Here is a 54047-nt window from a genome sequence, read left to right as displayed (position 1 = left end):
GACGAAATCGCAAGAACCATTGAACGGAAACAAGTCGAGAGGGAACGCACGAGCATGACACTCAGCAAGCCCTCGATTCCGCTCTTCTGCATGGCGTCGCTCCTCCTGGGTTGCCCGAGCAGCGCTCCCGAGGAGGGCGACACCACCTACGACGAGCTGCTCCAGCAAGGGGTGGACAAGATTCGAGCCGGCGGGATCGTCGCCGTGCATGCGGAGGTGCTCGACGGCGACCGACGGATCCTCGCCCGCAGCGGTGTGGCGCAGCTCGGCGGCGATCAGCCGATCGACTTCGACAGCTACTTCCGGATGGGGAGCAACACCAAGACGTTCGTCGCCGTCGTGGCGCTGCAGCTCGCCGGAGAAGGAGCGCTGTCGCTGGACGACACGGTCGAGCAGTGGCTCCCCGGCGTCGTGTCGGGCAACGGCAATGACGGCTCGCTGATCACGATCCGCCAGCTGCTCCAGCACACGACCGGCCTCTACAACTACACCGGTCAGGACGAGCCGAGCCTGGCCGCGCTGCGCTCCGCCGACGAGTACATGCAGCATCGGCTCGACCACATGGAACCGGAAGAACTCGTTGCGCTCGCCATGGAACACAAGCCGAATTTCGATCCGGAGACGCAGTGGGCCTACTCCAACACGAACTACGTGCTCGCCGGCATGATCATCGAGCGTGCCACCGGAAATCACTGGAGCGAGGAGGTCGAGGCGCGCATCCTCGATCCGCTCGGCCTGGACCGCACGTTCGAGCCCGGCGACGAGACGGATCTGCCTGCCCCGCACGCCGTGGCATACCAGCAGTACGAGGTCGACGGGCCGCTCATCGACGTCACGATCGCGAACCAGAGCTTCGCCGACGCCGCCGGCTCCCTCGTCACGACCACCGCGGACCTCGCGAAATTCTGGCGGGCGCTGAGCGAAGGCTCGCTGCTCGAGCCGGAGCAGATGGCGGAGCTCCGCGACACGGTCCCGGCGCCGGCCTTCGACTCGATCGCGCCTGGCTCCGGCTATGGTCTCGGGATCCTGTGGATCCCGACCAGCTGCGGTGGAGGATACTGGAGCCACGCGGGCGACACGCTCGGGTACTCGACCCGGAACGCCGCGAGCGACGACGGCTCGCGCGTCGTCGTGATGTCGCTGTCGACGTCGACCAACGACCTCGAGGCCAGTTACGCCACGATCGTCGACACCTTCGAGATCATCGATCGGCTCATGTGCGCCGATTGAACTCGAGTTTATTTTCTGACCGTTGAATGCACAAGGTGCAACTTTCTTGCCCCACCTGGAGCGGTGCCCCGCCCCTCGCGGCGGCGGCGCCGGTCGCGTCGATCGGCCGGTGCGGGCGCGGGCCGGGGCGCCCCTCGCTTGCGCCCCGTGACCGCCATGCAACCTATCACGCCATGCGTACTGAATAGATCGGCGGTAGGTTATTGGCCACGGTCGTCCAGCCCTCTCCGCCGTCATCGCTCACGTAGAGATTGCCCGTGGTGGTGCCGAAGGCCACGGTGCCGTCTTTGTTGGCGAGCGCGTGGCGGTAGATGACGTCGTAGGCTTGCTCCTGGGGCAAACCCCTGCGGAGCTGCTCCCAGGTCTCACCGCCGTCCTTCGTGCGAGCCACGAAGAGCGCGCCGTCGACGGTGATTCGCTGCATGTCCGACTTACCGGGGACGACCCACGCCGTGCGTCCGTCCCTCGCGTCCGCTGTGATGGGGAAGCCGAAATGCACGCCTTGCTCTGGGCGGCTCACCTTGCGCCAGCTCTTTGCGCCGTCGCTGCTGTAGTAGATCCCAACGTGATTCTGCTGCCAGATATGGTCGGGATCGCCCTCGCATTGCTCGATGTAATGCGTATCGTGGCCCCACTCGGCGTCTGGTTCGGGCGTGTGATCGAGCTGCATGCCGTTGTTCCGCGGTTGCCAGGTCTCTCCACCGTCCGCTGTTTCGATGACGCCCGCCGTCGACACGGCGACGAGCATTCGCTTCGGGTCACGCGGGTCCACCACGATGGAGTGAATGCCCGGGGCGAACTCGCCACCCTCGGAGGCCGGCGTGCCAAACCATTTCGTCTCGCCTTTGCCCTCGCCTGTGAACAGGTCACCCCCGCGTGACTCGTGGTTCCAGAGCGGCCGGTTGAGCTCGAAGGAGCCGCCGCCGTCGCGGCTGACGAACAAGCCACCGGGAATGGTGCCCACGTAGACCGCGCCGCCCGGGCCGAAGCCGATGATCCAGAGCTTTTGCACCGTGGCCGGGCGCGTGACGATCTTGATGCCGACGCCGAAGTCGCTGCCGGCGTCTTCGTACATGTCCTGGCCGATGTAGCGAGCGCCCTCGGGATATTTGATCTGGGCGGGGTTGTCGTTCCAGGTCTCGCCTTCATCCGTCGAGACGGACAGCTTGGCCCCCCAATGGCCGAAGCCGAGCAGCGCCCAGAGCTTGCCCGTGTAGGGATCGCGCGCGACATAGTTGACGCCGCCGCCGGCATGGCCCGCGAGGCGTGGCTTCCACGAGCCGTTCTTTTTCTCGACGATAAACGTGCCTTTTCGCGTGCCTACCAGGATACGGCTTGCCATTTCACCCTCCGCTCAACGCCTGCAGAATATGGACCTCGTCGTCGGCAGCGACTGCGTCTGTGAGTCCCTTGCGGTCGCGGATCATCTGCTTGCCGACGAAAATGTTGACGTGCGTCCGCAAGCGGCCGCGCTCGTCGCAGATGTAGAAGCCGATGCCGGGCGCGAGCCTCTCCAGGGCCGCTACGACCTCACCTGCTGTCGACGCCTCGACGATGAGGTGTTGACCTTCGAGGTGCGGGAAGAAGGTGTAGAGGTGGCGCGTCAGGTGGACAGACGGCATGGCGTGCTTGCCATACTCCCGAGCTCGCCGCGCGTCAATTGGTTTTGCAAGGTCGGCAGGCAAGACGCAGCCACACGCAGAGCCCCGATGTCTTCAGGGCCCAAGCATTCCCGCGCCCGTTCCCGCTTCCGTTACCGCTACCACCTCCGCAGCCGCGTTGCGTCGAGGTAGGTTGATTCGGTGGGAGCGTGCGCCTTCATTGGGGCAGATGAGTTGCCGCTGACAAGGGGTAGGCACGATATGCCGGCTTCTCGGGGATCTCGGGCGCGCCGGGGGCTCTCGTCAGCGAACGACGGGCTCCGAGGCGTGCTTCAGGCCGGTCAGCACCCTGTAGCGGGCGGCGATGGCCTCCAGCTCGCCGGGGGCGAAGACGTCCTCGATGCGGTCGAAGCCGTCGGGCGCGCGCTCATAGGCGATCTGCAAGCACTGCTCCGGACCGTTGCGGCGATTGGCCGCGACGATGGCGGCGGTGGCGGGCAGGCGCTCGGCCTCGTAGGCGGCCAGCGCTTCCACCGGATCGGCATGGGTGGCGAGCGCGCGGACCAGCGCGCGGGCGTCCAGGATGGCCTGGCTCGCCCCGTTGGAGCCGTTCGGATACATGGGATGGGCGGCGTCGCCCAGCAGCGTCATGCGCCCATGGCTCCAGCGCGGCAGCGGATCGCGGTCGACCAGCGGGAACTCGTAGATCGCCTCGGCGCTCCGGATCAGGTCGGGCACATCCAGCCAGCCGAAGCGCCAGTCCTCGAACCTGGGCAGGAAGTCGGCGGGGTCGCCCCGCCGGTTCCAGTCCTCCCGTCGCAGGCTCCTGGCGAACGCGAGATCGGCGGCCCAGTTGATCCTCTGGCGGCCGTCCGGCCCCGGTGGGGAAATCGGATAGACGACGAACTTCTGGTCCTGATGCCCGGCAATGATCATGCTGGCGCCGGTGAGGAAGGGCATCGCCAGGCTGGTCCCCCGCCAGAGGATGTGACCGCCATAGATCGGCGGCCCCTCGTCCGGATAGAGGCCGGCGCGCGCCGCCGAGTGGATGCCGTCGGCGCAGATCAGGAGGTCGGCGGAAACCTCCCACGCCGCGCCCGCGCGATCGAGGAAGAGCGCATCGACGCGGCCCCCGCCCTGCTCGTGGCCCGCGAGGCGCCGATCGCAGAGCACCCGGCCTGTGCCCAGCCGCTCGACGGCGGCGTCGAACAGCACGCCTTGGAGGGCGCCGCGGTGGAGGGAGAGCTGGGGCGTGGCATGACCCGCGAAGCGGCCGCGGGGCTCGCCCCAGATGCGCTGGCCGAAGCGGTTGAAATAGATGAGCTCGCGGGTCGCCACACTCTGGGCCAACAGGGCCTCGAAAAGACCCAGCTCGCCCAGCACCTCGGCGGCGTGGGGCAGGAGGTTGATGCCGACCCCGAGCGGCAGGATGGTGGGCGCCGCCTCGAACACCGTCACCTCATGACCCGAGGCGTGCAGCGCCAGAGCCGCGGCCAGGCCGCCGATCCCACCGCCCGCGACGATCACTTGCATAAGTCCTCCCGTAGACATGCGGCTCGACGCCGCCCCTCGTTGAAGCCGCCGCCCTCTCGATAGCCGGCACGGCGGCCGCCGAGCATTGAAACGAGCGCGCCGAGCGGTCCACAGTTCCTTACCACGATGACCTCGCCGCCGCGCGAGGACAGCACGTACCTGGCGTCCAGCGCCGTGCTCGATCCGAGCAGCTGGGAGTCTCCTCCCCATCAGGTCCTGAAGGTGGTCGAGCAGGAGGCCCTCGGGATCACCCGCAGGCTACATGTCCGAGAACTCGATCTTCTCGAGCTCGAGGAGCAGCGCGAGGTTCGCGGGATCGGCGCGCGACGGCGCGAAGCCGATCCACCGGAGGCCGCTGGCCCTCGCCCTTTCCCATGTCGCGCGGCATGCCGTGAACCAGTCACGAATGAACTCGTCCTGGCTATCTCGGAACGCTTCCGGCCGGTACATCATGGATCGATAGGCCATTAGCATCATGATCTTCTCGAACGTGGACAGCTCGACGTCCCGCGGCTTCTCATCCGACCAGACCAGCATCCCCTTGGTCAGCTCGTAGCCGACCCTCGCGTCCGGATCCTCCGTGAGCGCCTCGATCTTCGCCCGGTCGGCGGGCGGGAACAGATCGTTCGAGTCACTGTCGAACAAGTCGTTCATTCGACGAGCGTACACAGGTGTCCATACTGCGTCCAGGAGCCGCCCGCCTCCCCTTGATGGCCGCGCGCGTCGCGGTCAGGCCGCCTCCGGAGCGCGGTCTCTCGCGCAGTAGCGCTCGATCCACTCGACGATACGGCGGCTATAGAACACGCGGTGGCTCGGCTTGCCGTGCTCGGCGAGGCCCTCGGCGACCAGCTCGTCGATGGCGGCGAGGTGCTCCGGCAGGTCGCGCTCGCCCCAGCGCCCCCGCAGGCGATCGGCGAACTCCTTTCCTTGTCCGGCCGAGCCGACCGGGTTCAAGGACAGGACGGCCCACCCGCGGGACACCAGCACATACCAGTACGGCCGGTACGTGAAGCCGAACTCGACAGGGGCGTGCGGGCCCCCGTGCACATGGCAGCGTTGCTGCTCGGCCTGGCCGGCGCCTCGGCAGCACAGGCACACACCGCAAGGTCCATCTCCTCGTCGTGGCCATCCCACCGTACAGCCACGCTGCACGCGCTGGTTGGCATGGAGGACCTTCCGCGATCCGCATCCCTCCCGGAAAAGTGACGCTGGTTCAGCAACTTATCGATGCGTCGACGGGGTCGCGTTCACTTCACGGCCTGCTGGGTGAGCGCTGCGCTGCAACGGAGAGTCTTCGCCTGCGCCACCGATCTGTCACGAGCGCGGAGCACCCTGTTTCCCAGGAACATGCGGATCGACCCACCTGCCACGCTGGGACGACACACCGTGACCCTGTACCTGGGGCCCGCGGAGGACGAAGGCCCCGAGGCCAGCGAGTCGTTTGGCGAAGCCATCTGGTTCGACCGCCGGGATCCACAATCCATTCGCCGCGCCCAGGAGATCCTCCGGGACCGGCTTCGACTCTCGGTCGCACCGACGCTGTGCGACGAGCCTTCGCCTGGCCTCGGGGCAGCGTTGGGCCGAATCCTCGCGGCCCTCGTCGGCTGGCGCGCGCCGGGCTCGTGGTCGCCTGAGCGGTATTGACGGCGCTCATCCATCTGCGAGCGCGAGAGGCCGCTGGGCGATGACGTCCACGAGGTAGTCGCGCAGGGCCGTCACTTTGCGCGGCACGTGCTGAGCCGGCGGGTAGACGAAGAAGAGCGTTCCGACGGTTTGCTTCCAGCTCGGAACCAGCCGTACCAGCCGCCCTGCGAGCACGTCCTCGTGTGCCAGGTAGCCGGGCAGCACGGCGAGCCCCGCGGCCATCCGCACCATGCCGTGGGCAAGCAGCAGATCATCGGTGGAGACGCGCGGCGACGGCGGGCCTTGCAGCTCCTTCGGAAGGCGGCGCAGGTCGGAGAAGGACACCCAGCGGTGCTTCGCGCAGTCGGCCAGCGAGCGCGGCGCACCGAATTGCGCGACGTAGTTGGGCGCAGCGAAGATCCCGAGATCCACGGCGCCGAGTCGGCGCGCCGCCAGGCGGAGGGGGAGTGAGGCGCCTGGGTCGTCGCGCGAGGTGCCATCACTCTCTCTGTCCGTGCCATTTCGGTCAGAGAGCCGTGGCGCGCGGGGCCCGGGAGCCCTCGTCGCGACCCTGCCGCCGCAAGGCGCTCGGCGGCACGCCCGAGAATCGCTTGAACGCACGGCTGAAGGCCGCCTCGGAGTCATAGCCGAGCCGCGCGGCCGCCTCGGCGACGGTCACGCGGTCGTCGCGCAGCCAGCCGCTCGCGACGTGCATGCGCCAGCGCGCGAGATAGCGCGCCGGCGGCACGCCGACCACCGCCGCGAAGCGCTCCGAGAAGATGGAGCGCGACATCCCCGCCACGTCGGCGAGCGACTCCACCGACCACGGCTCGCCCGGGCGCCGGTGGATCGCGGCGAGCGCGCGGCCGATCTGCGGGTCTCGTATCGCGGCGAGCCAGCCCTCCGTCTCCTCTGTGCGCGACTCGACCCACGCGCGGACTACCCTCGTGATCACCACGTCCGCGAGGCGTGTCATCACCGTCGCGGCGCCGACGCGGCGCCTGAGCACCTCGTCTGCCATGGCGTCGAGGAGCGCCGGCAGCACCGCGTCCTCGGCGCCGCCGCCCCGCACGAGGAGCAGCGGAGGCATCAGCTCGAGGAGCGGATTCACGGCGGGCTGGGCGAACCCCACGCTGCAGCAAACGAGGATCGTCCGCGCGCCCGCGCCGCCGGCGCGCATGTCGAACACCCGGTCGCCGATCTCCTCGAGCGGCATCTCCTCGAGCGGCTTCACGCGCCCGCGCGCCCTGTCCGCGAGCGCGTGGCCCGTCCCGCGCGGCAGGAGCGCGACGTCGCCCGCGTGGAGCTCCAGCCACCCGCGCTTCGGCGCGCGCAGCCAGCAGCCGCCCGAGACGACGAAATGGAACCGCGCCTGCGGCACCGGGGGGAGGTCGATGCCCCAGGGGCGCGTCAGCTCGCAGCGACCATAGGAGCCCTCCGAGAGCCGGAGGTCCTGGAGCACCTCGCTCAGCGCGTCGGGCGAGAGCGCCTCCGGGTCGGACGAACGGGCAAGCATTGGAGACAAACTAGCATGGAACGTCCGCCGCGCCGGGCGCACGTTGCGGCGCAGGAGGCGTGAAGAACACCATGCGTGCGCTTGTTTATGATCCCAGCCAGCCACGAGGCCTTCGCTTTGCGGAGGTGCCGCCCCCGGCCCCGGCGCCGTCGCAGGCGCTCATCGAGGTCCACGCTGTCTCGCTGAACTTCGGCGAGGTCGCGTTCCTGTCCGACCTGCGCAAGCCCGGCGAGGTGCCGGGGTGGGACGCCGCCGGCGTCGTGGTCCGCGCGGCCGCCGACGGGTCCGGGCCGAAGGAGGGGGCGCGCGTCGCGTCGTTCGCCTGGAACGGCGGCGCGTGGGCCGAGCTGCGCGCGGTCGACACGTCCGACCTCGGCGTCGTGCCGGACTCGGTCGATCTCGGCGCGGCCAGCACGATCCCGGTGGCGGGCGTGACGGCGCTGCGTGCGCTGCGCGCCCTCGGGCCGGTGGTGGGGCGCCGTGTCCTCGTCACGGGCGCCTCGGGCGGCGTCGGCCGCTACGCCGTCCAGCTCGCGCGCCGCGCCGGCGCGCACGTCGTGGCCGCTGTCGGGAGCGCCGCGCGCGGCGAGGGGCTGCGCGAGCTCGGCGCCGACGAGGTGGTCGTCGGCCTGGACGCGGTGAAGGAGCCTGTCTTCGGCGTGCTCGACAACGTCGGCGGCGCGCAGCTCGCCCGGGCGCTGAGCCTCGTGGAGCGCGGCGGCTCGGTGCAGAGCATCGGTATGGCGTCGGGCGAGCCGAGCACCATCGACTTCGAGCAGGAGCGGCGGCGCGGGGGGAGCCGGCGCGTCGAGGTCTTCGTCGTGGGCGCCGGCTTCGGGCCGGACATCACCTACCTGGCCTCGCTGCTCGAGCGGCGAGAGCTCGACCCGCAGATCGGGTTTCGCGGCGGCTTCGAGCGCGCGGCGGAGGCGGCCCAGGCGCTGCTCGATCGGCGGGTGGCGGGCAAGGCGGTGCTGGATCTCCGGAGGGAAGGGCGATGAGCGAGCTATCGAGTCAGACCGTGGCCGTCGTCGGCGCGAGCTCGGGGATCGGGCTCGCCACGGCGCGTGCGGCGGCGGCGCGGGGCGCCCGCGTGATCCTGCTCAGCCGCTCGCAGGCGAGGCTCGACGAGGCCGCGGCGAGCGTCACCGGGGGGACGACACGCGCGGTCGCCATGGACATGCTGGACGCCGCCGCCGTGGATCGCGCGATGGCGGTGATCGCGTCGATCGGGGGCATCGATCATCTGGTGCTCACCGCGGTCGCGGACGAGCTGGCCAGTTGCGCGCCGATAAGGGCGCTGACCGCCGAGCAGGTCGAGCGCAGCTTCGACAAGCTGCGCGGGTTCGTGAACGTCCTGCGCGCGGCCGCGCCGCTCCTCCGCGAGCGCGGCTCGGTCACGCTCGTGGCCGGCGCCTCGGCGGAGAGGCCGCCGCGAGAGGGGTTCTCGGTCCTCGCCGCCGCGAGCGGGTCGATCCTGAGCTTCGGAAAGGCGCTGGCGCTGGAGCTCGCGCCGATCCGCGTCAACGTGCTGATGGCGGGCGTCGTCGACACGGCCATTCACGCCGGGCGGCGGGAGCAGATGAAGGCCTGGGCCGAGAAGGACCTGCTCGTCCGGCGCTTCGGCCAGCCCGAGGACATCGCCCACGCCATCGAGTTCCTGATGACCAACCCGTACATGACCGGCCACACGCTCACCGTCGACGGTGGCTTCGTCGCGATCTGAGGAGACCACGGCAGCGAGCGACCATCAGGGATCTCTCCAGAGCCGGCGCGCCGTCATCGCCGGCGGCACGAGCGGAACGGGGCTCGGCGCGGCGAGGGCTGCGGCGCGAGAGGACTGCTGAGTCCGATCGCCCTGGTCATTGGCCGGCAGGCGGTTGCCAGAGTTCTACCTTGTTTCCTTCTGGATCGATGACCCAGGCGAACTTCCCGTACTCGGAATCGTCAATCTTCTCGAGGACGTTGCAGCCTTCTTCGCGTAAGACCTTGACGAGGGCGTGGAGATCCTCGACCCGGTAGTTGACCATGAACGTTGCAGTGCTGGGCGCAAACTGGTCACCCTGCGCCGAAGCAATGGACCAGACGGTTGTTCCGGCGACCGGCTTACCTTCACCGTCGGTCCAGGTAAAAGCCGTGCCACCCCATTCCTGGACATCGATTCCGAGGTGCCGCTTGTACCAAGCCTGTAGCGCCGGAGCGTCTTTGGCTTTGAAGAAGATGCCGCCAATGCCAGTGACTCGCTTCATAGAATCTTCGAGGACGGGTGTGGTGAGGGAGAGCGTGTTTTCTGCGACCTGACGCCTGAGTTGAGCCGTGCCGCGAAGCGGCGTCGGCTTGAACGATCTGTTGACTATCGCGCCATAGGTTGGCGGATGATGGTCTTCCACTTGGCCGGATCGGCGCGACGTATGTCGCTCAGATACACCTCGTGGTGCTTTCCTGCAAGCGCCGAGCGCGCGCCGATAAAATCATGGACTCGCTGAATGGTCGGCCCTTCTTCGGTGAAGGGGCCAATGTGAAGTATCTGAGCGCATGACCCTTCGGTGAAGCTCTCCAGTCTGAGCGCGTCCAGCGCGGGGAGCGCCTTCTTTCGCCTCACGTCCGCCATGGCCGCCTGAATCACCGCCTCCTCGACAAAATGAGGCTGCATGATCATCATCGTCCATTTCCACCGTGACCTGTCGTTGGAGGTGAAGGCGGACATGTCATCCGACCACCAAAGGCCTTCGAGAGGCATGACGGCGTAGTCAATCCCTCGCGCCCCCTTCTTCACCATGAACTTCGTCGTGTAGGCAACGGAGAATAGCGCTTCCACTGCCTCGGCATACTCCCGTGATGTGTTGGGATCGCCCTTTCCGTCGATCATGAGGAACTGAAATGTCGGCACTTCAACCTGAACCACCTCCTTCGCAGATGCCTGGTAGAGATGTTTGAGTTCCCTCTTGAGATCAACTTTCGACACGAATGCACCTGATGATGGCTAGCGTGTTGTGCTTCAGCTGGGGCGCGTGAGCGCCGTGGGATGCGAGCGCCGGTCAGGCGCCTCTTGCTGACCGGTAAAGCTCCTCCAGAGCGGGGTACGTCGACGCAAGATGCTCCCGGCTCGTCGACGGGCCGGCGTCCGCGTCACGCGCCCGGAATCCAGCTGCCGACCGTCGGGCTCACGGTGTGCGCGTCCTAACGCAGCCCCTCCACGCGCCTGACGAAGGCGCTCATCAACGCGGCGCATTCGGCCGGATGGGTCTCCAGCAGGAAATGCGGGCCGTCGAGGATGTGCGCCTCCATGCGCGGGAGCGCCTTCATCCAGGAGAGGGTCTCCTCGAGATCGAAGAAGATATCGTGCCGCCCCCACAGCATCAGCGCCGGGGGTTGCCAGCGATCGAGATAATCGGCTATCTCCCCGAATCGCGCGACATGGCTGCGATAGTCGAGCAGCAGCGCACGCTGCGTCTCGAGCCGGCCGGGGAGCGACATGATCCGCCAGTCCTCCTCCCACAGCCTGGGATCGATGCGCTCGGCGATGTCCCGGGGCACGCCGCCCAGATATTGGTCGCGTGTCCCCTCGAAGGTCAGGTGCGCGGTCGCCTCGGCTTGCCGCTCCGGCGTAGGATCGTCCCAATAGGCCCTGGTCGCCGACCATTGCGGCCCCATCCCGCTCTCATGGGCATTGGCATTCTGGACGATGAGGCTGCGTATCCTGCGCGGCGCGCGCGTGGCGAGATGAAGTCCTACCGCCGTTCCATAATCGTGGAGGTAGAGGTGGAAGGACCCGGCTCCGAGCCGCGCGAGCAGTCCGTCGATCATGTCCGCGAAACGCGAGAATGAGGGGCGCTCCACCGGCTCGGAGCCGCCGAACCCCGGAAGGTCCGGGGTGATCACGAAGCAGTCCCGCGCGAGGGTGTCGATCACGTTCCGGAACGATTCCGAGGAGCTTGGAAAGCCGTGGATCAGGAGAATCGCCGGCTTCTCCCGATCGCCCGCCAGGCGGACCGCCATTTCGGCACCTTCGATCTCGAACCTCACCAGCTCCGGTTTTCTCATCGCACCTGGTTCCTTCGATGCCTTCAATCGTCTGACGGGCCTCCCGGCAGAAGGTGACACGCCATTCGCGCGCCGGCCACTGTCTCCCCCCTTCAAGCGGCCTATTTCGCCTGCCCTGCGCTGCCTGACGGCTTGCGGGTGAGCCGCGAAGCCCGCCGAGGCCGACGTCCCATCGTGCCACGCCCGTCCGGCCTGTCGCAAGGCTTCGGTCATCCACGCCGCAGGCTTCATCGGCTCCAGCCGCTTGTTCGCCGAAGCAGATGATCGCGAACTGCTGTGCCCGGCAGATCGGCCGCGACCACGGAGAGGAGATCCTGCGGAACAGCGCCACTGGAGGCGCAATGTCGTAGTGCGACGACGACGGCGAGCGCAGTGAAGGGCGGCATCCGCTGGGACGACCAGGGCAAGATGATCTCGGGCGAGGACGGCGTCCCCCTGGAGACGCTCCGGCTTCCTGAATAGCCGGATTGAGGCTCGCCCAGCGAGCCGCGTCGGTGGAAGCCGGCGCGTCCACAGGCCCGGGTGCAGCGGCGGCCATGGGGTGATCGGTCGAGCACCCGCCCCAGGTGGTATTCGGCACATTCAAAATGGATCGTCCCCAGAAGGGAAATGGTCGAGGTCAATCTCCCCCAGATCAGGAGGTCTTCGGTATTCGACGACATTCTTGACCCGGCGCAGCCACGGCTCGAGAAGCCCCTCTCTCACGAGCGCTGCGTAACCATCAGGGTCGAAGTAAATCCAGGTCGGATCACCATCGTGATCGAACGGGCCGCAAAACCGCCGCAGTCCGTCGGCCTTCTCCACGAGATCGTTCGCCGCGGCAACGAGGGCCCCACACAGTCGATCGCGGGCGTCGTCTGCGTCCGTGTCGCTCGAATTCCCCAGATCCAGCCGGGCTTGCCTGAGCATTCTGGCTCGTGGAAAGCGTCCTCGAATCTTGAGCTCCGAGATGAGCGAAACCATCTCCTGGACGCCCCGCTCCGGATCATCATCCCACCACGAGGTCGGGAAGATGGCCTGCGTCGCCACGAATCGGTCGAGAATCGTCGAAAGAGGATCCCAGAATGGAAAGTCGGGAGCCGCGAAGCAGACAGAGGCATCGGGAGCGTCGACGGCGACGCCGGCCCTCTTGAATCTTTCAAGAATCAAATGATAGCGCTCGTAGTCGTCGGGACTCGGCTTCAGCTCCCTGACCCGGATCGCCACGTAGCAAGGTGCGCCCCCTGCGGGCCCGGGCTCGAGGTCGGCCAGGATCGCATCGCACTGCCCCGCATCCAGGTACGTTCGAACGCGATCGTCGACGACCGTCTCCGGAGTCAGATAGGTCACCCGGCCGGCGCCGTTCAGCTCGAACCGCTGGTGCCCCAGCTTGCGGCCGATGATAACCCTATGTGTCTTGACGTTCATGGATCACTTCTCGCGCTCCTCGAAATGACGCCTGGGATTCGACGAGCGATTGTGGACGCGGGCGCCCTCCGGCACCGAGCCGACGATCCTGCCGGCCTCCACCATGCCGCGGAGGGCAGCGACGTCCAGCGCCTCGGGAGACGGAAGGCGCCCCAGCTCGACGAGACCATCGGCGAAGACGCGGAGGCTCGCGAGGTGGTACTCGCCGTCGTGAACGAGGACCGAGATCCGGTCCCCCGGGACGCGCTCGGAGAACGCGCACTCGGGATCGATGACGCGGACGGGCCGCGCTTGCGACGTGCCGAGGATGGAAACGCGCACATCGCCGACCATCTCGACCGTGCGCCCGTGGCAGTCGTGGAGGTTCTCCATCCGCGGGTTGAGCTGACGCACCAGCGCGAGAACCCGCTCGAATAGCCCATCGGCGTCGATCTCCCACCGGCCGCCTGTGGTGGTCCACGCCGCAAGGCCGTGCACCGACACCTCGGCGGGATCCGAGGTGTGCGGCGTGACCCAGCCGGAGCGGAGCCGGTCACGAAAGAGCGCGAGGTCAAGGAGCTCCCAGCAGTCGACGAGGCCGTCCGCGAAGACGGGAAGGTCGACGAAGAAGAACGTCGGCCCGTTATGGATGAACGCGGGCGTGACAATGCCGTCGATCGTCTTGGTACGCGAAACGCGGTCGGCCGCCATGGAGATGCATCCTACGCCTTCTGCTCGTCGTGGGCTCGGTGCATCCTTGCATCCCGCGGACTGCTCGGGGGGCGCGCTTCCCGCCTGGCCGCCTTGGCATGATGCCGGCCCGCCGAACGAGCGCGGTTCTGCCGTCGGGCACCTGGGCCGCGAAGCCCGGCGCAGGTGCACCGCCGGCAGCAGCCGCCGGGTCAGGCGGCACTGTGCCGCGAGAAATCCGCCGGGATGGGCACAGGCTCAACCTCCGCCGACCACGATTGGGACGAGGCCGGAAAGGTCGACCTGCGTGACGGTGGCAAATCGGATGCTTGGGAGGCAGACAAGGCGTGCAGCGCGACGAAGGATGGGGGGCGCCTCGGGCTCCAGCAGAGGACGTACGGGTGCGGCGTCGAGACAGTAGACCGTCGATCCCCCGTAGTCAGGGTCTGCATCAAAGGAGTAGAGGCCACAGGAAGCTTCGAGCGACGGGAGTGTTGGAGACGCCCCTGATGCGCGCCACCGAGCACTGACGACGGCCTCCGTGATGAGGGGAGCGGATGCGAGGAGCTCGTCGGCCGCTTCGACCGCTTGGTAGTCATCGAATACCGACGCAGGCCACGCCGCGTACGGTCCAGTGAAGACACCAATCTGGGAGTCTGCATCGACGGCGAACCAACGCGCCAGAGTGCCTTCGATGTCCCATCGGGTAGTCATGCATTCATCTCCGCCCGCCGCTCTCAGGCCCGGCCGAGGATGCTTCGGAAGAAACCGGTCTTCGAGGGCGGCGCCTCGACGGGTCGCCCGACCAGCCAGCAGTCGGCGACCACGAGCGTCGCGCGCTCCGGGACCTCCACGGCGTCGGCCGGCGCGACGATGTCGATGGGACCGCCGAGGGTACGGACGCGCGTATGTACGAACCTGCTCCCAGTGATCTCGTTGCGTGCAAGGGTGACCGACTCGACGTTCCCCGTGAGCAGGGCGCGGGCGCGCGCGCCGAGCTCGCCCTCGGCGCCGAACATGCCGTGCGGCAGGAATGCCTGGTCCGCGAGGCGCATGGGCTTGCCGGGCTCGCGCGGGACGCCGGGCTCTGCATCGCCGAAGAGCGCCGCCTGCGCGCGCTCGAGGTCGTCGGGCGTGGCGCAGAGTGAAAGGGACGAGGCGAAGCCGACGATCACGACCTCGAACGTCCGCTCCTTCGCGAGCCAGGCCTGATAGGGCTCGAAGAACAGGAATTGCAGCGCGGTCCGCGTGCACATCACGCCGGACGAAGGGTCGAGCACGTCGCAGTCCGCGCCGCTACAATGCAGGCACTCGCGATCGAGGTGCGGCGCGCTCGTGTGCACTCGCCAGCGCGTGCCACCGTCGGGCGCGGCGAAGAAGGGGGTGATGCAATCGATCGCCTTTCGGGCGTCAAGCCGGGCAGCGAGCGCGGCGCCGCTCGCGTCGCGGAACCAGAGGTAGTGCGCCGCGGACGCGCCGAGGTCCGGCGGCGGAGCGGCGCGCTCGAGCGCGGCGCCGACCGTACGCCGCAAGTCGTCCTCGGAGGAAGCAGCGAAGCCGATCGCGGACAGGTTGCTCATGGGGGAGGTATACCCGAGATCTGCACGCGTGCGTTCATGAGCGCGATTGGGTCGAGGGCGTCACCTTCACGCTGGGGCCGCCGGGCAAGGGCGGCATCCGCTGGGACGACCAGGGCAAGATGATCTCGGGCGAGGACGGCGTCGCCGTGGCGATGCGCCGATTTTCCGGCTGCCGTCCACTCTATTACTCCAGCAGCCGTCTTCAGGCCGGCGACCGTTGAAACCATCGTTGCTTGAAAGAGCGCTTCGAGCCCACGCGGCCAAGGTGCGTGTCGCCGAACGCCGTCCCGTACTTGAGCCCATAGCCCAGCATCCGATCGAAGCCGATGTGCCCGACCCAGATCGCCGCGCCGAGCAGCAGCGCCGGCGAGCCAAGCGCGACCGACGCGACCGCGAGCAGCGCCGGAGCCAGATGGCTGTGCCCCGCGTTGTAGGCCACGGCGCCCACCCGCGGGCCCGCGAGGTAGCCGAGCAGCGACAGGTCGGGCAGGAGGAACAGCGCCGCGAACCATCCCCAGCTCCCGCCCAGGTGCGCGTAGGCGAGCAGCGCTGCTCCGAGCACGAGCGCGCCCTCGAGGCGCAGGAACGCGCGCGGCATGCCCGTGGCCCCGCCCGCCGAGACCTCGCAGGTGGGCTGCGGCGCGGGGCGGCGGGTAGAGGGAGCAAGGTCGAGCGCAGGGAGCGTCGCGGCGGTGGTTATGGTCGTTCTCCTCGTCGTGCGTACCGGCGCGGGTGCCGGCGACGTGGAGAGCATGGTCGCCGCGGGTGCTCATGAACATTGTACAAATGCGTCCATCCGCTCATCATCTTTTGATGAGCCCAGCCGAGCCCTCGTGGGACCTCTACGGTGCCTTCCTTGCCGTCATGCGCACCGGCAGCCTCTCCGCCGCCGCGCGTGCCCTCGACGTCGCGCAGCCCACCGTGCGCCGCCAGATCGAGCAGCTCGAGTCGCAGCTCGGCGTCGTGCTCTTCACCCGCGCGCCGAACGGCCTGGTGCCGACCGAGCTCGCGCTTGCCACGCTGCCCTACGCCGAGTCCATCGCCGCGAGCGCGCGCGCCCTCGTGCGCGCCGTGTCGAGCCCCACCGATGCCGACCGCGGCACCGTGCGCGTCACGTGCAGCGAGGTCGTTGGCGCCGAGGTGCTTCCCCCGATGCTCGCCGCGCTCCTCGTTGCTCACCCGCGCCTTCATATCGAGCTCGTCGCCACGAATCGCACCGAGGATCTCCTGCGCCGCGACGCCGATGTCGCCGTGCGCATGGCGGAGCCGACGCAGGCCGGCCTGGTGAGGCGCTGCGCCGGGCGCGTCGAGCTCGGCCTCTTCGCCACCAAGGCGTACCTCGCCGTGCACGCTGCCCCGACGTCGCTCGCAGGGCTCGTGCAGGACCACGCCCTCATCGGCGCCGACGGCTCCCGCGCCATGATCGACGCGCTCGCCGCCGCCGGGCTCGTCACCACGCCGCGCGATTATGCGTTCCGCAGCGACAGCGACATCGCGCAGCTCGCCGCGGTGCGCGCCGGCCTCGGCATCGGGGTGTGCCAGCTCCCGCTCAGCCGGCGGCCGGTGCCGCTCGTGCGCGTGCTGCCCGCGCTCGCCTTCCACCTGGACGCCTGGGTCGTCATGCACGAGGATCTGCGCGCCGTGCGCCGCGTCCGCCTCGTCTTCGAGCACCTCGTCGCGCAGCTTGGTGCCTACGCGACCCAGGCACGCGAAACACGGCCGGTGGCGAGGAAGGCCCGGCCCCCGGGCACGCGGGGAAGGCCCAGCTCGGGCTGAGCGGCGAGGAACCCTTCATGACGACCGAGGTGGGGTCTCCCACCTGGCAGGACGGCGTCGCCGTGGAGATCGCCGGTTTCCTGAATCGCTGGAGTGGAGCTCGCCCGCGCCCGCGCAACGTCCCGCCGATCGTCAGCCGGCAAAGACCGTCTGATTCATCGCCTTATCGGGCCGCACCATCAACCGTCAGGAGAGCACTTCGGTGGCCGTCTTCGCCCCGAGGACGTTCTCGATCCAGCGGTCGAGGGTCGCGACGTCCGTGCATGCCTGGATGCGCGCGCTCTCGACCTCGGTGAGCACGATCCCTGCACGCGCAAGCAGCCGCAGCAGCGTGTCCCTCTTGCCCTCACGCATGCCCTTGAGCTCGCCCTCGAGCTTGCCGCGCTCGATGAGCTTCTGCACGAACGGGGGAAACGTCGCCTCGCCTTCAATCTGCCGTTCCATGACCAATGCCTCCAGAGCCTGCCTCATGGGCTCACGCAACCCGTTCCAGATGAGCTGAAAATAGACCATCGCGTGCGCCTGGTCGAGCCGGCCGAGGACCGCGAGCGCCGCCTGGACCACGGTGAGCCCGCTCGGCCCGTTGCCGTGCGCCACCGCCGAGAGCACGGCGAGCTCCGTCTCCTTCTCCGCGTCGGCAGGGTCGATGATCTCGGGGACGACCGCCGGACCGAGCACCAGCGGCTCGACGTTGCCGCGGCCCAGGCCGAGGTCGATGTTCTCCGCCGCCCAGGCGGCCACGCCGGCGTCCGGTGCGATCACGAGGACGACCGTGCCGCAGCGCTTCCTGGCGCGCACGACCGCGACGTACGTCGGCCACGAGAAAATCTTGTCCGGGTCCACGTCGCGCTGCACCTCGATGACGATCGCCAGCACGAGCGCGCCGCTGTCGTCTCGAAGCTCGAGCACCAGATCGGCGCGGAACTCCACCGGGATGAGCTGGTCGAGCGACGACTCGACCACCGCGACCGCCGCGTGCGGCGGCACCTCGACGTGGAAGAGCGTCGCGAGCAAGCGGGGCGCGAGCTCCGGGTGCTCGCGGAACATCTCGACGAGGGCGTTGTGCTCGAGCGTCGGCATGACGCGCGGCCTCGAGCACACCCCATGCCGGCACGAAACACCGGGAAAATGCGAGCAGAGCTCCATCTCAGGGGTGGCGGCGCCATGGCGGACGGGGGCGGCCAGCGACGCCGGCTGGGAAGCGGACCGGGCCGACGACGGCGTCCAAAGGGGGCGCCGGGGGAGGATCGGGCGGGGCCGGCGGCTGCGGCGGACGAGGCGGCGACTCGATCGGCATCGCAACCTTCGACGAGGACCGGCTCACGGTCGAGGGCGTCACCTTCATGCTGGGGCCGCCGGGCAAGGGCGGCATCAGATGGGACGACCAGGGCAAGATGATCTCGGGCGAGGACGGCGTCGCCGTGGAGATGCTCCGGTTTCCTCGATAGGCCGGGCTCGCCAGAGGATTCTTGTCCACCGGGTCAGGAGTGCCCGCTCTCGCGGTCTCCAGGGCCTTGCCTCTTGGATTTCAGCAGCGCAGGTACGCCTTCCGGCCAGTAGAGGAACTCCTCCGGTGGCATCTCCGGCTCAGGCGAGTTGTCCCACCCGCCCGGCGGGGCCAACATTCCCTCGGCGTGAAGGAGGGCGCGCGCGACCTCCGTGATCTCCGCCGGCAGTCCAGGAGGCGACCACGCTTCGATGAGCGCACGGAGCCGCATGGCCAGAGGCTCGCGCTCTTCGTAGGGCACGGGGCTGAATTCCGGGGACACGTGGCGCTTACCGCGACGAACGTACGCGAGGTACCAGTCCACTATCCGAAGGAGGTGCTCGCGCGGAGGCATGCGGCTCATCCCGAGGAAAAGCCGCGGAACAGAGAGGGCGTGCACCCACAGGATGGCCGCAGCGGCTTGCTCGAAGTCGGAGAGCGCAGAGCTTCCATCGGGCCTGCGCTTCGCGGCATGCTCGAATGCCATCTGGAGGATCATGTCGGTATCAACGATGTCGTCATCGTGTGCCATGGAACCCTCATTCGAAGGGGACCGGATGCTCGAGCAGCATACATTCTTCGATTTTCTTGTCTATGAAAACGTACCAGATCATCTTGATGCCCACGATTTGCTTGTCGCGAACACAGGTGTAAGTGCACCACCCCTTGTTGATGAATGCTGATATATCAATAAAGCTCGGGCACAGCGAGCACCTTCCCTTGCTACATCCCATGACCGCGCAGCTCCCATAACCATTGCCGTCCTCGAAGTCACAGTACTGCTTACGCCTGAGTCCCACTTGTCGATGCATTCTTCCTTGATGTTGATCTTCGCCGTGGGCTGCACGGACGGCGGCTACGGGAGCTACGGCGCGCGAGGCACCGTCGGCGCGCCCGGCCAGGGCATCGGGCGCATCAGCGAGGCTGGCTGGGAAGCGGACTGGGCCGGCGACGGCGGCTGGGGCACGCCGGGCCAGGGCGGCGGCGGAGGCGGCGGCCGCAGGGGCGGGCTCGGCGTGTGCGGCGCGGCGTCCAAGGGCCTGGTGGGACCGCATGCGGCGCTCCCATCACCTCTTTCTCCAGTAGCCCGGCTGCTGCTTTGCGTGTGCGATGGCCACGACAAGAATGCGCGTCGGCTCGTCTCGGTACACGACGAGTTAGGGAAACCGTGTCAAACGCACCCGACGCGTCCCGTAACGGGTAAAGGGCCAGCGCTCCGGCGCCTCCGCAATTCGGTTCAATGCCGCCTCGATCTCTTCGGCGAACCGTGCCGCTACGCGTGGATCCCGTTCCGCGTACCACGCCGCAGCCTACTCGGCTTCCGCGAGTGCGGCTGGCAAGACCTCAAGGAGCTTCACGACGGCCGTTTGCAGCCGCCAGGATGCGGCGCCGGGCTTCCGGCCAAGGGACCGGCGTGACGACCCCGGCGTCGACGTCGGCGAGACGTTGCTGGATCTCCTCGGCCCACGCAGCCTCGACCTCCTCGGTCGTCTGCTCGGTCTCGTCGAGGCTCTGGATCAGCGCGGCCGCCACGGCCGCTCGGTCCTCCGCCGACAGACGCAGCGCTGCTACCAGGACATTCTCGACGTCGCTCATGATGAAGGGACCTTACCGCGAGTCCGGTCGGGTCACGAGCCGGGCCCGCCTCGGCGCGGGTCCTGGGCGAGGGGCCGTGGCTCGCGGCGGCCCTGGTCCTTGGTCCGCTGCCCGGCGAGGGCCGGCCTGCAGGTCACAAAGAACGGAGCCTGGCTCCTTCCCGACCAGACGCCGCTCGTACCCGAGCTGGAAGCGTCCCTCGCCGCCGGCGAGCCGACCGTCTACGTCGGCTTCGGCAGCATGCCTCTGGACCTGCAGACCGGCCGCATGGTCATCAAGGCCGTGCGGGCTGCGAGGCACCGTATCGCGCTGTCTCAGGGGGGCCGAGTTCGGTCGGGTCGACGACGCCGCCGACGGCATCGCGAGCGGTGACGTCAACCAGCAGGCGCTGTTCCCGAGGGGCGCCGCGATGGTGCACCACGGCGGGGCGGGGACGACCACGACCGCGGCGCGCGCGGGCGAACTTCCCGGCCGTCCGCGCTCGCCGCAGGCGTCGCGAGGTGAGGGGCAGAAATCCGCGGATCGGGGTGGCTATCCACAGGGGGTCATGGTGGCGAGGATTTGCGCAGGCCGAGCCGTGCACCCGATGGTGCCGATGGGATGGTTGGCGGGGACGCGTGCTCGGCGAAGACCGTGGCCGGCGGGCCTGCCGTGGTGAACGCGACGTCAAGGGGATCGCCCCCCGGCGTCCCGCGCCGCTCCGCCCGCGCAACGCGTTGGCGGTCACCCGCGGGGCGCCGTGCCGAGCGGAGTGAGACTCGGCGCACCGTCGGGTGCAGCGCCTTGTTGGGCCGGCTCCGCAACATTGTCGCGACGCAGCGCCTTATTGACCTCCTCGAAGCTGAATGCGATCAACTCGTTCATCGCAGTTACAAACGCGTTCGGTGGTTGCGTGAGAGGAATCCGGATCATGAGTCTCCCTGGACCACGCTGCCACTTTGGAGACCATGCCATGCGAAAAGGAGCGCCTGTCTTGCGCGCAAGGGCCTCCACGGTGCCCGCGATCGGAAAGAACCCAGGTGACTCCAGGTGCAGTTCAACTCCGATCGAGTCCGTGCACTGTACGAACTCGTAGTGCATACCTCCCGGCCATCCGGATGGGCGAATCTGACGGTAGTTGTGGGCCCGCCCCACGGCTGCGAGTCCTGCACTCGCGCTGGCGTTATATGCGCTCACGACCGCCGCGAGTTCGTCGGACATCTTCTTCTCGGGCATGTTCGCAGGCCCGGAGGCACGTGTGCTCGAGCGCACGACGTGCTGAGGGACGAGCACGTAACGCCCATCAACATCCCGGTATCGAGAGATAGTGACCAGTCCGATATCGAGACTAGACCGCGATGCTAGGAAACGCACGATCCGCTCAAGATCCGCGGGCACTTCATCAACGAGAATAAGGTACCGCGCGAGTCCGGCTCGAAGGTTCGACCCGACGGCTCGCCACAGCTTTTCGAAGTCGTCGTCGGAGTCGCCGACCAGCGACCTGAGCGCAGCCTCAAGGGTCCCGCCGACCAGCCCATCGAGCTCATCGACCGTGAACGAGGTCAAAGCCGACACATAGTCGACGACTTGCCCGACAACTTCGCGACGCGATTGGGCATTTCGGGCCAGCTTTGCTTCGACAACGACAGGCAGCCCCTCCGAGGTCACCAGCAGGATATCGAGGACTCCGGCATCCGGGAGGCTGACTTGCTGGCGCACGAGCGCAAGCCCGGGCTCCTCCGGCATCGACAGAAGATTGGGGAATGACGCGACAGCATCCTCGAGCTGCTTTTCATGTGAAAACGGCTCCGCTGCGAGTTCTACGGGCCCCGAGGGTTCGATGCGTACGACGGTCATGTGCTTCTCCGCGGAGTGATCTCCATAATCTGAACGTCAACTCGGCCCAACCTGCTAGCCTGCCGCCGCGCGAAGCGCGCTCGGCAGCCGTGGCGTATTCGGTAGCTCACTCCAGTTCCAGGAACATCGCGGAGTGGTCCGAGACTCTGCGGATTCGCACCTCATGCGAGTAGGAGACGGAACGAACAGCCTTGGCCAACTGCGGCGATCCAAAAGCGTGGTCGATTCGGAAGCCATTGCCGACGTGGCTGAACCAAGAGAACTCACGAGCTTCTGGATTCCTCTCCCTCCACAAGTCCACCCACCCCTGTTTCAGTAATCCGGCGAACTGGTCAGCGCAAAAGAAGGTCGCCCCGTGTTCGTCAAGATGATGGAGACCGGTGTTGAAGTCTCCGAAGAGCAGCGCCCGCTTGTTGAGGAGTTCGGTTCGGCCGAGGAGCCAGTCGAAGAGCGGCGCCTTGCTCCTCATGTTCGGGAAGTAAAGGCCGCAAACGACCAGATCGTCGAACTCGGCGGTTACCAACCGGTGCTCATAGCCTGGTGGGACTCCTTCTGCCGACCCCACTTGGAAGGGAAATCGCGCGGCGACGAGGACGGAGTTTTGTCGGTGATTTGAAACCGATGATGATTGATGGACGAGTCCGAGCTCACGAAGACCTGCCTGAAGCTCGTCCCCCGCCGAGCCCGTTTGGAACTCGGTGAGCACGGCAATGTCTGGCGCGCGTCCGAAGACCAACATCTTCAGGCCATCGAGAAGTTGCGGCACTCTCCTGCCGCCACCATGTCGCAGATTCCACGTTGCTAGCCTCACGCAGCTCTTCCTAGTCTGCCCAACGATTTGGACTTCTGCCGCGCGTAGGTGCGCTGCGCCTACCTACATGTCGGTCAGCAGGCCCTTTGGGCGGAGCTATCGCCGATCGCCTCGCCACGATGCTTTGCGAACGAGCGTCACCTCGCGCGGTGGCAGCCGCACGATCTTTCGCCCGCTCTTGGCCTCACCCGCCTTGAGCGCTTCGGCGAGCTTATCGATATCGTATTCGTGCTCCTTGGCGATGGCGTCGCGAGCAGCACGAACCTCGTCAATGATGGAATCGAAATAGTGCATAATGTTACTCCTCCACGAGCTCCAGAGGCGTGAGCTCCAGCAGCGGCAGGTCGCCGAGCGCCTGGAGCCGCAGCGCTGCCGCGCCGGGATCGCCCGCGGAAGCTTCGTCGACCACGAGCTGCGAGATGTACAAGTCGTAGGCGTCGCGCCCTGCCCACCACTCGACGGTCACCTCTTGGTGCGCTGCTCGCACCAGATCGCGGCTCGGCCTGGCGGTCAGATAGCTGACGATGCTGGTTTCCACGTAGACGCTCGGCTTCATGCACAGGCCTCGGGGATGAAGCCCGTGGATCGTACAGGCCCGCGGCAGACCAGGCAACGCTCATCCGGCCGAGATCGAGACGTCCGACGGCGGCCAAGGCGGCGAGGGCGGCGAGCCCCAGCGAGGCGGACGAGGCGCCGGCGCGGGGAGACGGCGTGGGGGCGCGGCGTCAACCGAGCACGCCGAACAGCTCGCCTTCGAGCGGCCGCGAGCGGAACCCGTCGGGCCCCTGGGGCAGCTCGCCTGCGACCGTGATGCGGCGAACGACGCGCGGCAGGTCGAAGTGGGCGTAGTCGATGGGGCCGGCGTGGGCGGTGGCCTGGTTGTCCCATACGGCGATCGCGTTGGGCGTCCAGCGGAAGCGCACCGCGTACTCGGGCCGCGTCACCTCGTCGGCCAGCATGTCGAGCAGCGCCTGGCTCTCGCGCTCTCGCAGGCCCACGATGTGGCTCGTCGTCCCCGGGTTGACGAACAGCGATTTGCGGCCGGTCCGTGGGTGCACGCGCACGAGCGGGTGAAGCGCGGCGAACGGGCCTGCGGCCTTGCGGCCCGGCCTGGGCTCTCCGCTATCGTAGCTGCTCGTGCGGTGGACGGCCTGGAGCCCGTCGACGAGCGCCTTGATCGTGGGCGACAGGCCGTCGTAGGCGCACTCGAGGTTGCTCCAGAGCGTGTCGCCACCGTACGGCGGGATCTCCACGCCGCGCAGGATGGAGTACCTGTTCGGGTTGGCGACGAAGGTGATGTCGATGTGCCAGCCCTTGTAGTCGCGCGGCGGTAGGCGGCGGGCGCGGGTCCGGGTGTATCCGTTCGGTAGAGCCCATCCAGACGCCGAGCAGGCCAGGGACATAGGCTTGCCGTGCGGTGAAAGTTGAGTTCGCCAGTCGCGGTGAGCAGGCCGTACTTCTTCGCCGTCCGGCGAAGAGAATTCCCCCGGAGGATCCACTCCTCGATGAGACGCTTCGCCGGATGAGAGCAAATGACACAAGCCATCTAACGTCAGAAAGTATGACGTTGGATGTTCACTTGACAAGCATTACAGCCTATCCAATTGTCGATTCAAATACAAATCGTATGGGGAGCGACCCGGCAAGGTCGTCCTTGACGTAGTCAGGGGCCGGGCTCCACGTGCTCCTCGGGGGAAGCACATGAGACGGCTGCCGTGCGTGCTGGGTCTTCTCGGAGCCACAGGTCTGGCGACGACGATGGGATGTGGAGCATCGCCAGAGGTGGACGAACCTGAAGCGGCCAGCGGCGAGGTCGAACTGCCTGACTCCCTGGACGAGTGCAACCGGGCATGTCGGAACGGACAGCAGGCGATGGAGCAATTTTGCTCCCAGCTACCACCGGATCCTCGCTTGAGGGCCGGTTGCTGGGCGGCAGCGAAGGGTGGATTGGTCGCGTGCCTCGGCTGGTGTTACTGGCACTACGGTACGTGAAGAGGGCGTCCGCTTGACACCCTGCGGGAAGGGGCCGCAAGGTGCGTCCCATGCAGGACGACACCCCGCTCGAACCCATTGCAGAACGCCGCCTCTCGGTCGTAGGCGAGCCCGGCCGGATGGTGACCGTGACCATCGGCAAGCCGGTACAGAAGGCGTCCGGTGACTGGGCCTGTCCGGTAGATATTCAGGGAATTCCAGATCCCGTCCGAGACTCGGCCTACGGTGTGGACGCGGTCCAGGCGTTACAGCTCGCGTTCGAGACGGCTCGTCAGTCCCTCAAGAAGGCTGGGCTTCCCGTCACCTGGTGCGACGGAGAGCCCGGAGAGACGGGTTTCCCCATGGCCGTGCCGTACATCTTTGGCCGCGCTTTCGAGGACAGGATGGAGCGTGTGATCGAGGATGAGATCGAGAAGGCCGTGGAGGCGAAGAAGAAGGGGGCGCCCGGCTGACCCCCCTCCCGGGGCACCATGCTCCGAGAGGGGGCTGGACCGCGGGTGTCGATCACCGCTTGTGGTCTGAGGACGGGGCTACACCTGGCGCGGGAACCTGCCGCTGTTCGGCAGCCGTCGGAAGATCTCCGCGAAGCCGAGGAAGAAAGCAACAACGGCGTCATTTGTGGTCAGGCCGCACCGTCTGCGTAACGATGGTGTATGAATGCCGTCGAACGTTGGACTTGAGCGGCGGGACCAAAGGGGCGAAGCCCCTCTGGGCACGTCCGCTCGAAGGACTGGTTAGACCGTTGCCCCGATGAGCAGGGACCCAGCCGCGTTGACCACGCGGCACGGAGCCCGAGATGCAGCGGCGCGCCCTGCCCTTGATGTGTTTTGCCTTCGACCACGCGACCTCCCCAGGTGCTGCTTTCGATTCTTGGGCGCTACTTTACGGCACGGCCTGTTCGACCTGAACCGCTCGCCCGCTGACCGCCAACGGACGGGCAGCCCGCGCCGATGCAGGCGTGCAAGCCACTACGGAGCCGCCAAGCCGGCTCGTTGGAGCCCAACCAACGAGAACTTGGGCGGAGCGTCTGGCGTTCGCACGTGCCCGACGGGCACCGCCCGCCCGCTGACCGTCGAAGGACGGGCAGCCCACGCCGATGCTGGCATGCGGAGCCTGGCCGAAGCGAGGCCTTTTGCACGTGCCGTTCTAGCGAGCGCCAGTAAGCGGGCGAAGCTGTTGGACGAGCACACGAGCGACGTCATGCCGTTGCCACGAAGGCTCTAACGTTTGACATGAGAGGCGGCGCAAGGGCGCAGCCCTTGTGACGTCCTCTCGATGGAAGGGTTAGGCATCGCTTGCGCCGAGCATGGGCTTAAAGCCCCCTGCAATGAGACGCCTTCCATCGAAGGCGGGAGCCTGATCACCAAACTGCATTCGCGGGTCATTCGTTACTCTTTCCATGCCTGCGTCTCGTGTAGCTTTGTCGGGCCACTCGACGTAGGAAACAACGACAGTCTCGTCTTGTCTAGCACCTGCGGCCTTAACGAAGTTTCCGTATTCCACCTGAGCTTGCTTGGCTTCTGCTCCGTGATACGTCTCTGCGTCTGGTCCCGATTCATCGAGCCAACATTCCATGACGCTGAGCGCTCCGTGCTCCTTGACCACCTTTGCAGAAAGCCTGGCCAGTTCTTCATACGCGGCCTTGTTCGCGCGAGGGACCGGAGCGAGGAAACAGTCGACGTAGCTCATGCTGTTCTCCTTTGCGATGCCTAACGTCGCAATCAACTGTGATGCGCGGCATATCTACGCAGTTTTGCATGTAGGCCTCGAACCGTGGCACCCTATCTCCATATTTCGAGGATAAGTCGCGGCCCACCATGGCCTATCTCCGTAATCCCGTGGATAGGCCGCGACCTTCCGCGGCCTATCTGCGCATCTCCGGAGATAGGCCGCAGCTGCGTAACCACGTATTCCCGTTGCTAGGTCTCCCACGGCGACGGCGTCTCGCCGCGCAGGATTCATGCCGACGGCTGGGTGCCCCGGGCGACCAGAGCCCGGTCGAAATATCCCCTGGTCGGCGCAACTCGCGCCCGCCCAGCGCCGATAAGGGCCAGTGCGGGTCCGACGAACCGGCCCTACGCACGCAGGACCATCCACATGACCCTCATCGAGGCCGTACGCGCCACCATCCGACGCCTGCATTACTCTCCGCGTACCGAAGAGGCATATGTCCACTGGATCCGGCAATTCATCCGCTTCCACAGCGGCAAGCACCCACGGCAGATGGGCGCGGAAGAGGTCACGGCCTTCCTCAACGAGCTTGCGGTCGCACGCCGCACCGCGGCATCCACGCAGAACCAAGCGCTGTGCGCGCTCCTCTTCCTTTACAAGCGGGTTCTCGACCTGCAGATACCTCGACTCGAAGCGCTCGAACGCGCCCGCCGACCGGAGCGCCTCCCCTCGGTCCTCTCGCGGCAGGAGACGCTCACCTTGCTCGAACACCTCGTCCCACCTTTTCGGCTCATCGGCGAGCTCCTCTACGGAAGCGGCCTCCGCCTCCTCGAAGCGCTTTCGATTCGCGTCCAAGACGTCGAGCTCGTTCGACGGCAAATCATGGTGCGCCGCGGAAAAGGACAGCACGACCGGCCGGCCTTGCTCCCCGCTCGCGCGCGCGACGAGCTGCAGGCCCAGCTCGACGCCGTGGCGCAACGGCACAAGAAGGAGCTCGCGGCTGGCCGCGACGAGGTCGACCTGCCCCACGCTCTGCGAGCGAAAATGCCAGGAGCAGCCACGAGCCTCGCCTGGCAGTACCTCTTCCCCGCCTCTCGCCCTTGCACCGATCCAGCGACTGGCCGACAGGTCCTCTACCACCTGCACGAATCGGCAGTGCAAAGGGCCGTGCACGATGCCGGACGCGCGGCGGGGCTCGCCAAGCGCGCGACATGCCATACCCTCCGCCACAGCTTCGCGACCCACCTGCTCGAGGCGGGCACCGACATCCGGACGATTCAGATACTGCTCGGCCACAAAGATGTGCGGACTACGATGGTATGCACCCACATCATCGACCGCGGTCCTCTCGGCGTGATCAGTCCTCTCGACCGCTGACCGCCGCTTCCGCGTGGAGCGCCTTGAACTCCGAGCCCACCCCCTCGTGCCGCCCCCACGCATCGTGGAAAGATAGCGTATCCGAGGGCTGCCCCACCTTGTCAAGGAGACCAGCGCAGGACCGTGCAGGCTCTACACCGGACGAAGGCGCGAGCGGGCCCTCGATGTCCTATCCCGCGGAAGCGAAGAAGTGCCCCTGCGACGGCCCGGCCGATCAGCGGCGGGGCTGTTCAGGTTGCCGCAGCTTGCCGAGTTCTCCACCACGCGGGACGGCGTCCGAAGCCGCAGCAAAGCACGCGCCGACGATGAGCCAAGTGGAGAAGCGCCCGGATGGCCGCGGGCTGTCGAGGTGCGGACACCGGCGTCTGGCTGTCAGGTGCCGGCGGGACGCTTGCGCGGCCGGCCGCGCTTGATCTCCGGCATCTCTGCAGGCCGGAGGAGAGCCGCTGGTGACACGTCGAGCGCGTTCGCGAGCCGAACGAGCGCACCCAGGCTCACGCTCTGCCGCATGCCTTCGATGTCCTGCAACGTCCGTAGATCGAGCTCGGCAGCCTCCGCGAGGCTCTCCTGGGTCATGCCGCGCTTCTGGCGGAGACGCCGAAGATTCGCGGCGATGTAGACCAGAACGGTGTCCAGGGTGAGCGTTCGCACCAGGTCGTGCGTACACCCTTGCTCGACCCATAATAACGCGGCACGACCGTGCTTTTCGTTGACGCTTCCTGCCGGCAGCCCGTAGGGTTGCAGGACCGCGAATAGTGCCGCCCGCGGGTGCTGGTAACACCCCGGGCGGCGTGGCCGAACCCCGCTCGAACGAGGTCCGACATGGGAACAGTACGTTCACGCCCTGAACAGGGCCAAGAGATCAATCCGCCCTCCTGCCGCCGCGTCCGCTCCGGCGCTCCACGCCCGCTCGGGCGATGGCCTGGCAGAGGCGGGGCTCCCGCCGCGCATCCCACCGTCTACTTGGACGCCACCGCGCTCCTCGATCAAACCCCCTTCATCCGAAGCACCCTCCGCGCCCGCGGCATCCTCCCCGCCGATCTCGACGACCTCACCCAGGACACCGTCCTCGGCGCCTGGCGCAGCATGCGCGCCGGCCGCTTCCGCCCGTCCCCCGCTCTTCCTCCCGCCGACGCCCTCCGCCTCTGGCTCGCCGGCATCGCCTCACGGCAGGCCTCGCACTACCGCGACAAGGCCCACCGCCGCCACGAACTCCCTGCGGTCGACCCTGACCGCCTCTCCGCCTTCGTTGCCCCCTCTCCCGAGGCCCGCCTCGCCGCCCGCGGCCTCCTCCGCGCCTTCCACCGTCTCCGCCCCGAGCTGCGCGAGATCCTGTCGCTCGCCGCCACCGGCCTTTCCTCGCACGAGATCGCCGCCTCCCTCTCGCTCCCGCGCCGCACGGTCGCCACCCGCCTCCGCCTCGCGCGCCGCCTCTTCGCCCGCGCCCTCACCCGCTCTCGGAGGTGGCCCCGATGAGCCCGATGAGCCGCGCCCCCGTCGACGCCCCCGCCGAGACCGCGGCCGAGCTGCCGACCGCGACCGAGGCCGCCCTCCTCGAGATGGTGCTCGGCCTGCCCGGCGTCGGGCCACACATCCTCGGCACGGCCGCTCTCCCCTCCCTCGGCCGCCTCTCGCCCGCGGCGCTGGCCGAGCGCACCCAGATCGCCCTCTTCGACGCGACCCGGCTCGCCGCCGCCTTCGAGCTCGGCCGCCGCTACCACGCCGCCCGCGCCCGCCGGGGCGCGCTCCTCACCGACGCCGCCCGCGTGGCGCGGTACTTCGGCCCGAGGCTGGCGTCCCTGATCCACGAGGAGCTCTGGATCGCGGCGCTCGACACCCACGGCCGCGTCCGCGAGACACGCCTGCTCGCCAGCGGTTCCGACGACGCCCTCTACGTCGGCCGCTCCACCGTCCTGCGCACGGCGCTGGACATGGCAGCCCACAGCTTCGTCCTGGCCCATAACCACCCCAGCGGCGACCCGACGCCGACCCGCGAGGACGAAGCGATGACCCTGGAGCTGCGCCACCTCTCCGCGGAGTTGCTCGTCCCGCTCACGGCCCACGTCATCGTCACCCCCAGCGGCCGCTACGCCGCCGTCCACGAGCAGACCCTCTCGGCGCGCAGCGCCCCTGCGTCAGAGCACTTCGCCCCTCCCACCCCTGCGCATCCAGCCGCCAGCCTCCCGCGCATCGACCCGGCAGGCTGCTCCGCAAGCCTCCGGCATCGGCGGTTCAGGCTGGCGCATAGCGCACGCCCCCATCGGGTCCGGCCTGGTGGATGGCCATCGCGGAAGTCTCCGGTCACAACACCGGGCAGGATCCGCGCAGTGACGGCCAGCGAGACGCCTGGCGTCGCATGCCTGGCTGGAGTGCGGCACAGCCCGCCGCGATGCGGGGGCTCGTCCGTCGTATCCGTGCGTGATACGCTCCACCCAAGATGGTCGATCCTGAATCGGCACCTCCGGTCTACAATGAGGACGGCGTCGACCTCACGCTCATCCGCTGGATGCTGAGCCTCACGCCAGCAGATCGGGTCGCCACCCTCCAGGCCCACATCGACTTCGTCACGCTCGCCCGTGAGAGCAGGCGCGCGCGAGAACCGCATGCCCGCTCCGACGAAGATCGCTGAGCTCCTCGGGTTGCTCGCCCGGCATCGGGTCGATTTCGTTGTCGTCGGTGGTGTCGCCGCCGTGATCCAGGGAGCCCCCGTCAACACGTTCGATCTGGCCGTCGTACACGCTCGCACGCCGGACAATATCGAACGGCTGCTCGGTGCGCTGCGTGAGCTCGATGCCGTCTACCGGATAGATCTCCAGAGGAGGCTTTCACCAACCGCCTCTCATCTGGCCTCCACTGGGCACCAGCTGCTGGCGACCAACATGGGAACGCTGGACATTCTGGGCACAATCGAGGAAGGGACATCGTACGACGAACTCATGGCCGACAGCGAGGAGCTGGATCTCGGTGCGATCTCGATACGTGTCATCACGCTCGAACGGCTCATCGCGATCAAGGAGAAGCTCACCCGACCCAAGGATCAGCTCATGCTCCAGGTGCTCCGCCCGACGCTCGACGAACGGAGACGGACCTGAGCACTTCATCGGCGGCAGCCTCGCGAGCTCCCTCCAAGGTGAGCCGCGCGCGACGAACGATATCGATCTGGTCGTCGCGATGATGCCCCGTCATGTGCGCGCGTTCACGGAGCTGCTCGGCCCGGACTTCGAGGTGGATCAAGAGGTGCTTCGCGACGCCCTGACCCGCGGAAGCTGCGCGAACATCTTCTACCTGCCGATGGTGACGAAGATCGGTATCTTCGCTCTCGGGCCGAGCTTCTACGATGATGTCGAGTTCAGTCGCCGGCGAAAAGTCAAGGTCCGCGCCAGCGGAGAGGATCTGGTTGTCAAGGCTCCGGAAGATACCATCCTCCGGAAGCATGAAGGCTTCCCAGACAGTGAGGGCACGTTCCCGCACCCCACCGTTCGTGCGACCTACTCTTCAAAGCGACCCGTGGCGTCACGATCGCGGTCATATCGTCTCGTGAGTGGAAACGGCGGCAACCAGGACTCGCGACGAACGATCCAGCTTTCGTAGGTTGGCATCAGTTGATCTGGGGCATCCAGGGATCCCAGGTTCACTTCGATTTCGTCTGCGCTGCGCGCAAAAATAGACGAACCGCAGCGGGGACAGAAGAACCGCCCGGCGTAGTCGCGGGTTTCGCCATCGATCGTCACCGCGTCCTGAGGGAACACCGCAGAAGCGTGGAAAAGGGCTCCATGATGCTTGCGGCAGTCGAGGCAGTGACAAAGGCCGACCCGGTATGGGAGTCCCGACGCCACAATTCGCACGTTGCCGCACAGGCAACCGCCGGTGAATCGGTCCATGCTGCGTCTCCTCTAACATCAAGCGGTCGGAATGGTTCCAACGAACGGCACTGCCATTGCTATTGCTCTGAAGCCCAGCCGGTGAAGGCAGGCTCGGGAAGATTCGCTGCATCAGCGACGCTTGGATCCATCTGAGGATGCTGTGTCCTCGAGGCCGCCGCTGCGGCCGACGATTCCGCTTGCGCTCGGATCAGCTCGGGCTCTGTGACGCGATGAGCGATCGCAGCCAGTCGTCCGAGGCCTTGCGGTACTCGGGGATGCGGCTCCGCTCGGCCGCGGCGAGCGCCTCCTTCAGCCGAGGCGCGTCGAGGTCGTGGATGTAGCCGGGGGTACCCGGCTGCTGCCGCCACGAGTCCTCGAGGCCGCCCGCGTCGACCGCATCGAAGCCGAGCTCGTCGACGAGGCGCATGACCTTCGCCCGCGCTTCCGGCGGATCCCCCGCGATCGGGAGCGCGACGCGCCCCGGCGTGCCCTTCGGCTTGCCCTTCGCGAGCAGGCTCTCGAAGTAGATGTTGTTGAACGCCTTGACCACTGGCCGCCCGATCTGCTCGGCGACCCACGCGCTCTCGACCTGCCCCGCCTCGATGGCCGGGATGCTGCCGTCGCGGACCGGGTAGTAGTTGTTGGTGTCGATCACGACCACATCGGCGGGCACGCCGGCGAAGAGATCGTTCGGCAGGTCCACGACCGCGCGCTGGGGGATCGTAACGACCACGATCTCGCCGCCGCGCGCGGCCTCCGCGGCCGTGACGGGGGTGGCCCCGGTCTCGGCGGCAAGCTCGCGGAGCGTGTCCGGCCCGCGCGAGTTCGCGATCACGACCTGGTGACCGAGCTTCCCCAACAGCTTCGCCAGCGACCCGCCGATCGAGCCGGCGCCGATGATTCCGATCTGCATTCGTCACTCCTTCGAGCCGAGCCGCCCGCGATCGAGCGCGGACGCCGGCGGTCCAGGTGCATCGCCTGACGCAGACGGGCGATAGCTCGCTGAATGGTCGGTCCGCCTTGAACTCCGACCCACTCCCACGTGCCGCCCCAACGCATCGTGCAAAGGCAGCGTATCCGACGGCTGCCCCACCTTGTCAAGCAGACCAACGCAGGACCGTGCGGTATCTACACCGGACGAAGGCGCGAGCGGGCCCTTGATGCCCCATCCCTCCGAAGCGAAGAAGTGCCCCTGCAACGGCGCGGCCGATCAGCGGCGGGGCTGTTCAGGTTGCCGCAGCTTGCCGAGCTCTCCACCACGCGGGACGACGTCCGAAGCTCCGGCAAAACACGCGCCGACGATGAGCCACGTGGAGAAGCGCGCGGATGGCCGCGGGCTGTCGAGGTACGGACACCGGGGACTGGCTTTCAGGTGCCGGCGGGACGCAAGCGCGGCCGGCCGCGCTTGATCTCCTCTTCGCCCGCGCCCTCACCCGCTCTCGGAGGTGGCCCCGATGAGCCCGGTGGGCCGCGTCCCCGTCGGCGCCCCCGTCGAGACGGCGGCCGAGCTCCCGACGACAACGCAGACGAGCACGTGGCGCGTGCGCTGCGCGTCGGGCCATTGATGGTCGCGCGCCGCGCGTCGAGCGCACGGGCATGCCGATGAGAGGCGCACGCGTGGCGCGCCGCTGGACGCGAACGATGACGCAGGCGAGTATGTAGTTGGTACGTGTGCCGGTCGAGGGGCCATCGAGCGTCGTGCCTGAGGCAAGGCATGATCGCCGAGGGAGGGCAGAAGACTGCCCCGCGAACCTCGACGACCGTCTCGGCGTCGGTGTTCTATTGACGGTGGGCCGCCGGATGGAGAAGCTCGCACCATGAGCTGCGCGCTGATCGTCGGTGACCTCCAGGTCGGGATTCTCGACAACTACCCGTTCACGAAGGCCGTGGTGCCGCCGGTGACCGAGCTGCTGCCGCGAGCCCGCGCTGCCGGGGTGCTGGTCGTGTTCGTGCGTACCGCGTTTCGGGCCAACGGCGCGGACTTGGCGGGTGAGGTCTTCGCGGCCTTCCACCGGGCCGGCAACCTGTTCCACGAGGGTTCGCCGGGTACGGAGGTCGCGCTGGAGGTCACCGCGGACGACGTCGTCGTGCTCAAGCGGCGCACGAGCGCGTTCGCAGGAACGGATCTCGATCTGGTGCTCCGCGCCCGCGGCGTGGACTCGCTCGCGCTCACTGGTGTCGCGACGAGCGCCATGGTCGCGGCCACGCTGTACGATGCGTCGGACCGGGGCTACGAGCTGACGGTGCTCCGCGACGGGTGCGCCGACCCGGACCCGGCGGTGCACGAGCTCCTCGTCAACACCGTCTTTCCCAGCAGGGGAGCGGAAATCGTTACGTGCGCGCAGTGGCCAGCTCGTGGTGCGCGTACGGCTCCCCGTTGAACGGCTCGACCTCGCGGTAGCCCGCGGCGCGGTACAGGCCGATTGCCTCGCTCAGCACGCGGCAGATTTATCGAGTCGACTTCATTGTCGTCGGTGGCGTCGCCGCCGTGATCCAGGGAGCCCCGTCAACACGTTTGATCTGGACGTCGTACACGCTCGCACGCCGGACAATATCGAACGGGTGCTCAGCGGCTGTTCGGCGGGCGGGCGTTGTGCCGAGTGGGTCCGGTGTGTGCCGTCAAACGGTGGGCACAGTGCCCCCGTCGATCAGGTACTCGCTCCCATGGATGGACGCCGCCCTGTCGGAGGCAAGGAATGCGACGAGCTCCGCGACCTCTTCGGGCCACGCGGGACGCCCGATGGGGATACCACCGAGCGCGTTCATGATGCCCTGCCGGGCCGTGTCCTCGTCCGTACCGGCGCCGTCGGCAAGGCGCTTCACCAGGGCGTCGGCTGCCGTCGTGCGGATCCATCCCGGGGCGATCGAGTTCACGCGGACGCCCTTCGGTCCCAGCTCCTTCGAGAGCGCCTTGCTGTACGTGGACAACGCGGCTTTCGCCGACGCGTACGCGATCGTCGCGTCGTGGAGAGGGAGCCGGCGCTGGATGGACGAAACGTGGAGGACGACCCCCGCGCCTCGCGCGATCATGTGCGGGAGGAGCGCGCGATCGAGGCGCACGGCGGCCATGAGGTTGAGCGACAGCTCGTCGTGCCAGATGTCCTCGGTGAGCGACGCGAAGCCGCCGCCCGGCGCAGAGGAGCCGCCGACGGTGTGGACCAGGATGTCGATGCCGCCAAGCTCGCCCAGGACCGCGCGGACGACGGCGTCCACCCCTGCCACCGTGGCGAGGTCGGCCTGTACGAAGACGTTCGGCGACTGGCCTGCCGGGAGCGCAGAGCGCGCCGTGGTCGCCGTCACGGCGCCCGCCGCGCCGAGGCGGCGGACGATGGCCTCGCCCGCCCCCTTGGTGCCGCCTGTGACGAGCACGCGCTTGCCGGCGAACTCCTCGGGATCGATCGAGAATCTTCGGGGCGTGTTCATCCGTCGATCTCCGGGCGGGCGATCCGAGCTCGATCGAGCATGGCATCGACGCTCCGCGCGTTCTGCGCGGCGACGTCCCCTGCGAGCGGTTCAGGTACTTGCATGGGCGGTGATTCCTCCTGAGGGACGATGACTCGCGGCCCGGCGCGTGGGCCCCCTCGCGCGCAAAGTTGGGCTAGGCTCATCGGGTGGCAAGAACGCACGAAAAGGTGGGGTACGCACCTGAAGGTGAGTACGACGAGCCGGCGACTCCCGAGATCGCCGCCGAGCGTGTCGAGCAGGCCCTCGAGCTCCTCAAGGGGCGCTGGAAGCTGGTGATCCTCTTCCGCCTCTTCGGAGGGAAGGTGCAGCGCTTCTCGGAGCTCGAGCGCGCCATCCCTGGCATCTCGCAGAAGATGCTGATCCAGCAGCTCCGGCAGATGGAGCGCGACGGGATGATCTGGCGCGTCACGCACCCCGAGGTGCCGCCCCGGGTCGAGTACGGGCTCACCGCGTGGGGACAAGCCCTCTGCCCGGCGCTGGACACGCTGCTGCGATGGGCAGCCAAGCGCGGCGCGTCCTCTCCCGTCGATTCGAGGTCGTGATGGCTGCCCCGGTGGCGCTCGCCGAGGGCGAGTCGGAGCGACCGCATCCGCGGACCTCCCCATCAATCCATGGAGCAGAACGAGGGGAACCTTGGCGCCTCCAGCTCGGAGGTAGTGGATGTTGATGCCGTTCGTTTCGCAGACTCCACTTCGCCCGCGCCCTCGCCCGCTCGCGGAGGTGGCCCCGATGAGCCCGATGAGCCGCGCCCTCGTCGACGCCCCCGCCGAGACGGCGGCCGATCTCCCGACCGCGACCGAGGCCGCCCTCCTCCGAGATGGTGCTCGGCCTGCCCGACGTCGGTCCGCGCCTCCTCGGCACGGCCGCTCTCCCCTCGCTCGGTCGCCTCTCGCCCGCGGCGCTCGCCGAGCGCACCCAGATCGCGCTGTTCGACGCGACCCGGCTCGCTGCCGCCTTCGAGCTCGGCCGCCGCACCCACGCCAGGCCTACAGGCCCACATCGACTTCGCCACGCTCGCCCGTGAGAGCAGGCGCGCGCGAGAACCGCATGTCCACGCCGACAAATCTCGCTGAGCTCCTCCGTGTGCTCGCCCGGCACCTTTCGTGCTAAAACGTGCTAAAAACAGACTTGCCCGCCTCTTCGAGCAACCAAGGACGGAACATGGCAACTCGACAGATTGTGGTGGATGTGCCCGAGAAGGTGCTCCTTGCGGAGAAGATGGACGAAGCTGAGTTCGCGCGAGAGCTCCGCACCCTCGCCGCGGTCAAGCTGTACGAGCTGGGGCGGCTCTCGTCCGGCCGCGCTGCGGAGCTAGCCGGCATGGCGCGGGTCGAATTTCTGCTGAGTCTGGGTCGCTACAAGGTTTTCCCCCTCGACGCCGAGCTCCGCGCGCTGGAGGCTGCAGTTGGTTGAGGCCATCAGCAATACCTCACCCCTGCTGTACCTTCACCGCATCGGCGCCATCGACTGGCTCGCCGAGATGTTCAAAGACGTCTGGGTCCCCAGCGCTGTGGATCTTGAGTTGAGGGAGGGGCGACGCAAGGGATATGAGGTCCCCACGCTGAGCACTTATGGGTGGGTGAAGATCGTCGAGCCCCAATCCATGCCATCGGAATGGCTCGCGCTCGACTTGGGAGCGGGAGAGCTTGCAGCCATGGCTCTGGCTCTGGAAAATCCGTCCCGTGTGATTCTCCTCGACGATGCGCTGGCGCGACGCACGGCTCAAGCGGCAGGGCTGGTCGTCTGGGGAACGCTCAAGATCTTGCTGGAGGCAAAGTCTCGAGGGATCACACAAAACGTCGGGCCGTGGGTCGACAAGCTCGCTGATGCGGGCATGTGGCTGTCTGGCGAGGTCCGCCAGAGAATCCTGTCGCTCGCTGGGGAACGGGGGGAGTAGCGCACCGCCCCGGCCAGCAGCCCGCCGCGCGTTCGCTTTCGTCATCGCGGTTGGCCGGGGAGGGGAGGAGCGGGGGTGCTCCTCGTGCTAGGCTCGACGGCGAAGCGGGCTTGCCTCCCGCGTCCACCCCAGCGCGATGCCGGCCACCACCGTCACCCTCGCTCTCCCCGAGGTGCTCTACCAGCGGCTGAGGGGGGACCGCGCTCGCGACCCGACAGCCGCTCGAAGCCGTGATGCTGCGGGCGCTGAGCCTCGGCAGCCCTCCCGCCTGGGACGACGCGCCCCCGGAGTTCCAGGTCGACCTCGCCTGCCTCGACAAGATGGACGACCTGGCGCTCTGGCAAATCGCAAAGAGCCACAGGTCCGAGGCAGAGCTCGCGCGCCACGACGAGCTGCTCGACCGGAACGCCCAGGGGCTCCTCACGCCGGCGGAGCGCATCGAGCTCGAGCGTCTTCGCCACGAGAGCGACCTGTTCATGCTCCGCAAAGCGCACGCTGCGGCGCTCCTGCGATGGCGCGGGCACGCGGTCGCTTCTCCGTAGCGCGCGCCCTCCACGAGATAGAAGACGGACTGCGGTGTCAACCTACGTTTCCGAGCTGCTCCGTTCTCGTATCGAGGAGGCCGATCGGCGCCGATGTCAATACTGCCTGACGAGCGAGGCCAATAGCGGGATTCCCCTGACCTGCGATCAAATCACGCCGGTCTCGAAGGGCGGGCCGACCTCGTTCGAGAACGTATGCCTCGCATGCCGCCCCTGTAATGAGTTCAAGGCAGGCGCCACGGAGTCGGTCGACCCGCTGACGGGAGACGTCGTGCCGGTCTTCAACCCGCGCCTCCATCGCTGGAGCGAGCACTTCACGTGGAGCGTCGACGCAACCAGGAGCGAGCGTCGGGCGATGGAGGGCACTCCGCCGGAACGACACCCCGCCTCGCGAGGGACCGGCGGCGAGCGCTTCCCGCGAGAGCGATTCTGCTAGCGTTATATTGCATGTCGATGGTCGACACCTCGCCGCAAGCGGACGCACGCTACCACGATCTGCTCCGGTGCATGCCTCCGGAAAAGCGGATCGAGGCTGCGATGCGGCTGAGCCAGGCGGTCCGTGAGCTCGCCCTCGCGAGCATCCGTGCTCGCCACCCAGGGGCGGACGGCCAGGAGCTTCGCGTCCGCCTTGCGGTGAGGCTGTACGGGCACGACTGCGCGCGCCGGCTGTTCGGTCACGTGCCGGCCGACGCCACGTGACGTCATGAGCATCTCGACGGATGTCGTGGAGCGCCGTCCACCGAGATCGAGCTCATGCGCGACGAACGAAGCCCCCTTGCGGCTCGCGCGCGGCGGGGCTCTGCTCGCCGCATGTCCGACCTCAAATTCTATTACGCCCCCATGACGAGCGCAGACCGGGTGCACTGGGCGCTCGAGGAGCTCGGCGTCCCCTACGAGAAGGTCAAGCTCGACCTCGCGGCGGGAGATCAGCGCAAGCCCGAGTACCTCGCGCTCAACCCGAACGGCAAGGTCCCGCTGCTGGTCGCGGAGGGGAAGCCGATCTTCGAGGGGCTCGCGATCCTGCTCTACCTCGGCGAGCGCTTCGGCGTGGACAAGGGCCTCTTCCCGCCGCTCAACGCCGATCGCGCCGAGGCGTTCAAGTGGATGGCATGGGGCAACGTCACGCTGTTCGAGGCGACGACGCGGCTCCTGCGCAACACCCTGGAGCGCTTCCCCGCCGACGAGCGCAACCCCAAGGTAGCCGAGGGCGCGAAGCAGGACCTCGCGAACGGGATCGAGATCCTCGACCGCGCGCTCGAGGGCAAGGAGTACCTCGTGGGCAACCAGTTCTCGCTCGCCGACGTGTCGCTCGTGACGGCGCTGCCGTTCCTGGCCCGCTTCGGCGTGGACCTCTCGCCTTTCGCGAACGTGAACGCGTGGATCGCCCGCTGCACGAGCCGGCCTGCGGCCAAGCGCGTCAGGCCGGGCTGACGTCTCGCCCTGGCCGCCCAGCCGCGCTGGCGGCTATCTCATGAGCTTCATGAGCGCCAGCAGCGGCGGCGGCCACCCCAACGCCCAGGCCGACTGGATGAGCTACTGGCTGCTCGCCAGGCTGCGCGAGCGTCCGCTCCGGACGACGTGTATCCGGAATACCGGATGCTCCCTTGCTGCGCCAGCACCAGGCGCGTGCTGCGCGTGTGCTGCTGGAGCAGCAGGCAGCGGGCGGCGCGGCGACGAGGCCGTCGCCATGGGCCTGATCCGGCTCGGGAGCGTGGCTTGCAGGGCGCCCGCGCGGCAGCACCACCCGACTCGGCACGGCGGACGAACGCGCCGATCGACCGGCGGCTCGCCTCGGTTCGCGTGATGACATCTTCGCCGCCTCTCCCCCAGCGTTATCTCCTCGGCTTCATGGTGCTCGGCCTGCTCGCGGGCTCGAGCAACGGCGTGGCCAAGGTGGTCCTGCCGCTGTATGCCGCCTCGCTCCACGCCTCCCCCTGGCAGATCGGCCTGGTCGGCGGCCTGCAGTTCACCGGCATGCTGCTGCTCTCGATGCCGGTTGGAGGCTTGATCGACCGCCACGGCAGCCGGCCGCTGTTCCGCTTCGGCGGCCTCGCGGGCGCGGCGCTGTACCTGCTCGGCTTCACCCACATGGATCGCCCCTGGCAGCTCATCGCGGGCGTGGTCCTCTTCGGGCTGCTCAACCCGTTTCGCATGGTCGCGACCCAGACCGAATTTCTTCACCTGCTTCCTCGCCTCGGCCCGCGCAAGGCAGGCTGGCAGCGCGCGTCCCACTCGCTCGGCATGTTCTTCGTGGGCCCGATGCTCGGCGCGCAGCTCCTCGGCCTGCTCGGCTACACCGGCGTGTTCGTGGTGACCGGACTCGGGCTGCTGGCGACGGTCTTCGTCGGCGATCGCGTGCTCTCCGGGGCTCCTCCCGGCCGCGGGCGCTCGGCCACGCCGCTCCTCGAGCGCCTGCGCGGGCAGGTCGGAATCATCCTGTCTCGCCGCGAGCTGCGCCAGAGCATGCTCATCGAGCTGTGTGGTCAGATGGCGATGTCCTACTTCGCCGTGTTCGTGGTGTTGATCGGGATCCGCGAGTTTCACCTCTCGGTGCCACAAGCCGCGAGCCTGGTGACCCTCCAGGGCGCCGTGTTCGTGCTGACCTTGCTCCTCGCCGGGGGCGCCCTGTCGCCGCTGCGCGACGCTGCCCGCTACGCGATCGCCTTCTCGCTGCTGCTCGCGACCGAGCTCCTGCTCGCTTTTCCCCTCGGCGTCGCGTCGCTGTGGATCGGGGCGGTCTTGCTCGGGCTCGGGCTGGGCGTGCAGCACCTCACGAGCGTCAATCGCTTCGCGGCGCTCACCGCCGAGCTCGGCCGCGGCCGGGTGGGCGGCCTGTTCTCCCTCTCGGGACCGGCCGGGGGCCTGATCGGCGCGGTGGCGGGCGGCTCGCTCGGCCAGCGCTTCGGCCTGTTCAGCGGCTTTCGCGTGCTCGCGGCGCTCTATGCGGTGCTGATGGTGTGGCACGGGTGCGGCGTTCTGACCGAGAACGACCAGCCCGTCGCGCTCGCCGAGGGCGAGCCGGAGTGACCGCAGCAGCTACGCCAGCTCACGCAAGAACGATAGGACCACCTCTTCCAGGCGCTCGGGTTGTTCGAAGGGAAGGCCGTGGCCGGCGTCCTGTACCTGCTCGATTCGCACGCGTGGGTTGAGACCCCGCAGCTCCGTTGCCATCTCGAGCGTGACGACGGGGCTGTCGTCACCGATGACGAGCAGGCTCGGGACGTCAATCGCGCTCACCACGTCGCGGTACGCGGGGTTGGGCGGCGTGAGAACGTCGAGCGCGTCCATCCGGGTCTTCAGCCTCGCCTCGGCTTGCAGCTCGATGATCTCGAGCGAGCGACGCGGGTCTCGGGCTCGGGCCTTCGCAACGAGGTCGGATTTCTGCAAGGCGAGGGCCTGGCGGTGTTGATCGGCGACGTCGCTGGCGTGCACCTCGCGCTGGCGCTCGGGGCTCAAGAACGTCGGGTCGACAAGGATGAGGCCGCGGAGGATCCCCGCCCCTCGACTCGCCACCACCGCGGCGGTCATGCCGCCCATCGAGTGGCCAAGCAGGACCGGACGAGAGAGAGCCAGGCCGCGGATGAGGCCCACGACGTCGCTCGCGTGATCGTCGTACCGGTAGCCGTGGGGCGGCGCGCTCGAGCCGCCGTGCCCTCGGGCGTCGGGCATGACGACGTCGAATTCACCTTCGAGCGCCCGCGCCAGGGGAGTCCAGCAGGCGCCGCTCCCCATCAATCCATGGAGCAGGACGACGGGAACCTTGGCGCCTCCCGTCCGGAGGTAGTGGATGGTGATGCCGTTCGTTTCGCAGACTCCACTGATCCAGGTCGTCATGGAACTGTTCCTGCCTGCCGCAGCTTCGCACGTGGGATGTCTCCCGTCGCCCATTCGACAGCCCTCGCCAGCAGGACTACGCCTTGCGTACCGGGTAGCGCAGGTGTGTGACGCCGACGCCCGCGATCACCGTCGGGTTGCCAAGGACGGCTGGCGTGCGGGCGAGGTGGTCAAAGAGTCGAACTCCGGAGCCAAGAAGAACCGCCGCGATGTCGACGTGGATTTCGTCGAGGAGCCCAGCATTCAGGCACTGCTGGATGGTGTCGGCGCCGTGGACCCCGACGGACTTCCCGGCGGCGGCGGCTTTGGCCTGGTTCACGGCGCTCTCGATGCCGTCGGTCACGAAGTGGACAGTCGAGTTGGGTCGCGGCCATCCGGGGGGGATGTGGTGGGTGAGCACGAACGCCGGTCCCCAAGCGTGATTTCCGCCCCAGCCCTGGGCGAAGTTGAACGTGCGTCGACCGGTGAGCATGGCACCAAGTTCGGACGTGAGACCGCGAAGGTGCTCGGCGCTCGGCCCGGACACCTTGAACGTCATGGGATCCGACCCTCCGGTGTGGATCTCGACGTCCCCCGAATTGGCGTACCAGTCGAACACCTCGGCCACGCCATCGTTGACGTCGGCGACGTAACCGTCGAGCGACATGGACATGATTGCGACGACCTTCGACATTGCGATGCTCCTCTGGAGGGTGGAGGCTGCGTTCAGGGGAGGCACGTCAGCAAAAATGGCACGTCTGGCGAAGATCGCAGCCGAGGCATCGCTCGGCGAGCGCCGTGAAGTCGGGCACTGCAAATGGAAGACCTCCCTCCCGCGAGAACAGGTCTTCGAAGAGCTGGGCAGGTGGAAAAACGTAGTTGCCAAAGGTGATGCTCACCCATGATCGAGCGGCGGCGATTCCGGCGATCTCCATGTGCCCGGCCTTGTAGGGGTAATCGGCGATAGCATACGGCGGAACGTCCACGAGATCCATGCGCGCTCCGAATTCGAGCGCCGCGTCCTCGGAGTCCCGGTCGGCGGACATCGACACGGGCACCTGGGTGCGATGGCATGTGATCGCGACGTAGTAGACGTCGTCGAACTGCGCTTGCGTCATGTCGTACCGCGCCCCGCCTTGAAGCGCTTCGAGCGCAAGCAGAGGTGGTCGCGTCGGTCGGAACTCGCTCCAGATCGTGGCTTGAACGTTGTCGTCATTCTCCAGGGAATGGCAGAGCTCCTCCGCGGAGTCGGGACGCAGCCACGATCCCGGATTGCGCCCGCGGTACTTGCCGGCCTTCGGCATCCCGCGCGACATGGTGAACACGAAGGACCCAACGGGCTCGGGGTCCGTTCGCACAAACCGCTCGGGGTTCTTCCCGACGAACCCAGCACTCATTGCGGCTTCGAGAAACGCCGTCATCGCCTCCGCCTTGAAGACCAAGCTCGGATCGAGCGGGACGAGAAGATGAGAATAATACATGCTCATGGATTGCCTCGCGGTCCTGGGAGCCCTCCGTGAACGAGTCGCCACGTATCCGTGGAGGGGGACCCCACCCCCTCGTGCCGCCCTCACGCATCGTGGGAAATTAGCGTATCCGACGGCTGCACCACCTTGTCAAGGAGACCAGCGCCGGACCGTGCGGGCTCTACACCTGATGAAGGCGCGGCTCGTGCCGACGGCGGCGAGCGGCGCGCCCGCGTTCGCGCGGTACCGCCCCGCGCCGGAGGGCGGCCACCGGGCCTGGGCGATCCATCTGCTCGACATCGCGGGGGACCGCATCGCCAGCATGACGTCCTTTCTGGACACCGAGGCGCTCTTCCCGCGGTTCCGCCTGCCGCTCGATCTTCCTGCATGGCCGCGGCGCTCTCCCGGCGTCACCGCAGGCGCCGTTCCGGCAGGGCCGCGGCCGCCCTTCCAGCGCGTCCGCCGGGCCGGGCGCCCGGTCAGGGGCGGCGCGGCGATTTTTTTCAGGCGACCGATGATTCCTGGTGGGGTCGGGGGTCTACGGGGTGAATCCCAGCACGGAGGCACCCATGACCGCGATCTCCACCAGCATCCATCGTCGTGACCAGGATCTCACCACCGCGCCCCGGGCCGAGGCGCCGACCAGCGTCGCAGCGCCCGGCGCGGTGCCGTCCAGGCGAGCGCTGTGGGCGGGACGCGTCCTGAGCGGGCTGGGCGTGCTGTTCCTGACGTTCGACGCCGCGGTGAAGGTGCTGCAGCTGTTCCCCGCGGATGCAGCCACGGCCCAGCTCGGATTCCCGGTCAGCCTCGTCCCCACCCTCGGCTACCTTCAGATCGCTTGCCTGGTGACGTACCTGATCCCGCGCACCGCGGTGCTCGGCGCGATTCTGTGGACCGGTTACCTGGGCGGCGCGATCGCGATCCACGTGCGGGTCGGGAGCCCGCTCTTCAGCCACACGCTCTTTCCGATCTACATCGCCGCGCTCCTCTGGGCGGGGCTCTGGCTGCGCGACCGCCGCGCGCGCGCGCTGCTCGCGAGCCCGGCGTCGCTCGACCGATGAGCTTCACATTGGCTTCCCGCCTCTCCGCCTTCATGGTCAGATCGGGCCGCGGCCTGCCGCCTCTCGAACCATGGATCGCGAGCAAGGAGACCACCGATGATCAAGATCTACAACTTCGCGCGCGGGGCCCGCGGCCTGCGCGTGATGTGGCAGTGCGAAGAGATGGGTTTGCCCTACCAGGTCGAGATGGTCTCGTTTCCGCCGAGCGAAGCCTACCTCGCGCTGCACCCGCTCGGCACCGTGCCGTTCCTCGAGGATGAGGGCGGCGTGGCGATCCACGAGTCCGTCGCGATGATGCTCTACGTGGCGCAGCAATACGGGCCCACGCCCCTCCTGCCCGGCAAGGGCGATCCGGCGCTCGCGCGCGTGCTGCAAATGGCCGTGTTCGGCGAAGCGACCATCGGGGCAGCCGTCAATGCCCTGCTGACAGCACATTTCGGCGCGCCGGAGGCGGACAAGCGCAACTGGTCGGTCCGCGCGCACGAGGCAAGCGTCGAGAAGGCCTTGCGCTTCACGGCCGACATGCTCGGCAACATGCCTTTTCTCGCCGGCGAGGGCCTCACGCTCGCCGACATCTCCGTGAGCACCGCGATCGGAATCTATCGCGGCGCGCTCGGCAAGACGCTGCCCGACGAGCTCGTCACCTACCAGGAGCGGATCGCCGCGCGGCCGGAGTACCAGCGCGCGCGCGCGAGGTGCCGCGAGCTCCGGAGCGACGGAGGAGCGCCATCATGAATCGATCGTGGCCCGCGGTGGTCAAGTCGTTGATCTTCGTCCTCGCGGCAGCGCACGCCGCGTGCGGCGACGCCGGCGTGGATCCGGGCGGGGCAGGGGGCTCGCGCCCGGGCTCGCCCGACAGCCCGGGCACGCCAGCGTCGACGTCCACCTCATCGACGTCCGCCTCATCGACATCCGCCGGCGGGGGCCCCGGCGTCTGGATCCCGGCGCTCGAGACGTCGTGGCACTGGATGATCGACCACCCCCTGGACCTGGACGACCCCAGGGACATGGGCCTGGTCGATCCCACGGGAGCGCCCATCGAGTCGCCGCCTCCCACGGTCTACGACCTCGACTGGGAGTTCACGCCGGCCGAGACGGTGGCCGCGCTGCACGCGAAGGGCGCCAAGGTCATCTGCTACGTCGACGTCGGCGCGTTCGAGGACTACCGGCCAGACGCCGGCGCCTTCCCGGAGTCGGTCAAAGGCAACCCGGACTACCACTGGGAGGGCTCGTTCTGGCTCGACATCCGGCAGATCGATGTCCTCAGGCCGATCATGCTGGCCCGGTTCCAGGTCTGCAAGGACAAGGGCTTCGACGCCATCGAGCCCGACGAGGTCGACGGTTACGCCAACGACTCCGGGTTCCCCCTCCGCTATGAAGACCAGCTCGCCTACAACGTGTTCATCGCGGATCTCGCCCACTCGCTGGGCATGTCCGTGGGGCTCAAGGGCGACATCGAGCAGGCGGCGGACCTGTGGCCGTACTTCGACTGGACACTGAACGAGCAGTGCTTCGAGTATGAAGAGTGCGAGATCCTCGTCGATACCTTCCTGGCGAACGGCAAGGCCGTGTTCGAGGTGGAGTACGACGATCCGTTCTCCGGTCACATGACCGACAGGTCGCTCTTCTGCGAACAGGCGAACGCCTGGGGCTTCAACAGCATGGAGATGCCGCTCGACCTCGACGGCGGCCGGTGGCCCTGCCGGTGACCCGCGGCCTTCGCGCCCGGCGCGACGGTCAGGGCGCGGACAGCGGCTTGTGGCACATTCGCCACGTTCAGGAGAACGCCGCGCGGTTCCTCTCGATGTAGTCGCGCAGCGTGGTCGGCGCGCGCCCCGTCAATCGTTGCACCGTGTCGAACGTGTCGGCCGCGTCCTTCATCGAGCCGTTGCGCGTCCGCTCGAAGACGTTTCGCACGCAGGCCATGTACACCGGGTCGGCGCCGAGCGCCGTCATGGTCCGGAGGAACTCCGCGGGCTCCCTCCCTTCGTCACGCCACGGCAGGCCCGTGACCGCCGCGAGCAGCGCGGCGATTTCCCGCATCGATGCGGCCTCCGTGCCGAGGCCGTAGGCGCGGCCCGCGTGCGCCTTCGGCTCGCGCAGCACGACCGCCGCGACGCGAGCCACGTCGCCGGTGTCGACCCAGCTGGCGCGCGCGTCGCCGATGTAGTGGGGCAGCACGCCGGGCTGTGCGCCGCCGACCTGCAGGAGCAGCGGCAGGTTCTGCATGAACGACGTCGGACGAAGGTGCGTGGCGTCGACGCCGGACCGGTCGATGTAGGCCTCGACGACCTGGTGCCACGCGAAGTGGACGATCGTCGTGTCGGGGCTCGCGTGCGCCCCGAGGTGGACGATCTGCGACGCCCCGACGGCCCTGGCGGCGTCGATCGCGGCCTTCGATTGCGCGATCATCCTGACGTCGTACCCGGTGAGCAAGAACACGCGGTCGACGCCGCGCATCGCGCCGACGATCGGCTCGAGGCCTCGCGTCTCGGCGAGGTCGAGGTCGATGAGCCGCGTCTCGAGCCCCCGCGCCTCGAAGGCGGGCGCCGCCTCCGGCCGGCGCACGGCGGCGACGAGCTTCACCCGGCCGGCGGCGTGGTCGGGCAACAGCTCTTCGATGAGCGCGCCGCCGATCTTGCCGGTCGCGCCGAAGACCAGAATCACGGGAATGGCCATGGTGCGTATTTGCCTCGGTGCAAGTTGATTGCCCCATGCTGCGGCCCGCGCGGCGCCTCTGCCATGACCGTTCGCCCGGAAACCATGGCCGTTCGTCCCGCTCCTGCTCGAGGTGCTCGGCAGTGGTGAAGGACCGCTTGCGGGCGGGAGCGTTCACGTCATGGCCTCGCCCGGGGTAGGGCACGGGAAAGGCCCCTCCGGTGCGGCGCGCGCCGCGGGCGACGCCGCTCGCCCGGGCCCTACCGCTTGCTGCCCCGCCTCGATCCCTCCGCCGCGCGGCCGCGCGCGCGCGGGCCGTCGCGGAGCGCGGCGATGACGAGCTCCCGGAAGCAGCGGGCGCCCTCGTCCTCGTGGGTCCGCTCGTGCCAGACGAGCTGCATGCGGAAGACGAGCGCGGCCACGGGCGGCTCGAGGAGGGTGAGCGGCGCGAGGCGCGCGAGCGCCTCGGCGATGCGGCGCGGCATGGCGGCGACGAGGTCGGTGTTCGCAGCGATGACCGCCGCGGCGGAGAAGGTCGGGACGGCGGCGGCGATCTCGCGGTGCAGCCCCTGGGCCGCGAGCGCCTCCACGGCGGCGCGGTTGCCGATGCCGCCGCGCCCGAGCGCGATGTGGATGTCGATGTGGCGCAGCGAATTGAACGCCTCGCGCGTGAGCCGGCGGCGGGCGCACGGGTGACCGCGGCGGACCACGAACACGCTGTCCTGCTCGAAGAGGTCCGCGGCGTGGTGGCCCGGCGGGAGCGGGTGCGCGGGCGCGATCGTCGCGTCGACGTCGCCGCCGCCGAGCCCCCCGGTCGCCTCGAGGTGGTCGACGCTCACGACGCGGAGGGTCGCGCGCGGCATCTCGGCCGCGGCCGCGCGCGCGATCGCCGGCAGGCTGCAGATCTGGTCGAGGTCCGAGAGCGCGAGCGTGAACGCGCGCGTGGTCGCCCGCGGGTCGAACGCGCGATCCCCCTCGATCGCGCCGGTGATCTCGCCGAACGCGGCCCGGAGCCGCGGCGCGATCTGCTGCGCGCGGGGCGTGGGGACGAGGCCGCGCCCGCTGCGCACGACGAGCGGGTCGCCGAGCTGCGCGCGCAGCCGCGCGAGCGAGTTGCTCACGGCCGACGGCGTCACGCGGAGCCGCCGCGCCGCCCGCGCCGCGCTCCGCTCCTCGAGCACCGCGTGCAGGACGAGCAGCAGGTTGAGATCGAGCGTCGACAAGTTCACGAAGGGTGACGATTACCATCACGAATCATCACTGGCAATGAGCGTCAGTCCCACCCATGCTGGCCAGGGATCGAGGCTGGAGGTGGCGAGATGACACAGCGAGGTGTGCGGCGGGTGGTGGTCGTCGGCGGGGGCATCGCGGGCCCGGTGCTCGGGATGTTCCTTCAGCGTATCGGCGTGGAGGCGACGATCTTCGAGGCGCGCGCGGCCCCTCTGGAGCAGGAGGGCGCGTTCCTGGGCGTCGCGCCGAACGGGATGAACGTGCTCGCGGATCTGGGCATCGCGCGCGCGGTGCAGGCGCGGGGCGCGGTGTGCGACGGGATCCGGTTCGAGAACGCCCGCGGGCGGCGCATCGGCGTGATCGATCAGCGCGACGCGGCGCGCCGGTTCGGCGCGGGCCTCGTGATGATCCGGCGCGGCGCGCTGCACGCGGCGCTCGCAGAGGAGGCGGCCCGACGGGGCGTCGCGATCCGGTACGGCATGCGGCTCGAGGGGGTGGACTGCTCGGATCCGCGCGAGGTCGTGGCGCGCTTCGAGGGCGGCGGCGAGGCGCGCGGCGACGTGCTCATCGGGTGCGACGGCGTGCGATCGCGAACGCGGGCGGCGGCGCTGCCCGGCGCGCCGGCGCCGGGATACACAGGCCTCATCGATTTCGGCGGATTCGCGCGCTGCCCCGGCGCGCCGCTCCAGCCTGGCTGGAGCGTGATGGTCTTTGGCCGGCGCGCGTTCTTCGGCGCGTTCGCGGCGCCGGAAGGCGAGGTCTGGTGGTTCCACAACAGCGGGGAGCCCGCGCCGGAGGGCGCCGCCGCGCAGGGGCCGCTCCGCGAGCGCATCCTCGCGCTCCACGAGGGCGATCCAGGCTGGATCGCGGACGTGGTGCGCGCGACGCCCGAGGTGCTCGGTCCGTGGCTGCTGCACGACATCCTGACGATGCCGCGCTGGCACGCCGGCCGGGTCTGCCTGATCGGGGACGCGGCGCACGCGGCGACGCCGCACGCCGGCCAGGGCGCCTCGCTGGCCATGGAGGACGGGATGCTCCTCGCGAGGTGCCTGCGGGACGAGCCCGAGCCGGAGCGAGCGTTCGCGGCGTTCGAGCGGCTGCGGCGGCCGCGGGTCGAGGCGATCGTGCGCCAGGCGCGCCGCAACGGCAGCCGCAAGGCGGTCTCGGGGCCTGTCGCCGGGTGGCTCCGCGACAGGGCGCTGCCGCTGTTCTTGCGGATCGGCGCCGCCGCGCAGGAGCGCGCGCACGCGTACCGGATCGACTGGGAGGAGCGGATCGCGTAGCCGGGGAGAGGGCGGCGGCGCGTACCCTCCCGGGGAGAGGGCGGCGGCGCGTACCCCTCGACGTGGGCGCGCTCGAATCAGCGCCCGAGCGCCCGCGCGGTGATGCGCGCGAACACCGGCCCCGCCACCTTGCCGCCCGTCGCGTCCTCCGCGGCGACCACCGCGCCGACGAGGATGACGAAACGCGGCTGCTCGGCCGGCGCGACCCCGATGAAGCTCGCGTAATTACGCGGCTCGCCCGCCTCCGATTGCTCGTCCGTGGTGCCGGTCTTCCCGGCGACCCGCACCCCTTGCACACGCGCCGCTTTGCCCGTCGCCTGCTCGTCGCTCACGGCGCGCTCCAGCATGCCCATCACCGCCCGCGCCGTCTCCGGGCGGAGCACGCGCTCGTTCTCCAGGTGGTGCTCGAAGCGGACGCTGCCGTCCGCGCCCCGGGCGCGCCGGGCGAGCGTCGGCGCATTGAACACGCCATCATTGGCGATCGCGGCATAAGCGGCGGCCATCTGAAGCGGGCTGGCCATCGCGCCGCCATGGCCCGATGCCAGGGCCACGCCCCGGAGCGAGCCGTCCGCGATGACCGGAGGGACCTCGCCGACCGGCGCGCCGCGGAGCTGGATGCGCATCGCCTCGCCGAAATGAAAGCGCCGGAGCCAGCGCCCGAGCGCCTCGCCGCCCAGCTTGTCGAAGATCCGCGAGGCCCCGATGTTCGACGAGCGCGCGAGGATCTGCGGCACGTCGAGCCACTCGTTCGGCCTCGCGTCGCGCAGGATTTCCTTGCCATAGCTCCGCGCTCCCTTGTCGCAGAAGAACCGGTCGGTCACCGCAATGGCCCCCTCGTCGAGCGCGGCCGCGACGGTGAGCGACTTGATGGTCGAGCCGCTGATGCGCGGCGCCGCGGCGGTGCTCGGATCATGGATGGCCAGCACCTCGCCGGTCTTCGGATCGAGCACGATCGCCGTGGCGGCGACAGGGTGCCATTCGTCCGCCATCCGCTTCATCTCTTCATCGACGATCGCCTGGATGTCGCGGTTGATCGTGAGCTCCAGGCGATCGGCCGGGGCGCCCAGCACGGAGGCGACCTCCGCGGTCAGGTGGGCCAGAGAGGCCGGCGTGGAGCTAGCAACGGCGGAGGTAGAGGTCGGAACGGACGAGCCCGCCGGTGCAGGAGCGACCGGCTCCGACTTCCCGGCCGGATTGGCCGGATTGGCCGCCACGGCCGCGGCAGGTCCTTCCTTGCCGGCGGTGACGCACGCCACCACCCCGAGCAGCGCCGCAGCCGACGCGGTGATTGCAACGCCCCGCGCCGCCGACGTGCGCAGAGACCCCGCCCGCGGTCGCACGATGGCCTCGACCCGCGCCAAGAGCTGCGAGGGCTCCGCCATCCCGAGCGCTCCGCCCGGCACCTCACGGAGCCGCGCGGCGCTCGTCGCAATGGCCAGCAGGTGCTCGGCATATTCGGTCGGCCGCGCCCCGCTCGCCAGGACCCGCTCGTCCGCCGACAGCTCGCGCTCCATGCGAAGCCTGCGCGCCGCGAGCCACACCAGCGGGTTGAACCAGTGCATTGCACAGGCGAGCTGCCCAACGATCTGGGCAAGACAATCGCGCTGCCGAACGTGCGCCAGCTCGTGCAACAGCACGGCCCGCCAGCGCGCCGGGCTCCACTCGAGCGCCTCCCGCGGCACCAGCACCACCGCCGAAAAGACCCCGGTCACCGCCGGCACATCGATCTCGGAGCTGACGCACACGCGGGCGTTCATGCGCGCTTCGCCGAGCGTCGCCGTGATCCCCGGAAGCGAGAGCGGGGTTGCGCGCCGGGCGATCCCACGCGCCTTGGCGAGGCCATGGGCCAGGCGAGCGAGCACCGCAAATGCCCCGAGCGCCCACACGGCAAGGAGCACCGAGCCCCACGGAAAGGACTGCTTTGCCGGGGCGACGGGCGTGGACGGAGCCTGCGCCACGGCGTGGGAGACAGGTTCGACCGAGGGCGCGGCAATGGCATCCCCGATGGGCTCGGCGAAGGGTCTACTCGCGTCCGCGACGCCAAGCTCGGCGACCGGCAGCACGCGCCACGCCGGAACGAGCCGCGAGGCGACCGGCACCAGCGCCGCGGCCGCGAGCCCGAGCACCAGCACGAGCCGGCGCGTGGAGGCCGGCGCGCGGCGGAGCAGCGGCATCACGGCGAGGGCGAGCCCGAGGAGCACGGCGCCCCGCGCGGCATCGACGAGGAACGGCAGCGGGCTCATCTCGATCGGGCTCATCTCAACCCCCTTCTTTCTTGGCGCGCTCGATCACCTGGGCGATGCGATCCAGCTCTTCCCGCGATAGCTTGGACTTCGACGTGTCGACCAGCGCGGTGACCGCTTGCTCGACCGAGCCTCCAAAGAACGTCCGCACGACCTGCGCCAGCGCGCTCCTGCGAGCCTCGCTCGGGGCCGCGACAGGCGTGTAGACGTAGCGTTGCCCTTCCTCCACGTGCTTGACGTGCCCGCGCTCCTCCAGCAGGCGCAGCAGCGCGCGGACCGCCGAGTAGCTCGGCGGATCCTCGAGGTTGTCCTTCACCTCGTGCGCGGTCGCGCGCCGTAGGCGGTACAAAATGTCCATGATCTCGCGCTCTCGGCGCGTGAGCGGCGGCTTCGGCATGACGTCCATCCGTAGCCTGGTGCTAAGAATTTAGCAATCATCGCGTGCTAATTTCTTAGCACGTACGATCCGCCCGGAGACCCGAGCGGCTATCCGCTGGCCTGGGCACCATAGAGGGGGAGGGTGAGCGCGGTCGAGGCCTTCCGGCCCTTGCGACCGGGGAGCCCCGTGCGCGCCAGCCATGGTGCCACCCGGAGCGCTTGATTCCGGATCCACAGCGCTCGCGATGTGATGGGGATCAGACTGGCCGCGCCGTCGCCGGCGAGCGACTGGTTCACCTCGACGAACGGCCTCATGACGCGCTCGTACGAGGCGAAGGCGGCGCCGGGGTCGGAATGGGTAGCCAGCTCCCCGGCCAGGACATAGGCGCCGACCATGGCGGTGCTCGTCCCTTGGCCCGACAAGAACGACGGAGCGTGGGCCGCATCTCCCACCAGGGCGACCCTTCCCTTCGACCATCGAGGCATGTGGATCTGGCTGACGACGTCGAAGTAGACATCGGTGGCCTCCTGCAGCGCGGCGACCATCCGCGGTACTTCCCAGCGGGCGCCGGCGAAGACACTGGCGGTCAACCTCCGCTGCGCCTCGATGTCGGCGAACTCCGAGAAGGGAGGCTGGGGACGGGCGAAGGTCAGGAAGGCGTGCAGGCGATCGCTGTCGCCGGCCGCGAACAGCACGGCCGCCTTCCCGGGCGTGTTGCTGACGATCCCCTCGTGAGAGAGCCCGAGGGTGTTGGAGACGGTGAAACCCGCAAAGCAGTAGCCGAGATAGCGGTGGTACTGCGCCTCGGGCCCGAAGGTGAGCCGGCGTGTGTTCGAATGCAATCCGTCAGCGCCGATGACCAGGTCGAAGGGGCGTTGCAGGCCGCTCTGGAAGCGCACGTCGACGCCGCCGCCGTGCTCGTTCAAGGCGGCGATGGAGTCGCCGAAGCGGAATTCGACGTCATCTCGGACGGCGTCGTAAAGCACCGTCGTGAGCTCTCCGCGAGGCACCTCCAGATCCCGGCCTTCCTTGCCGCCGGTGAGCGCCTCGGGCCGGATCGACCCGACGAGCGCGCCGTCGCCATCGACGAACGTGATTTTGCGCGAGTCGATGTGCGCGGCTGCGACGCGCGACAACACGCCCATGCGCTTCACGACGTCGACCGCGGTGCCCCGGATGTCGATGGGGTAGCCGCCGCTTGCGCCTGTCCCCCCGCTCGTCGAGCTTCCGGTCGTGGAAGCGCCGGTACCCGTCGTCCCTCCGGTTGCTGCGCTCTCCGACTCCGAACCCTCGTTCGAGTCAACTTCTGAAGCGCAAGCTCCGAGGCTGAGCACGGCCATCCCAAGAGCGCAACGGACCACCAATCGGGAGGAAAGAACAGGATAATTCATCGTCGTCACCTTCTGTTAGGGGGCGCTGGTCAGGACCTGCGGAGACTCTCGGCTCACGTCCGACCCTCCTTGTTCTATTGCCGCTGCGACCCGCGTGAATAGACGGCGAGATCGTCGTCGCCCCCCTTGGACAGATTTGTCATCCCCCGCTCGTCGAGTTGGAGAGCCATCAAGATGCCCACTTCTCCGAGGGGAGCGTCACCGAAAAGTTCCGTTCGGTCTGACCTCGCGTCTGTACCAGTTCGCGACCCTTGCCGTCGCGCCCTTCGGTGCCCTACGTGCGCCGCCATGCGCACGTTGTTTCTGGATCTCGACGGCACCTTGACGGATCCGGCCCCTGGCATCGCCGCCTGCTTCGTGCACGCGGCCCATGTGCTCGGGCACGGCTCGATCGGCCTCGCCGAGGTGCGCCGCTTCATCGGTCCGCCGCTGCGCGAGGCGTTCGCCGAGATCCTGGCGACGCGCGACAGCGTCCGTATCGAGGAGGCCGTGCGCGTCTATCGCGAGCGCTTCGGCACGCTCGGCCTGTTCGAGAACAGCGTGTATCCCGGTGTGCCAGAGGCGCTCGCGCAGCTCTGCCAGGCGGGCCACGGCCTCTGCCTCGTCACCAGCAAGGCGGCCGTCTATGCCGAGCGCATCGTCGACCACTTCGGCCTTCGCTCGCACGTGCCCCGCGTCTACGGCGCCGAGCTGTCCGGCGAGCGCTCGACCAAGGCCGAGCTCATCGCGCACGCCCTGGAGCGCGAGTCGCTCACCCCCGCCGACGCCTGCATGATCGGCGACCGCGAACACGATGTCCTCGGCGCCAAGGCGCACGGCCTCGTGGCGATCGGGGTGACCTGGGGATACGGGTCGCGCGCGGAGCTGGAGGCTGCGGGCGCCGACCGCATCGTCGACACGCTGGAGGAGCTGGTGCTGGCGGTGCGTGCGTTGAGGGAGACTCGAGGCCGAGCGGCTCGATAAGTCCGCGGCTTCGCAGCGCCGGCCGTCGCCGACGGCGAGCGGCGG

The 54047-nt window shown here is 68.5% G+C and carries 60 protein-coding genes and 2 pseudogenes; 25 read left to right on the top strand and 37 right to left on the bottom strand.

Annotated elements, in window-relative coordinates; translation table 11 throughout:
- Window positions 1-54 precede the first annotated feature (54 nt).
- Entirely contained in the window at window positions 55-1230 is a 1176-nt protein-coding gene (locus WMF12_RS39430; protein ID WP_437853514.1) for a serine hydrolase domain-containing protein, read from the top strand.
- 166 nt (window positions 1231-1396) lie between these two features.
- On the opposite strand, the gene WMF12_RS39425 is transcribed toward WMF12_RS39430, so the two are convergent.
- The 7 genes from WMF12_RS39425 to WMF12_RS39395 all read right to left on the bottom strand — a co-directional run bounded on the left by WMF12_RS39425 (window position 1397) and on the right by WMF12_RS39395 (window position 7503).
- On the bottom strand, window positions 1397-2572 hold the full coding sequence (locus WMF12_RS39425; RefSeq protein WP_437853511.1) for a WD40/YVTN/BNR-like repeat-containing protein: 1176 nt from the start codon (window positions 2570-2572) through the stop codon (window positions 1397-1399).
- 1 nt (window position 2573) lies between these two features.
- Window positions 2574-2852, bottom strand: coding sequence for a MoaD/ThiS family protein (locus WMF12_RS39420; protein ID WP_437768089.1), 279 nt, complete (start codon window positions 2850-2852; stop codon window positions 2574-2576).
- A 282-nt stretch (window positions 2853-3134) separates the two neighbouring features.
- The gene (locus WMF12_RS39415; protein ID WP_437853509.1) at window positions 3135-4364 is read right to left on the bottom strand and encodes a flavin-dependent oxidoreductase; all 1230 of its coding nucleotides are present in this window, start codon (window positions 4362-4364) and stop codon (window positions 3135-3137) included.
- 258 nt (window positions 4365-4622) lie between these two features.
- Entirely contained in the window at window positions 4623-5018 is a 396-nt protein-coding gene (locus tag WMF12_RS39410) for a hypothetical protein (RefSeq protein ID WP_437853507.1), read from the bottom strand.
- 75 nt (window positions 5019-5093) lie between these two features.
- Window positions 5094-5462, bottom strand: a complete 369-nt coding sequence (locus WMF12_RS39405; RefSeq protein WP_437853505.1) for a prolyl oligopeptidase family serine peptidase — start codon at window positions 5460-5462, stop codon at window positions 5094-5096.
- 552 nt (window positions 5463-6014) lie between these two features.
- Window positions 6015-6632, bottom strand: coding sequence for a LysR substrate-binding domain-containing protein (locus WMF12_RS39400; RefSeq protein ID WP_437853503.1), 618 nt, complete (start codon window positions 6630-6632; stop codon window positions 6015-6017).
- Window positions 6514-7503, bottom strand: coding sequence for an AraC family transcriptional regulator (locus tag WMF12_RS39395; protein ID WP_437853502.1), 990 nt, complete (start codon window positions 7501-7503; stop codon window positions 6514-6516). The genes WMF12_RS39400 and WMF12_RS39395 overlap by 119 nt, the downstream gene beginning before the upstream one ends.
- 71 nt (window positions 7504-7574) lie before the next feature.
- Here WMF12_RS39395 and WMF12_RS39390 point away from each other — a divergent pair, with 71 nt between their 5' ends.
- On the top strand, window positions 7575-8504 hold the full coding sequence (locus WMF12_RS39390) for a zinc-binding dehydrogenase (RefSeq protein ID WP_437853500.1): 930 nt from the start codon (window positions 7575-7577) through the stop codon (window positions 8502-8504).
- Window positions 8501-9229, top strand: coding sequence for an SDR family oxidoreductase (locus tag WMF12_RS39385; RefSeq protein ID WP_437853498.1), 729 nt, complete (start codon window positions 8501-8503; stop codon window positions 9227-9229). The genes WMF12_RS39390 and WMF12_RS39385 overlap by 4 nt, the downstream gene beginning before the upstream one ends.
- 136 nt (window positions 9230-9365) lie before the next feature.
- On the opposite strand, the gene WMF12_RS39380 is transcribed toward WMF12_RS39385, so the two are convergent.
- The 7 genes from WMF12_RS39380 to WMF12_RS39350 all read right to left on the bottom strand — a co-directional run bounded on the left by WMF12_RS39380 (window position 9366) and on the right by WMF12_RS39350 (window position 15957).
- Window positions 9366-9752, bottom strand: a complete 387-nt coding sequence (locus WMF12_RS39380) for a VOC family protein (protein ID WP_437526545.1) — start codon at window positions 9750-9752, stop codon at window positions 9366-9368.
- A 104-nt stretch (window positions 9753-9856) separates the two neighbouring features.
- Window positions 9857-10468: a GyrI-like domain-containing protein gene (locus WMF12_RS39375; RefSeq protein WP_437853496.1), complete on the bottom strand. Its 612-nt coding sequence runs from the start codon at window positions 10466-10468 to the stop codon at window positions 9857-9859.
- A gap of 215 nt (window positions 10469-10683) precedes the next feature.
- Window positions 10684-11547, bottom strand: a complete 864-nt coding sequence (locus WMF12_RS39370) for an alpha/beta fold hydrolase (RefSeq protein WP_437853494.1) — start codon at window positions 11545-11547, stop codon at window positions 10684-10686.
- Between the two features lie 582 nt (window positions 11548-12129).
- Window positions 12130-12954 carry a hypothetical protein gene (locus WMF12_RS39365; RefSeq protein ID WP_437853492.1) on the bottom strand — a complete coding sequence of 275 codons (825 nt, stop codon included), beginning with the start codon at window positions 12952-12954 and terminating at the stop codon, window positions 12130-12132.
- Window positions 12955-12957: 3 nt separating this feature from the next.
- A complete protein-coding gene (locus WMF12_RS39360; RefSeq protein ID WP_437853490.1) occupies window positions 12958-13644 on the bottom strand; it encodes a DUF7638 domain-containing protein in 687 nt (228 codons plus the stop codon).
- A 716-nt stretch (window positions 13645-14360) separates the two neighbouring features.
- A complete protein-coding gene (locus WMF12_RS39355) occupies window positions 14361-15203 on the bottom strand; it encodes a hypothetical protein (protein WP_437853488.1) in 843 nt (280 codons plus the stop codon).
- 202 nt (window positions 15204-15405) lie between these two features.
- Window positions 15406-15957, bottom strand: a complete 552-nt coding sequence (locus WMF12_RS39350) for a DUF4260 domain-containing protein (protein ID WP_437853486.1) — start codon at window positions 15955-15957, stop codon at window positions 15406-15408.
- Window positions 15958-16016: 59 nt separating this feature from the next.
- Between WMF12_RS39350 and WMF12_RS39345 the strand changes: the two genes are divergently transcribed.
- Window positions 16017-16979 (top strand): LysR family transcriptional regulator, encoded by a 963-nt coding sequence (locus tag WMF12_RS39345; RefSeq protein WP_437853484.1) that lies wholly within the window; start codon window positions 16017-16019, stop codon window positions 16977-16979.
- A 186-nt stretch (window positions 16980-17165) separates the two neighbouring features.
- Here the strand turns inward: WMF12_RS39345 and WMF12_RS39340 are convergent, their stop codons facing one another.
- The 9 genes from WMF12_RS39340 to WMF12_RS39300 all read right to left on the bottom strand — a co-directional run bounded on the left by WMF12_RS39340 (window position 17166) and on the right by WMF12_RS39300 (window position 24111).
- Window positions 17166-18059 carry a hypothetical protein gene (locus WMF12_RS39340; RefSeq protein WP_437853482.1) on the bottom strand — a complete coding sequence of 298 codons (894 nt, stop codon included), beginning with the start codon at window positions 18057-18059 and terminating at the stop codon, window positions 17166-17168.
- A 401-nt stretch (window positions 18060-18460) separates the two neighbouring features.
- Window positions 18461-18997 (bottom strand): hypothetical protein, encoded by a 537-nt coding sequence (locus WMF12_RS39335; RefSeq protein WP_437853480.1) that lies wholly within the window; start codon window positions 18995-18997, stop codon window positions 18461-18463.
- A 7-nt stretch (window positions 18998-19004) separates the two neighbouring features.
- Window positions 19005-19520, bottom strand: a complete 516-nt coding sequence (locus WMF12_RS39330) for a hypothetical protein (protein ID WP_437853478.1) — start codon at window positions 19518-19520, stop codon at window positions 19005-19007.
- Between the two features lie 289 nt (window positions 19521-19809).
- On the bottom strand, window positions 19810-20061 hold the full coding sequence (locus WMF12_RS39325) for an addiction module protein (RefSeq protein WP_437853476.1): 252 nt from the start codon (window positions 20059-20061) through the stop codon (window positions 19810-19812).
- 723 nt (window positions 20062-20784) lie between these two features.
- Entirely contained in the window at window positions 20785-21897 is a 1113-nt protein-coding gene (locus tag WMF12_RS39320; RefSeq protein ID WP_437853475.1) for a hypothetical protein, read from the bottom strand.
- 106 nt (window positions 21898-22003) lie between these two features.
- Window positions 22004-22708 (bottom strand): endonuclease/exonuclease/phosphatase family protein, encoded by a 705-nt coding sequence (locus tag WMF12_RS39315; protein ID WP_437853473.1) that lies wholly within the window; start codon window positions 22706-22708, stop codon window positions 22004-22006.
- A gap of 96 nt (window positions 22709-22804) precedes the next feature.
- Entirely contained in the window at window positions 22805-23002 is a 198-nt protein-coding gene (locus WMF12_RS39310) for a hypothetical protein (protein WP_437853471.1), read from the bottom strand.
- 4 nt (window positions 23003-23006) lie between these two features.
- Window positions 23007-23264 carry a hypothetical protein gene (locus WMF12_RS39305; protein WP_437853469.1) on the bottom strand — a complete coding sequence of 86 codons (258 nt, stop codon included), beginning with the start codon at window positions 23262-23264 and terminating at the stop codon, window positions 23007-23009.
- A 169-nt stretch (window positions 23265-23433) separates the two neighbouring features.
- Window positions 23434-24111 (bottom strand): TauD/TfdA dioxygenase family protein, encoded by a 678-nt coding sequence (locus WMF12_RS39300; protein WP_437853467.1) that lies wholly within the window; start codon window positions 24109-24111, stop codon window positions 23434-23436.
- 639 nt (window positions 24112-24750) lie between these two features.
- Here WMF12_RS39300 and WMF12_RS39295 point away from each other — a divergent pair.
- Window positions 24751-25152: a DUF6968 family protein gene (locus WMF12_RS39295; RefSeq protein ID WP_437853465.1), complete on the top strand. Its 402-nt coding sequence runs from the start codon at window positions 24751-24753 to the stop codon at window positions 25150-25152.
- 832 nt (window positions 25153-25984) lie between these two features.
- Here the strand turns inward: WMF12_RS39295 and WMF12_RS39290 are convergent.
- The gene (locus tag WMF12_RS39290) at window positions 25985-26389 is read right to left on the bottom strand and encodes a DUF1428 domain-containing protein (protein ID WP_437853464.1); all 405 of its coding nucleotides are present in this window, start codon (window positions 26387-26389) and stop codon (window positions 25985-25987) included.
- A gap of 408 nt (window positions 26390-26797) precedes the next feature.
- Here WMF12_RS39290 and WMF12_RS39285 point away from each other — a divergent pair, with 408 nt between their 5' ends.
- On the top strand, window positions 26798-27748 hold the full coding sequence (locus WMF12_RS39285) for an integron integrase (RefSeq protein WP_437853462.1): 951 nt from the start codon (window positions 26798-26800) through the stop codon (window positions 27746-27748).
- 372 nt (window positions 27749-28120) lie between these two features.
- Here WMF12_RS39285 and WMF12_RS39280 read toward each other — a convergent pair whose 3' ends face one another.
- Window positions 28121-28399, bottom strand: a complete 279-nt coding sequence (locus WMF12_RS39280) for a helix-turn-helix domain-containing protein (protein WP_437853461.1) — start codon at window positions 28397-28399, stop codon at window positions 28121-28123.
- Window positions 28400-28711: 312 nt separating this feature from the next.
- Between WMF12_RS39280 and WMF12_RS39275 the strand changes: the two genes are divergently transcribed.
- From WMF12_RS39275 to WMF12_RS39265, 3 genes and pseudogenes are all read left to right on the top strand, one after another.
- Window positions 28712-29224, top strand: a complete 513-nt coding sequence (locus tag WMF12_RS39275; RefSeq protein ID WP_437853458.1) for an RNA polymerase sigma factor — start codon at window positions 28712-28714, stop codon at window positions 29222-29224.
- Window positions 29225-29229: 5 nt separating this feature from the next.
- Window positions 29230-29853 (top strand): annotated as a pseudogene (locus tag WMF12_RS39270) (JAB domain-containing protein); the annotation flags it as partial.
- A gap of 498 nt (window positions 29854-30351) precedes the next feature.
- A complete protein-coding gene (locus WMF12_RS39265) occupies window positions 30352-30840 on the top strand; it encodes a hypothetical protein (RefSeq protein ID WP_437853456.1) in 489 nt (162 codons plus the stop codon).
- Here the strand turns inward: WMF12_RS39265 and WMF12_RS39260 are convergent.
- The 3 genes from WMF12_RS39260 to WMF12_RS39250 form a co-directional block, all read right to left on the bottom strand.
- Entirely contained in the window at window positions 30791-31183 is a 393-nt protein-coding gene (locus tag WMF12_RS39260; RefSeq protein WP_437853453.1) for a hypothetical protein, read from the bottom strand. The genes WMF12_RS39265 and WMF12_RS39260 overlap by 50 nt on opposite strands.
- A 53-nt stretch (window positions 31184-31236) precedes the next feature.
- Entirely contained in the window at window positions 31237-31629 is a 393-nt protein-coding gene (locus WMF12_RS39255) for a GFA family protein (RefSeq protein WP_437795389.1), read from the bottom strand.
- Between the two features lie 190 nt (window positions 31630-31819).
- The gene (locus WMF12_RS39250) at window positions 31820-32524 is read right to left on the bottom strand and encodes an NADPH-dependent F420 reductase (protein ID WP_437853451.1); all 705 of its coding nucleotides are present in this window, start codon (window positions 32522-32524) and stop codon (window positions 31820-31822) included.
- Between the two features lie 904 nt (window positions 32525-33428).
- Between WMF12_RS39250 and WMF12_RS39245 the strand changes: the two genes are divergently transcribed.
- Window positions 33429-33992 carry a cysteine hydrolase family protein gene (locus tag WMF12_RS39245; protein WP_437741852.1) on the top strand — a complete coding sequence of 188 codons (564 nt, stop codon included), beginning with the start codon at window positions 33429-33431 and terminating at the stop codon, window positions 33990-33992.
- Window positions 33993-34230: 238 nt separating this feature from the next.
- Here the strand turns inward: WMF12_RS39245 and WMF12_RS39240 are convergent, their stop codons facing one another.
- A complete protein-coding gene (locus WMF12_RS39240; RefSeq protein ID WP_437853449.1) occupies window positions 34231-35034 on the bottom strand; it encodes an SDR family oxidoreductase in 804 nt (267 codons plus the stop codon).
- A 188-nt stretch (window positions 35035-35222) separates the two neighbouring features.
- Between WMF12_RS39240 and WMF12_RS39235 the strand changes: the two genes are divergently transcribed.
- From WMF12_RS39235 to WMF12_RS39195, 9 genes and pseudogenes are all read left to right on the top strand, one after another.
- Window positions 35223-35618: a winged helix-turn-helix transcriptional regulator gene (locus WMF12_RS39235; protein ID WP_437853447.1), complete on the top strand. Its 396-nt coding sequence runs from the start codon at window positions 35223-35225 to the stop codon at window positions 35616-35618.
- Window positions 35619-35814: 196 nt separating this feature from the next.
- Window positions 35815-36058: pseudogene (locus WMF12_RS39230) on the top strand (JAB domain-containing protein); the annotation flags it as partial.
- 179 nt (window positions 36059-36237) lie between these two features.
- Window positions 36238-36489 carry a UPF0175 family protein gene (locus tag WMF12_RS39225; protein WP_129572626.1) on the top strand — a complete coding sequence of 84 codons (252 nt, stop codon included), beginning with the start codon at window positions 36238-36240 and terminating at the stop codon, window positions 36487-36489.
- Window positions 36482-36973 (top strand): DUF3368 domain-containing protein, encoded by a 492-nt coding sequence (locus tag WMF12_RS39220; RefSeq protein ID WP_437853445.1) that lies wholly within the window; start codon window positions 36482-36484, stop codon window positions 36971-36973. Before WMF12_RS39225 ends, WMF12_RS39220 begins: the two co-directional genes overlap by 8 nt.
- Window positions 36974-37206: 233 nt before the next feature.
- Complete coding sequence (locus WMF12_RS39215; protein ID WP_437853443.1) at window positions 37207-37515, top strand: hypothetical protein; 309 nt, start codon at window positions 37207-37209, stop codon at window positions 37513-37515.
- Between the two features lie 34 nt (window positions 37516-37549).
- Complete coding sequence (locus WMF12_RS39210; protein WP_437853441.1) at window positions 37550-37951, top strand: HNH endonuclease; 402 nt, start codon at window positions 37550-37552, stop codon at window positions 37949-37951.
- Window positions 37952-37968: 17 nt separating this feature from the next.
- Window positions 37969-38214, top strand: a complete 246-nt coding sequence (locus WMF12_RS39205) for a hypothetical protein (RefSeq protein WP_437853439.1) — start codon at window positions 37969-37971, stop codon at window positions 38212-38214.
- Window positions 38215-38325: 111 nt separating this feature from the next.
- Window positions 38326-38946 carry a glutathione S-transferase family protein gene (locus WMF12_RS39200; protein ID WP_437295329.1) on the top strand — a complete coding sequence of 207 codons (621 nt, stop codon included), beginning with the start codon at window positions 38326-38328 and terminating at the stop codon, window positions 38944-38946.
- 372 nt (window positions 38947-39318) lie between these two features.
- Window positions 39319-40542 carry an MFS transporter gene (locus WMF12_RS39195; RefSeq protein ID WP_437853437.1) on the top strand — a complete coding sequence of 408 codons (1224 nt, stop codon included), beginning with the start codon at window positions 39319-39321 and terminating at the stop codon, window positions 40540-40542.
- 9 nt (window positions 40543-40551) lie between these two features.
- Here the strand turns inward: WMF12_RS39195 and WMF12_RS39190 are convergent, their stop codons facing one another.
- The 3 genes from WMF12_RS39190 to WMF12_RS39180 all read right to left on the bottom strand — a co-directional run bounded on the left by WMF12_RS39190 (window position 40552) and on the right by WMF12_RS39180 (window position 42815).
- The gene (locus WMF12_RS39190; protein WP_437853435.1) at window positions 40552-41349 is read right to left on the bottom strand and encodes an alpha/beta fold hydrolase; all 798 of its coding nucleotides are present in this window, start codon (window positions 41347-41349) and stop codon (window positions 40552-40554) included.
- A gap of 76 nt (window positions 41350-41425) precedes the next feature.
- Window positions 41426-42022: a dihydrofolate reductase family protein gene (locus WMF12_RS39185; protein ID WP_437853433.1), complete on the bottom strand. Its 597-nt coding sequence runs from the start codon at window positions 42020-42022 to the stop codon at window positions 41426-41428.
- A 46-nt stretch (window positions 42023-42068) separates the two neighbouring features.
- Entirely contained in the window at window positions 42069-42815 is a 747-nt protein-coding gene (locus tag WMF12_RS39180; RefSeq protein ID WP_437853431.1) for a hypothetical protein, read from the bottom strand.
- Between the two features lie 151 nt (window positions 42816-42966).
- On the opposite strand from WMF12_RS39180, the gene WMF12_RS39175 reads away from it, so the two are divergent.
- From WMF12_RS39175 to WMF12_RS39160, 4 genes are all read left to right on the top strand, one after another.
- On the top strand, window positions 42967-43398 hold the full coding sequence (locus WMF12_RS39175; RefSeq protein ID WP_437853429.1) for a hypothetical protein: 432 nt from the start codon (window positions 42967-42969) through the stop codon (window positions 43396-43398).
- Window positions 43364-43855 (top strand): DoxX family protein, encoded by a 492-nt coding sequence (locus WMF12_RS39170; RefSeq protein ID WP_437853427.1) that lies wholly within the window; start codon window positions 43364-43366, stop codon window positions 43853-43855. The genes WMF12_RS39175 and WMF12_RS39170 overlap by 35 nt, the downstream gene beginning before the upstream one ends.
- Before the next feature lie 96 nt (window positions 43856-43951).
- Window positions 43952-44590 carry a glutathione S-transferase family protein gene (locus tag WMF12_RS39165; RefSeq protein ID WP_437853424.1) on the top strand — a complete coding sequence of 213 codons (639 nt, stop codon included), beginning with the start codon at window positions 43952-43954 and terminating at the stop codon, window positions 44588-44590.
- Window positions 44587-45564, top strand: a complete 978-nt coding sequence (locus WMF12_RS39160) for an endo alpha-1,4 polygalactosaminidase (RefSeq protein WP_437853421.1) — start codon at window positions 44587-44589, stop codon at window positions 45562-45564. The genes WMF12_RS39165 and WMF12_RS39160 overlap by 4 nt, the downstream gene beginning before the upstream one ends.
- Before the next feature lie 67 nt (window positions 45565-45631).
- On the opposite strand, the gene WMF12_RS39155 is transcribed toward WMF12_RS39160, so the two are convergent.
- Both WMF12_RS39155 and WMF12_RS39150 read right to left on the bottom strand, forming a co-directional pair.
- Window positions 45632-46534, bottom strand: coding sequence for an NmrA family NAD(P)-binding protein (locus tag WMF12_RS39155; protein WP_437853419.1), 903 nt, complete (start codon window positions 46532-46534; stop codon window positions 45632-45634).
- A 239-nt stretch (window positions 46535-46773) separates the two neighbouring features.
- Window positions 46774-47742, bottom strand: coding sequence for a LysR family transcriptional regulator (locus WMF12_RS39150; protein WP_437853416.1), 969 nt, complete (start codon window positions 47740-47742; stop codon window positions 46774-46776).
- 90 nt (window positions 47743-47832) lie between these two features.
- Here WMF12_RS39150 and WMF12_RS39145 point away from each other — a divergent pair, with 90 nt between their 5' ends.
- Window positions 47833-49026, top strand: coding sequence for an FAD-dependent oxidoreductase (locus WMF12_RS39145; protein WP_437853414.1), 1194 nt, complete (start codon window positions 47833-47835; stop codon window positions 49024-49026).
- 77 nt (window positions 49027-49103) lie between these two features.
- Here the strand turns inward: WMF12_RS39145 and WMF12_RS39140 are convergent, their stop codons facing one another.
- From WMF12_RS39140 to WMF12_RS39130, 3 genes are all read right to left on the bottom strand, one after another.
- Window positions 49104-51284: a penicillin-binding transpeptidase domain-containing protein gene (locus WMF12_RS39140; protein WP_437853412.1), complete on the bottom strand. Its 2181-nt coding sequence runs from the start codon at window positions 51282-51284 to the stop codon at window positions 49104-49106.
- A gap of 1 nt (window position 51285) precedes the next feature.
- Window positions 51286-51666 carry a BlaI/MecI/CopY family transcriptional regulator gene (locus WMF12_RS39135; RefSeq protein WP_044969989.1) on the bottom strand — a complete coding sequence of 127 codons (381 nt, stop codon included), beginning with the start codon at window positions 51664-51666 and terminating at the stop codon, window positions 51286-51288.
- Between the two features lie 89 nt (window positions 51667-51755).
- Complete coding sequence (locus WMF12_RS39130; RefSeq protein WP_437853410.1) at window positions 51756-52988, bottom strand: FAD-dependent monooxygenase; 1233 nt, start codon at window positions 52986-52988, stop codon at window positions 51756-51758.
- Between the two features lie 339 nt (window positions 52989-53327).
- Between WMF12_RS39130 and WMF12_RS39125 the strand changes: the two genes are divergently transcribed.
- Complete coding sequence (locus tag WMF12_RS39125) at window positions 53328-54002, top strand: HAD hydrolase-like protein (protein ID WP_437853408.1); 675 nt, start codon at window positions 53328-53330, stop codon at window positions 54000-54002.
- Window positions 54003-54047: the final 45 nt, after the last annotated feature.

Source organism: Sorangium sp. So ce363, from assembly GCF_051520435.1.
Classification (GTDB): Bacteria; Myxococcota_A; Polyangia; order Polyangiales; family Polyangiaceae; genus Sorangium; species Sorangium cellulosum_B.
This window is presented reverse-complemented; position numbering and strand designations above follow the sequence as displayed.

Excerpts from the sequence above, each read along its gene's own strand:
- WMF12_RS39430 (WP_437853514.1), top strand. The coding sequence starts at position 55 with ATGACACTCAGCAAGCCCTCGATTCCGCTCTTCTGCATGGCGTCGCTC.
- WMF12_RS39425 (WP_437853511.1), bottom strand. The coding sequence starts at position 2,572 with ATGGCAAGCCGTATCCTGGTAGGCACGCGAAAAGGCACGTTTATCGTC.
- WMF12_RS39420 (WP_437768089.1), bottom strand. The coding sequence starts at position 2,852 with ATGCCGTCTGTCCACCTGACGCGCCACCTCTACACCTTCTTCCCGCAC.
- WMF12_RS39415 (WP_437853509.1), bottom strand. The coding sequence starts at position 4,364 with ATGCAAGTGATCGTCGCGGGCGGTGGGATCGGCGGCCTGGCCGCGGCT.
- WMF12_RS39410 (WP_437853507.1), bottom strand. The coding sequence starts at position 5,018 with ATGAACGACTTGTTCGACAGTGACTCGAACGATCTGTTCCCGCCCGCC.
- WMF12_RS39400 (WP_437853503.1), bottom strand. The coding sequence starts at position 6,632 with ATGACTCCGAGGCGGCCTTCAGCCGTGCGTTCAAGCGATTCTCGGGCG.
- WMF12_RS39395 (WP_437853502.1), bottom strand. The coding sequence starts at position 7,503 with ATGCTTGCCCGTTCGTCCGACCCGGAGGCGCTCTCGCCCGACGCGCTG.
- WMF12_RS39390 (WP_437853500.1), top strand. The coding sequence starts at position 7,575 with ATGCGTGCGCTTGTTTATGATCCCAGCCAGCCACGAGGCCTTCGCTTT.
- WMF12_RS39385 (WP_437853498.1), top strand. The coding sequence starts at position 8,501 with ATGAGCGAGCTATCGAGTCAGACCGTGGCCGTCGTCGGCGCGAGCTCG.
- WMF12_RS39380 (WP_437526545.1), bottom strand. The coding sequence starts at position 9,752 with ATGAAGCGAGTCACTGGCATTGGCGGCATCTTCTTCAAAGCCAAAGAC.
- WMF12_RS39370 (WP_437853494.1), bottom strand. The coding sequence starts at position 11,547 with ATGAGAAAACCGGAGCTGGTGAGGTTCGAGATCGAAGGTGCCGAAATG.
- WMF12_RS39365 (WP_437853492.1), bottom strand. The coding sequence starts at position 12,954 with ATGAACGTCAAGACACATAGGGTTATCATCGGCCGCAAGCTGGGGCAC.
- WMF12_RS39360 (WP_437853490.1), bottom strand. The coding sequence starts at position 13,644 with ATGGCGGCCGACCGCGTTTCGCGTACCAAGACGATCGACGGCATTGTC.
- WMF12_RS39355 (WP_437853488.1), bottom strand. The coding sequence starts at position 15,203 with ATGAGCAACCTGTCCGCGATCGGCTTCGCTGCTTCCTCCGAGGACGAC.
- WMF12_RS39350 (WP_437853486.1), bottom strand. The coding sequence starts at position 15,957 with ATGCTCTCCACGTCGCCGGCACCCGCGCCGGTACGCACGACGAGGAGA.
- WMF12_RS39345 (WP_437853484.1), top strand. The coding sequence starts at position 16,017 with ATGAGCCCAGCCGAGCCCTCGTGGGACCTCTACGGTGCCTTCCTTGCC.
- WMF12_RS39340 (WP_437853482.1), bottom strand. The coding sequence starts at position 18,059 with ATGCCGACGCTCGAGCACAACGCCCTCGTCGAGATGTTCCGCGAGCAC.
- WMF12_RS39335 (WP_437853480.1), bottom strand. The coding sequence starts at position 18,997 with ATGGCACACGATGACGACATCGTTGATACCGACATGATCCTCCAGATG.
- WMF12_RS39330 (WP_437853478.1), bottom strand. The coding sequence starts at position 19,520 with ATGCGGTCCCACCAGGCCCTTGGACGCCGCGCCGCACACGCCGAGCCC.
- WMF12_RS39325 (WP_437853476.1), bottom strand. The coding sequence starts at position 20,061 with ATGAGCGACGTCGAGAATGTCCTGGTAGCAGCGCTGCGTCTGTCGGCG.
- WMF12_RS39320 (WP_437853475.1), bottom strand. The coding sequence starts at position 21,897 with ATGACCGTCGTACGCATCGAACCCTCGGGGCCCGTAGAACTCGCAGCG.
- WMF12_RS39310 (WP_437853471.1), bottom strand. The coding sequence starts at position 23,002 with ATGCACTATTTCGATTCCATCATTGACGAGGTTCGTGCTGCTCGCGAC.
- WMF12_RS39305 (WP_437853469.1), bottom strand. The coding sequence starts at position 23,264 with ATGAAGCCGAGCGTCTACGTGGAAACCAGCATCGTCAGCTATCTGACC.
- WMF12_RS39300 (WP_437853467.1), bottom strand. The coding sequence starts at position 24,111 with ATGTCCCTGGCCTGCTCGGCGTCTGGATGGGCTCTACCGAACGGATAC.
- WMF12_RS39295 (WP_437853465.1), top strand. The coding sequence starts at position 24,751 with ATGCAGGACGACACCCCGCTCGAACCCATTGCAGAACGCCGCCTCTCG.
- WMF12_RS39290 (WP_437853464.1), bottom strand. The coding sequence starts at position 26,389 with ATGAGCTACGTCGACTGTTTCCTCGCTCCGGTCCCTCGCGCGAACAAG.
- WMF12_RS39285 (WP_437853462.1), top strand. The coding sequence starts at position 26,798 with ATGACCCTCATCGAGGCCGTACGCGCCACCATCCGACGCCTGCATTAC.
- WMF12_RS39265 (WP_437853456.1), top strand. The coding sequence starts at position 30,352 with ATGCCCGCTCCGACGAAGATCGCTGAGCTCCTCGGGTTGCTCGCCCGG.
- WMF12_RS39260 (WP_437853453.1), bottom strand. The coding sequence starts at position 31,183 with ATGCTTCCGGAGGATGGTATCTTCCGGAGCCTTGACAACCAGATCCTC.
- WMF12_RS39255 (WP_437795389.1), bottom strand. The coding sequence starts at position 31,629 with ATGGACCGATTCACCGGCGGTTGCCTGTGCGGCAACGTGCGAATTGTG.
- WMF12_RS39250 (WP_437853451.1), bottom strand. The coding sequence starts at position 32,524 with ATGCAGATCGGAATCATCGGCGCCGGCTCGATCGGCGGGTCGCTGGCG.
- WMF12_RS39245 (WP_437741852.1), top strand. The coding sequence starts at position 33,429 with ATGAGCTGCGCGCTGATCGTCGGTGACCTCCAGGTCGGGATTCTCGAC.
- WMF12_RS39240 (WP_437853449.1), bottom strand. The coding sequence starts at position 35,034 with ATGAACACGCCCCGAAGATTCTCGATCGATCCCGAGGAGTTCGCCGGC.
- WMF12_RS39225 (WP_129572626.1), top strand. The coding sequence starts at position 36,238 with ATGGCAACTCGACAGATTGTGGTGGATGTGCCCGAGAAGGTGCTCCTT.
- WMF12_RS39215 (WP_437853443.1), top strand. The coding sequence starts at position 37,207 with ATGCTGCGGGCGCTGAGCCTCGGCAGCCCTCCCGCCTGGGACGACGCG.
- WMF12_RS39205 (WP_437853439.1), top strand. The coding sequence starts at position 37,969 with ATGGTCGACACCTCGCCGCAAGCGGACGCACGCTACCACGATCTGCTC.
- WMF12_RS39200 (WP_437295329.1), top strand. The coding sequence starts at position 38,326 with ATGTCCGACCTCAAATTCTATTACGCCCCCATGACGAGCGCAGACCGG.
- WMF12_RS39195 (WP_437853437.1), top strand. The coding sequence starts at position 39,319 with ATGACATCTTCGCCGCCTCTCCCCCAGCGTTATCTCCTCGGCTTCATG.
- WMF12_RS39190 (WP_437853435.1), bottom strand. The coding sequence starts at position 41,349 with ATGACGACCTGGATCAGTGGAGTCTGCGAAACGAACGGCATCACCATC.
- WMF12_RS39185 (WP_437853433.1), bottom strand. The coding sequence starts at position 42,022 with ATGTCGAAGGTCGTCGCAATCATGTCCATGTCGCTCGACGGTTACGTC.
- WMF12_RS39180 (WP_437853431.1), bottom strand. The coding sequence starts at position 42,815 with ATGAGCATGTATTATTCTCATCTTCTCGTCCCGCTCGATCCGAGCTTG.
- WMF12_RS39170 (WP_437853427.1), top strand. The coding sequence starts at position 43,364 with ATGACCGCGATCTCCACCAGCATCCATCGTCGTGACCAGGATCTCACC.
- WMF12_RS39165 (WP_437853424.1), top strand. The coding sequence starts at position 43,952 with ATGATCAAGATCTACAACTTCGCGCGCGGGGCCCGCGGCCTGCGCGTG.
- WMF12_RS39160 (WP_437853421.1), top strand. The coding sequence starts at position 44,587 with ATGAATCGATCGTGGCCCGCGGTGGTCAAGTCGTTGATCTTCGTCCTC.
- WMF12_RS39155 (WP_437853419.1), bottom strand. The coding sequence starts at position 46,534 with ATGGCCATTCCCGTGATTCTGGTCTTCGGCGCGACCGGCAAGATCGGC.
- WMF12_RS39145 (WP_437853414.1), top strand. The coding sequence starts at position 47,833 with ATGACACAGCGAGGTGTGCGGCGGGTGGTGGTCGTCGGCGGGGGCATC.
- WMF12_RS39140 (WP_437853412.1), bottom strand. The coding sequence starts at position 51,284 with ATGAGCCCGATCGAGATGAGCCCGCTGCCGTTCCTCGTCGATGCCGCG.
- WMF12_RS39135 (WP_044969989.1), bottom strand. The coding sequence starts at position 51,666 with ATGCCGAAGCCGCCGCTCACGCGCCGAGAGCGCGAGATCATGGACATT.
- WMF12_RS39130 (WP_437853410.1), bottom strand. The coding sequence starts at position 52,988 with ATGGCCGTGCTCAGCCTCGGAGCTTGCGCTTCAGAAGTTGACTCGAAC.
- WMF12_RS39125 (WP_437853408.1), top strand. The coding sequence starts at position 53,328 with ATGCGCACGTTGTTTCTGGATCTCGACGGCACCTTGACGGATCCGGCC.